This is a genomic window from Phaeobacter sp. CC-HEC084, from assembly GCF_059429255.1.
In genome coordinates, this window is the sequence record NZ_JCAIJQ010000002.1 from 672,660 (window position 1) to 728,153 (window position 55,494).

Annotated in this window: 52 protein-coding genes, 2 tRNA genes, 1 other RNA gene and 1 riboswitch (2 of these 56 running past the window's edge); of the genes, 34 read left to right on the forward strand and 21 right to left on the reverse strand. The window is 61.1% G+C overall.

Going from position 1 to position 55,494, the window contains the following annotated elements; genetic code table 11:
• Positions 1–152, reverse strand: the 5' end (the start) of a protein-coding gene (locus tag AC5SSZ_RS03630) for a maleylacetate reductase (protein WP_495436997.1). The gene continues 913 nt to the left of window position 1, outside the view; the window shows 152 of its 1,065 coding nt (coding positions 1–152); the start codon lies at positions 150–152; its stop codon lies off the left edge, out of view.
• A gap of 91 nt (positions 153–243) precedes the next feature.
• Between AC5SSZ_RS03630 and AC5SSZ_RS03635 the strand changes: the two genes are divergently transcribed.
• The 14 genes from AC5SSZ_RS03635 (at position 244) to AC5SSZ_RS03700 (ending at position 19,279) form a co-directional block, all read left to right on the forward strand.
• On the forward strand, positions 244–1,194 hold the full coding sequence (locus AC5SSZ_RS03635; protein WP_065270835.1) for a LysR family transcriptional regulator: 951 nt from the start codon (positions 244–246) through the stop codon (positions 1,192–1,194).
• Between the two features lie 232 nt (positions 1,195–1,426).
• Positions 1,427–1,503: riboswitch (SAM riboswitch) on the forward strand.
• A gap of 58 nt (positions 1,504–1,561) precedes the next feature.
• Positions 1,562–2,764 carry an O-succinylhomoserine sulfhydrylase gene (metZ, locus tag AC5SSZ_RS03640; RefSeq protein ID WP_495437000.1) on the forward strand — a complete coding sequence of 401 codons (1,203 nt, stop codon included), beginning with the start codon at positions 1,562–1,564 and terminating at the stop codon, positions 2,762–2,764.
• A gap of 183 nt (positions 2,765–2,947) precedes the next feature.
• A complete protein-coding gene (folE2, locus tag AC5SSZ_RS03645; RefSeq protein ID WP_495437002.1) occupies positions 2,948–4,051 on the forward strand; it encodes a GTP cyclohydrolase FolE2 in 1,104 nt (367 codons plus the stop codon).
• A gap of 1,089 nt (positions 4,052–5,140) precedes the next feature.
• Complete coding sequence (locus AC5SSZ_RS03650; RefSeq protein WP_065270831.1) at positions 5,141–6,589, forward strand: TrkH family potassium uptake protein; 1,449 nt, start codon at positions 5,141–5,143, stop codon at positions 6,587–6,589.
• 167 nt (positions 6,590–6,756) lie between these two features.
• On the forward strand, positions 6,757–7,995 hold the full coding sequence (locus AC5SSZ_RS03655) for an aspartate kinase (RefSeq protein ID WP_065270830.1): 1,239 nt from the start codon (positions 6,757–6,759) through the stop codon (positions 7,993–7,995).
• Between the two features lie 44 nt (positions 7,996–8,039).
• On the forward strand, positions 8,040–10,280 hold the full coding sequence (ptsP, locus tag AC5SSZ_RS03660) for a phosphoenolpyruvate--protein phosphotransferase (RefSeq protein ID WP_495437005.1): 2,241 nt from the start codon (positions 8,040–8,042) through the stop codon (positions 10,278–10,280).
• Between the two features lie 703 nt (positions 10,281–10,983).
• Positions 10,984–13,278 (forward strand): bifunctional salicylyl-CoA 5-hydroxylase/oxidoreductase, encoded by a 2,295-nt coding sequence (locus tag AC5SSZ_RS03665; protein ID WP_274828311.1) that lies wholly within the window; start codon positions 10,984–10,986, stop codon positions 13,276–13,278.
• Positions 13,275–14,030 carry an SDR family NAD(P)-dependent oxidoreductase gene (locus tag AC5SSZ_RS03670; RefSeq protein ID WP_065270827.1) on the forward strand — a complete coding sequence of 252 codons (756 nt, stop codon included), beginning with the start codon at positions 13,275–13,277 and terminating at the stop codon, positions 14,028–14,030. Before AC5SSZ_RS03665 ends, AC5SSZ_RS03670 begins: the two co-directional genes overlap by 4 nt.
• Positions 14,031–14,032: 2 nt before the next feature.
• On the forward strand, positions 14,033–14,488 hold the full coding sequence (locus AC5SSZ_RS03675; protein ID WP_065270826.1) for a MarR family winged helix-turn-helix transcriptional regulator: 456 nt from the start codon (positions 14,033–14,035) through the stop codon (positions 14,486–14,488).
• Positions 14,485–15,288 (forward strand): enoyl-CoA hydratase family protein, encoded by an 804-nt coding sequence (locus AC5SSZ_RS03680; protein ID WP_368947000.1) that lies wholly within the window; start codon positions 14,485–14,487, stop codon positions 15,286–15,288. Before AC5SSZ_RS03675 ends, AC5SSZ_RS03680 begins: the two co-directional genes overlap by 4 nt.
• Positions 15,289–15,374: 86 nt before the next feature.
• On the forward strand, positions 15,375–16,535 hold the full coding sequence (locus AC5SSZ_RS03685) for an acyl-CoA dehydrogenase family protein (protein WP_274832466.1): 1,161 nt from the start codon (positions 15,375–15,377) through the stop codon (positions 16,533–16,535).
• A 1-nt stretch (position 16,536) separates the two neighbouring features.
• Entirely contained in the window at positions 16,537–18,150 is a 1,614-nt protein-coding gene (locus tag AC5SSZ_RS03690) for an AMP-binding protein (protein WP_495437010.1), read from the forward strand.
• Positions 18,151–18,288: 138 nt separating this feature from the next.
• A tRNA-Cys gene (locus tag AC5SSZ_RS03695) sits at positions 18,289–18,362 on the forward strand.
• Positions 18,363–18,553: 191 nt separating this feature from the next.
• The gene (locus AC5SSZ_RS03700) at positions 18,554–19,279 is read left to right on the forward strand and encodes an HNH endonuclease signature motif containing protein (protein WP_495437012.1); all 726 of its coding nucleotides are present in this window, start codon (positions 18,554–18,556) and stop codon (positions 19,277–19,279) included.
• 277 nt (positions 19,280–19,556) lie between these two features.
• Here the strand turns inward: AC5SSZ_RS03700 and AC5SSZ_RS03705 are convergent, their stop codons facing one another.
• Complete coding sequence (locus AC5SSZ_RS03705; RefSeq protein WP_495437014.1) at positions 19,557–20,249, reverse strand: CbiX/SirB N-terminal domain-containing protein; 693 nt, start codon at positions 20,247–20,249, stop codon at positions 19,557–19,559.
• 316 nt (positions 20,250–20,565) lie between these two features.
• Here AC5SSZ_RS03705 and AC5SSZ_RS03710 point away from each other — a divergent pair.
• The 4 genes from AC5SSZ_RS03710 to AC5SSZ_RS03725 all read left to right on the forward strand — a co-directional run bounded on the left by AC5SSZ_RS03710 (position 20,566) and on the right by AC5SSZ_RS03725 (position 25,790).
• Positions 20,566–20,639, forward strand: a tRNA-Gly gene (locus tag AC5SSZ_RS03710).
• A 208-nt stretch (positions 20,640–20,847) separates the two neighbouring features.
• Positions 20,848–22,647, forward strand: coding sequence for an ABC transporter transmembrane domain-containing protein (locus AC5SSZ_RS03715; RefSeq protein WP_368997602.1), 1,800 nt, complete (start codon positions 20,848–20,850; stop codon positions 22,645–22,647).
• Between the two features lie 186 nt (positions 22,648–22,833).
• Complete coding sequence (locus tag AC5SSZ_RS03720) at positions 22,834–24,735, forward strand: acyl-CoA synthetase (protein WP_495437017.1); 1,902 nt, start codon at positions 22,834–22,836, stop codon at positions 24,733–24,735.
• 128 nt (positions 24,736–24,863) lie between these two features.
• Complete coding sequence (locus AC5SSZ_RS03725; RefSeq protein ID WP_274828318.1) at positions 24,864–25,790, forward strand: alpha/beta hydrolase; 927 nt, start codon at positions 24,864–24,866, stop codon at positions 25,788–25,790.
• Between the two features lie 16 nt (positions 25,791–25,806).
• On the opposite strand, the gene AC5SSZ_RS03730 is transcribed toward AC5SSZ_RS03725, so the two are convergent.
• The 8 genes from AC5SSZ_RS03730 to AC5SSZ_RS03765 all read right to left on the reverse strand — a co-directional run bounded on the left by AC5SSZ_RS03730 (position 25,807) and on the right by AC5SSZ_RS03765 (position 33,839).
• Complete coding sequence (locus AC5SSZ_RS03730; RefSeq protein ID WP_274828319.1) at positions 25,807–26,376, reverse strand: DUF4453 domain-containing protein; 570 nt, start codon at positions 26,374–26,376, stop codon at positions 25,807–25,809.
• A gap of 16 nt (positions 26,377–26,392) precedes the next feature.
• Positions 26,393–27,229, reverse strand: a complete 837-nt coding sequence (locus AC5SSZ_RS03735; RefSeq protein ID WP_495437019.1) for an alkaline phosphatase family protein — start codon at positions 27,227–27,229, stop codon at positions 26,393–26,395.
• Positions 27,230–27,337: 108 nt separating this feature from the next.
• Positions 27,338–28,975, reverse strand: coding sequence for an ABC transporter ATP-binding protein (locus AC5SSZ_RS03740; protein WP_274835755.1), 1,638 nt, complete (start codon positions 28,973–28,975; stop codon positions 27,338–27,340).
• Entirely contained in the window at positions 28,972–29,787 is an 816-nt protein-coding gene (locus AC5SSZ_RS03745; protein ID WP_065270804.1) for an ABC transporter permease, read from the reverse strand. Before AC5SSZ_RS03745 ends, AC5SSZ_RS03740 begins: the two co-directional genes overlap by 4 nt.
• Complete coding sequence (locus AC5SSZ_RS03750; RefSeq protein WP_065270803.1) at positions 29,784–30,740, reverse strand: ABC transporter permease; 957 nt, start codon at positions 30,738–30,740, stop codon at positions 29,784–29,786. The genes AC5SSZ_RS03745 and AC5SSZ_RS03750 overlap by 4 nt, the downstream gene beginning before the upstream one ends.
• Position 30,741: 1 nt before the next feature.
• Positions 30,742–32,325, reverse strand: a complete 1,584-nt coding sequence (locus AC5SSZ_RS03755; RefSeq protein WP_274832474.1) for an ABC transporter substrate-binding protein — start codon at positions 32,323–32,325, stop codon at positions 30,742–30,744.
• Between the two features lie 357 nt (positions 32,326–32,682).
• Positions 32,683–33,126 (reverse strand): D-aminoacyl-tRNA deacylase, encoded by a 444-nt coding sequence (gene dtd / locus AC5SSZ_RS03760; protein ID WP_495437023.1) that lies wholly within the window; start codon positions 33,124–33,126, stop codon positions 32,683–32,685.
• Between the two features lie 29 nt (positions 33,127–33,155).
• Complete coding sequence (locus AC5SSZ_RS03765; RefSeq protein WP_495437025.1) at positions 33,156–33,839, reverse strand: nitroreductase family protein; 684 nt, start codon at positions 33,837–33,839, stop codon at positions 33,156–33,158.
• A gap of 136 nt (positions 33,840–33,975) precedes the next feature.
• On the opposite strand from AC5SSZ_RS03765, the gene AC5SSZ_RS03770 reads away from it, so the two are divergent.
• Positions 33,976–34,395 (forward strand): Hsp20/alpha crystallin family protein, encoded by a 420-nt coding sequence (locus AC5SSZ_RS03770; protein ID WP_274835752.1) that lies wholly within the window; start codon positions 33,976–33,978, stop codon positions 34,393–34,395.
• A gap of 110 nt (positions 34,396–34,505) precedes the next feature.
• On the opposite strand, the gene AC5SSZ_RS03775 is transcribed toward AC5SSZ_RS03770, so the two are convergent.
• The gene (locus AC5SSZ_RS03775) at positions 34,506–35,648 is read right to left on the reverse strand and encodes a TFIIB-type zinc finger domain-containing protein (RefSeq protein WP_495437028.1); all 1,143 of its coding nucleotides are present in this window, start codon (positions 35,646–35,648) and stop codon (positions 34,506–34,508) included.
• Positions 35,649–35,832: 184 nt separating this feature from the next.
• Here AC5SSZ_RS03775 and AC5SSZ_RS03780 point away from each other — a divergent pair, with 184 nt between their 5' ends.
• Entirely contained in the window at positions 35,833–36,210 is a 378-nt protein-coding gene (locus AC5SSZ_RS03780; protein ID WP_495437030.1) for a CZB domain-containing protein, read from the forward strand.
• Between the two features lie 75 nt (positions 36,211–36,285).
• On the opposite strand, the gene AC5SSZ_RS03785 is transcribed toward AC5SSZ_RS03780, so the two are convergent.
• From AC5SSZ_RS03785 to AC5SSZ_RS03805, 5 genes are all read right to left on the reverse strand, one after another.
• Positions 36,286–37,437 (reverse strand): SPFH domain-containing protein, encoded by a 1,152-nt coding sequence (locus tag AC5SSZ_RS03785; protein ID WP_065270797.1) that lies wholly within the window; start codon positions 37,435–37,437, stop codon positions 36,286–36,288.
• Between the two features lie 63 nt (positions 37,438–37,500).
• Positions 37,501–38,367 carry a DUF2927 domain-containing protein gene (locus AC5SSZ_RS03790; RefSeq protein WP_495438317.1) on the reverse strand — a complete coding sequence of 289 codons (867 nt, stop codon included), beginning with the start codon at positions 38,365–38,367 and terminating at the stop codon, positions 37,501–37,503.
• A 124-nt stretch (positions 38,368–38,491) separates the two neighbouring features.
• Complete coding sequence (locus AC5SSZ_RS03795; protein ID WP_495437032.1) at positions 38,492–39,682, reverse strand: toxic anion resistance protein; 1,191 nt, start codon at positions 39,680–39,682, stop codon at positions 38,492–38,494.
• Positions 39,683–39,707: 25 nt separating this feature from the next.
• On the reverse strand, positions 39,708–40,622 hold the full coding sequence (locus AC5SSZ_RS03800; protein ID WP_495437034.1) for a 5-bromo-4-chloroindolyl phosphate hydrolysis family protein: 915 nt from the start codon (positions 40,620–40,622) through the stop codon (positions 39,708–39,710).
• Positions 40,623–40,786: 164 nt separating this feature from the next.
• Positions 40,787–41,914 (reverse strand): pseudouridine synthase, encoded by a 1,128-nt coding sequence (locus AC5SSZ_RS03805; RefSeq protein WP_495437036.1) that lies wholly within the window; start codon positions 41,912–41,914, stop codon positions 40,787–40,789.
• Positions 41,915–41,975: 61 nt separating this feature from the next.
• Here AC5SSZ_RS03805 and AC5SSZ_RS03810 point away from each other — a divergent pair, with 61 nt between their 5' ends.
• The 3 genes from AC5SSZ_RS03810 to AC5SSZ_RS03820 all read left to right on the forward strand — a co-directional run bounded on the left by AC5SSZ_RS03810 (position 41,976) and on the right by AC5SSZ_RS03820 (position 43,974).
• Complete coding sequence (locus tag AC5SSZ_RS03810) at positions 41,976–42,425, forward strand: nucleoside deaminase (RefSeq protein ID WP_065270794.1); 450 nt, start codon at positions 41,976–41,978, stop codon at positions 42,423–42,425.
• Between the two features lie 9 nt (positions 42,426–42,434).
• Positions 42,435–43,295 carry an aminoglycoside phosphotransferase family protein gene (locus tag AC5SSZ_RS03815; protein WP_495437039.1) on the forward strand — a complete coding sequence of 287 codons (861 nt, stop codon included), beginning with the start codon at positions 42,435–42,437 and terminating at the stop codon, positions 43,293–43,295.
• Between the two features lie 70 nt (positions 43,296–43,365).
• Positions 43,366–43,974 carry a DNA-3-methyladenine glycosylase I gene (locus AC5SSZ_RS03820; RefSeq protein WP_495437041.1) on the forward strand — a complete coding sequence of 203 codons (609 nt, stop codon included), beginning with the start codon at positions 43,366–43,368 and terminating at the stop codon, positions 43,972–43,974.
• Here AC5SSZ_RS03820 and AC5SSZ_RS03825 read toward each other — a convergent pair.
• A complete protein-coding gene (locus AC5SSZ_RS03825) occupies positions 43,971–44,663 on the reverse strand; it encodes a metal-dependent hydrolase (RefSeq protein WP_495437044.1) in 693 nt (230 codons plus the stop codon). The genes AC5SSZ_RS03820 and AC5SSZ_RS03825 overlap by 4 nt on opposite strands.
• A gap of 187 nt (positions 44,664–44,850) precedes the next feature.
• Between AC5SSZ_RS03825 and AC5SSZ_RS03830 the strand changes: the two genes are divergently transcribed.
• The 8 genes from AC5SSZ_RS03830 (at position 44,851) to AC5SSZ_RS03865 (ending at position 50,326) form a co-directional block, all read left to right on the forward strand.
• Complete coding sequence (locus tag AC5SSZ_RS03830) at positions 44,851–45,483, forward strand: Spy/CpxP family protein refolding chaperone (RefSeq protein WP_495437046.1); 633 nt, start codon at positions 44,851–44,853, stop codon at positions 45,481–45,483.
• A 122-nt stretch (positions 45,484–45,605) separates the two neighbouring features.
• Entirely contained in the window at positions 45,606–45,893 is a 288-nt protein-coding gene (gene gatC / locus AC5SSZ_RS03835) for an Asp-tRNA(Asn)/Glu-tRNA(Gln) amidotransferase subunit GatC (protein WP_065270789.1), read from the forward strand.
• Between the two features lie 3 nt (positions 45,894–45,896).
• Complete coding sequence (gatA, locus tag AC5SSZ_RS03840; protein ID WP_495437049.1) at positions 45,897–47,384, forward strand: Asp-tRNA(Asn)/Glu-tRNA(Gln) amidotransferase subunit GatA; 1,488 nt, start codon at positions 45,897–45,899, stop codon at positions 47,382–47,384.
• Between the two features lie 51 nt (positions 47,385–47,435).
• On the forward strand, positions 47,436–48,212 hold the full coding sequence (locus AC5SSZ_RS03845) for a hypothetical protein (RefSeq protein ID WP_495437051.1): 777 nt from the start codon (positions 47,436–47,438) through the stop codon (positions 48,210–48,212).
• Positions 48,212–48,928 (forward strand): N-acetylmuramoyl-L-alanine amidase, encoded by a 717-nt coding sequence (locus tag AC5SSZ_RS03850; RefSeq protein WP_495437053.1) that lies wholly within the window; start codon positions 48,212–48,214, stop codon positions 48,926–48,928. The genes AC5SSZ_RS03845 and AC5SSZ_RS03850 overlap by 1 nt, the downstream gene beginning before the upstream one ends.
• A 60-nt stretch (positions 48,929–48,988) precedes the next feature.
• Positions 48,989–49,402: RNase P RNA component class A (gene rnpB, locus AC5SSZ_RS03855), an RNA gene on the forward strand.
• Positions 49,403–49,511: 109 nt separating this feature from the next.
• Positions 49,512–49,679, forward strand: a complete 168-nt coding sequence (gene rpmG, locus AC5SSZ_RS03860) for a 50S ribosomal protein L33 (protein WP_065270785.1) — start codon at positions 49,512–49,514, stop codon at positions 49,677–49,679.
• Positions 49,680–49,912: 233 nt separating this feature from the next.
• The gene (locus tag AC5SSZ_RS03865; protein ID WP_065270784.1) at positions 49,913–50,326 is read left to right on the forward strand and encodes a hypothetical protein; all 414 of its coding nucleotides are present in this window, start codon (positions 49,913–49,915) and stop codon (positions 50,324–50,326) included.
• Positions 50,327–50,366: 40 nt separating this feature from the next.
• On the opposite strand, the gene AC5SSZ_RS03870 is transcribed toward AC5SSZ_RS03865, so the two are convergent.
• The 3 genes from AC5SSZ_RS03870 to AC5SSZ_RS03880 form a co-directional block, all read right to left on the reverse strand.
• Positions 50,367–50,840, reverse strand: coding sequence for a GNAT family N-acetyltransferase (locus AC5SSZ_RS03870; protein WP_065270783.1), 474 nt, complete (start codon positions 50,838–50,840; stop codon positions 50,367–50,369).
• Between the two features lie 117 nt (positions 50,841–50,957).
• Positions 50,958–51,734 (reverse strand): Bax inhibitor-1/YccA family protein, encoded by a 777-nt coding sequence (locus AC5SSZ_RS03875; RefSeq protein WP_495437057.1) that lies wholly within the window; start codon positions 51,732–51,734, stop codon positions 50,958–50,960.
• 205 nt (positions 51,735–51,939) lie between these two features.
• Positions 51,940–52,149 carry a DUF1127 domain-containing protein gene (locus AC5SSZ_RS03880; RefSeq protein ID WP_495437059.1) on the reverse strand — a complete coding sequence of 70 codons (210 nt, stop codon included), beginning with the start codon at positions 52,147–52,149 and terminating at the stop codon, positions 51,940–51,942.
• A gap of 124 nt (positions 52,150–52,273) precedes the next feature.
• Here AC5SSZ_RS03880 and AC5SSZ_RS03885 point away from each other — a divergent pair, with 124 nt between their 5' ends.
• Positions 52,274–53,155, forward strand: a complete 882-nt coding sequence (locus AC5SSZ_RS03885) for a LysR family transcriptional regulator (RefSeq protein ID WP_274828342.1) — start codon at positions 52,274–52,276, stop codon at positions 53,153–53,155.
• 96 nt (positions 53,156–53,251) lie between these two features.
• Here the strand turns inward: AC5SSZ_RS03885 and AC5SSZ_RS03890 are convergent, their stop codons facing one another.
• On the reverse strand, positions 53,252–54,208 hold the full coding sequence (locus tag AC5SSZ_RS03890; protein WP_495437061.1) for an NADPH:quinone oxidoreductase family protein: 957 nt from the start codon (positions 54,206–54,208) through the stop codon (positions 53,252–53,254).
• 351 nt (positions 54,209–54,559) lie between these two features.
• On the opposite strand from AC5SSZ_RS03890, the gene AC5SSZ_RS03895 reads away from it, so the two are divergent.
• Both AC5SSZ_RS03895 and hisN read left to right on the forward strand, forming a co-directional pair.
• Positions 54,560–54,940 (forward strand): helix-turn-helix domain-containing protein, encoded by a 381-nt coding sequence (locus AC5SSZ_RS03895; protein ID WP_065270778.1) that lies wholly within the window; start codon positions 54,560–54,562, stop codon positions 54,938–54,940.
• A gap of 65 nt (positions 54,941–55,005) precedes the next feature.
• A protein-coding gene (gene hisN / locus AC5SSZ_RS03900) for a histidinol-phosphatase (RefSeq protein ID WP_274828344.1) crosses the window boundary here: on the forward strand, positions 55,006–55,494 show its 5' portion. 303 nt of this gene lie beyond the right edge of the window; only the first 489 of its 792 coding nucleotides appear in the window; it begins with the start codon at positions 55,006–55,008; its stop codon lies beyond the right edge, outside the window.

Below are 55,494 nucleotides of genomic sequence, written 5' to 3' on the forward strand. Positions count from 1 at the left end.
ATTTCCAGCGCTGCGTCGGATTGCTGAGGGGTGGACAGAACCAGGGCGTTCTTCGCGCCCAGCCGCTGAGTCTCTGCGACAAGGATGTCCTTCACCCCAGCCTGGAATACAACGCGCACACCATCTGTTGCGGTTTCTGCCTCTTGTGTCATTTCAGACCTTTCTCCTCCGGTTGTGCCGGACGTTAAACCTCAGTGAATGGTCTGTTGATCGAGATTACGGCATTTAATATACCACGATGTTATGTACATCGATCCCAATCACCTGCGCATCCTGGCAGCGATCGTCGACTCGGGCGGGCTAAGTGAAGGCGCGGCCGCGCTAAACAAATCCCAGCCCAGCCTGTCGCGCACGGTTGCGATGCTGGAGTCGCGGCTCGGTTCACGATTATTTGAAAAGGGTATCCGGCCGCTGCGGCCGACCGAGCTGTGTCTGTCGCTGGCCGAACAGGGCCGGGTGATCGGTCAGGCAAGTGAGGCGGCGCGCATCGCAGCCGAGCTTTATTCAGGGGGCAAGGCGGGCACTGCGCGGATCGCCGGGACGCCCATCTTCATGGATGGAGTGATCTCCTACATGATCGCGTCGTTCCAATCTGCTTTCCCGGATGTGGCGATTCAGCAAAGCTATGGCTATTTCGCGGAGCTGTCCGAGCAGCTGAAGACGGGGAACATCGATCTGGCGATCTGCCCGATGCGGGGCGATGACATCCCGGAGGAGCTGTCGTTCGAGCCGATCCTGCGCGGGCGCAACGTGATTGCTTGTGCTCCGTCGCACCCATTGGCGCGTAAATCCACGTTTCGATTGGAAGATATCGCCCAATACCCTTGGATCGCCCCCCCGGCGGGCAGCCCTCTATATGCGGACCTTAAAAACGCGCTGGAGATCGTAGGCATCACCGATTTCCGCGTCAGTTTTACTGGCGGCTCGCTGGCGGCGATCCTGCGCATCATGTCCGGATCGGATGCGCTGACGGTGCTGCCTTATTCAGTGGTGTTCATGCAGCGACCGTCCAATATGGTCACAGCGCTGCCGGTGAAGCTTGAACACCCGGACCGGCAACTGGGTTTGCTCTGGCGCAACGACCGCCCGGTGCGCCCCGCGGTGTCCCGGTTTCAGAAGTTCCTCAAGGGTGAGTTTTCCGGTCTGGCCGACAGGATCGACGTTCGTGGCCGCGAAGCCGTCTGGCGGCGGTGACACCTGCCTGTGTGGGCGGCCCGCGAGTGCGAGGCCTGCTCAATCTGACGAGGGGCGGTGCATTTGGACTTGCGCAGTTGCGGCGGCCTGCGTTAAGGCGCAAGCCTTACTGGTCGTCTGGGGTCGCCCCAATCGAACTGCTGGTGAGAGGGGCGGGGTCGCGGCAAAGACCCCATGAAAGAAATCGGTTAATTCTCCGGTTTCTGTCCCGCCGAATTTCTGAGGTTTGCCATCTCGGACGTGTGGGATTTGTTACCGGATTGCGGGCCACGTTAAACACACCGCTAAAGAGGTCAGGACGCAAAGGAACCCCTTTCGCTTGGCCGAATGGGGTTTTTTATTGCGCCGACGCGCAGGAGTGTGTGCCATGAACGACACGAACGACAGCAACTGGAACAGCCGCACCAAACTGGTGCACGGCGGCACCCGCCGCAGCCAATGGGGCGAGGTGAGCGAAGCGATCTTCCTGACTCAGGGCTTTGTCTATGACAGCGCCGAACAGGCCGAAGCCCGGTTCATCGAAACCGGCCCGGATGAGTTCATCTATGCCCGCTATGGCAACCCGACCGTGGCGATGTTCGAAGAGCGGATGGCCGCTCTTGAGGGCGCCGAGGATGCCTTTGCCACCGCTTCTGGCATGGCAGCGGTCAATGGCGCGCTGACCTCGCTTCTTAAGGCGGGCGATCACGTTGTTTCGGCGCGGGCGCTGTTTGGCTCTTGCCTTTATATCCTTGAAAACATCCTGACCCGCTTCGGAGTCGAAGTGACATTCGTCGATGGAACCGATCTGGAGCAATGGCGCGCTGCGGTACGACCGGACACCAAGGCGGTATTCTTTGAATCCATGTCGAACCCGACGCTGGAAGTGATCGACGTGGCTGCGGTCGCGGAAATCGCCCATGCCGTCGGCGCGACGGTAGTGGTGGACAACGTGTTCTCGACGCCGGTCTTCTCTGACGCCATCGCACAAGGCGCGGATGTGGTGGTCTACTCGGCCACCAAACATATCGACGGTCAGGGCCGGGTTCTGGGCGGTGTCATCCTTGGCACACGCGATTTCATCCGCGGCACGGTTGAGCCCTATATGAAGCACACCGGCGGTTCCCTTAGCCCGTTCAACGCCTGGACGCTGCTAAAGGGGCTGGAGACGATTTCCCTGCGGGTGAATGCACAGGCCGAAACGGCGCTGCAGATTGCGACTGCCCTTCAGGGGCATCCGAAGCTGGCGCGGACGATCTATCCCGGCCTAGTCGATCATGCCCAGAACGCGCTGGTTCAGCGGCAACTGGGCGGTAAGGGCGGAACGGTCCTGTCGCTGGATCTGAAAGATGGCAAGGAGGCGGCCTTTGCCTTCCTGAACGCCCTGACCATTCCGGTGATTTCCAACAATCTGGGGGATGCGAAATCCATCGCAACCCATCCGGCCACCACCACCCACCAGCGGCTGCCCGATGATCAGAAGGTGGCGCTGGGCATCACGCCGGGTCTGGTGCGCTTCTCGGTTGGGCTTGAGGATCCGGAGGATCTGATTGCGGATCTGACGCAGGCATTGGATGCCTGCGGCGGCTGAAGTGTTGGGGACGCCCCGGCCCGCGTTGTTCGCGGGCCGGGGCGGGCATACTTGCAGTGCGGGGTCAGTTCCGGGCCGGAACCTGCCGTATTTGTCTGATCCATTTTGTGTTTTCCCGCGTAACAGAGTAATACTGAACATCGCTGCGCCCCGGGGCGTAGCAGCAGCGGAGGAAGTGGTCGTATGAATATCCATATGCGCGGCGTGGACGAGACACCGGACCGGACCGAGGCAGAGGCGGCTCTTGAGACGCTTCGCCAATGGGCCGCGACAGCCACCCAGACGGAAATTGCGCAGCTTGACCCAGCCGTTGCCCGGCTTCTGCCAGAGCGGGCGGTGCAGAACTACCCCGATCTGTCGCGCAACTACCCCGACGATTTTGTGGCGGATGAGGGCTATCGCGCCACATTGCCCGACCTGCAGAACGGCCCTTCCAGCCTGATCCGCGGCGCCAATGAGCAGATCCAGCATGTGGGGATCTCCAACTTCCGCCTGCCGATTCGCTTTCACACACGGGACAATGGCGATCTGACGCTGGAAACCAGCGTGACTGGCACCGTCAGCCTTGAGGCCGACAAGAAGGGCATCAACATGTCCCGGATTATGCGGTCCTTTTACAAACACGCAGAAAAGACCTTTAGCTTTGAGGTGATCGAGGCCGCGCTTGAGGATTACCTCAGTGATCTCGGCAGCATGGACGCGCGCATCCAGATGCGGTTCTCCTTCCCGGTGAAGATCGACAGCCTGCGTTCGGGCCTGTCGGGCTATCAATATTACGATATCGCGCTGGAGCTGGTGGATCGGGATGGGGTGCGCAACAAGATCGTGCATCTGGACTATGTCTATTCCTCAACCTGCCCCTGTTCGCTGGAATTGTCGGAACACGCGCGCCAGTCGCGCGGGCAACTGGCAACCCCGCATTCGCAGCGGTCGGTGGCGCGGCTGTCGGTGCAGATCGACCCCGAGGCCCCCTGCCTGTGGTTCGAGGATCTGATCGATCATTGTCGCCGCGCGGTGCCCACCGAGACTCAGGTCATGGTCAAGCGCGAGGACGAACAGGCCTTTGCCGAACTGAACGCTGCCAACCCGATCTTTGTCGAGGATGCTGCGCGCCTGTTCTGCGAAGCCCTGCAAAGCGATCCGCGCATTGGCGATTTTCGCGTGGTGGCCAGCCATCAGGAAAGCCTGCACAGCCACGATGCAGTCAGCGTGCTGACCCAAGGGCCACTGTTTGCCGAAACCAGCCTTGATCCGGGTCTGTTCTCGACCCTGATCCATCGGGGGTAACAGGTTGGCAGCGGCGCACGTTGCGCCGCCTCCTGCCTGTTCCGGTATCACTCAAGCACGAATTTCCGCGGCAATGCCGCATTTTTTGCTGCGTTGCCGCATTCTCGTGTTAGCCTTCCATCAGGTCCGGACCCTGATGGCTACGGAATCCTTCTGCTGGCCAGATATCAATGCCGGATCTCTTTGATGTAAGGAGTTCCCGATGTTCTTTTCGCCCATCCTCCAAGATCAGCCTGCAACGCTGCCGCAATGGGTCGGCTATTCTGCCGGGACACAGTTGCGATGCTGGCGTGCGATGACGGCGCTGGCGGTTCAGGCGCCTTATGAACAGATACGCCTGACGCATGTACTGATGACCGCCGGAACGGCGGTGTTCAGACCGGCTGCTGTTGCTGCTCCGGCCCCGGCGCCGCAAAAAGCGAAAACACCTGCGAAACGGGCAACCGGCGAACGTCCGGCCGCCAAAACCAAGACCCCTGCGCGGCGTCCGGCACGCAAAAGTAAAGCCGCCCCGGCGGCCAGGACTACGGCGCGCAAATCGCCTGCTGCCAAACCAGCCGCAGAGAAACCGGTCGCGGCCAGACCCGCAACGCCCAAGGCGGCTGCCACCACAGCGACTGCGAGTAGGACTGAGAACAAGGCAGCGGCCCGCAAGGCGACGACAACCAAGCCTGCGGCGACAACGCCTAAGTCGACAGCGGCAAAGACGACCGCGCCCAAAACATCGCCTGCTAAGCCTGCACCAGCGACACGAACACCCACCAAGACCGCAGCAGCAAAACCCGCACAGGCAAAAGCTTCCCCAACGAAACCTTCCCCGGCCAAACCGGCAGCAACAAAGCCCGCAGCGGTCACAGCGGCGGCCAAGGCGACAACCAAGCCGTCCGCTGCGGCATCCACTCCGCCACAGGCGAATAAGGCTGAAGCCACCACAGCGGCACCGGCACAATCCACCGCGTCCAAGGCAAAACGCGCGCCGTCCAAGCCTCCGGCGCTGCCAGAGCGCTCCGCGGCAAAGAGTGACGCCGAGAAGGCATGACGCCGCCTTTGACTTGACACTTTGCGCAGGGGGCGCCAACGCTGCCCGTCATGTTGGATCTTCGCCCGGTCGCATATGTCATTGGCCTGCTGGTCGTCATTCTTGGCGCCATGATGGTCTTTCCGTTCCTGATCGATCTTTACGATGGGCAGGGCGAATGGCCGGTGTTTCTTGAAAGCGGCCTGATCACCATTCTGGCGGGCGGGCTGCTGGCGCTCAGCTGTGGCAATTCAGTGCGGCAGGGGCTTAGCATTCGTCAGACCTTTCTGCTGACCACTTCGGTCTGGGCGGCGCTGCCGGTGTTCGGTGCGATCCCGCTGATGATGGGGGCGACCGAGCTCAGCTTTACAGATGCGTTTTTCGAAGCGATGTCGGGGCTGACGACCACCGGGTCCACGGTAATCTCCGGCCTTGATGACCTGCCACGAGGGATCCTCTTGTGGCGAGGTATCCTGCAGTGGCTCGGCGGGATTGGTATCATTGTCGTCGCCATGGTGTTTCTGCCCGAACTACGGGTCGGGGGTATGCAGATCTTCCGCTCCGAAGCTTTTGATACCATGGGGAAGATCCTGCCCCGTGCGCAGACGATCGCACGTCAGATCTCGTTGATCTACGTGGCGCTGACGCTGCTGTGCATGGTGGTCTATGTTGTGCTGGGCATGGGACTGTTCGATGCGCTGGTGCATGCCCTGACCACCATGTCGACCGGTGGCTTTTCGAATTACGATGCCTCTTTCGGCACCTTCTCCGGTCCGGCCGAATACGCGGCATCGTTCTTTATGATCATGGCGGCGCTGCCCTTCGTGCGCTACGTACAGTTGATCAACGGGCAGGGGCAGCCGCTGCTGCGCGACAGCCAGATCCGCGCCTTTCTGGGTACTATTCTGGTGCTGATCATCGTGACCGCCAGCGTGCTGCTCTATATCTTCCCGCACCACCCCGAGCAGGCCCTGCGCGAGGCGCTGTTCAACATCACCTCGATCATTTCCGGCACCGGCTATGCCAGCGTCGACTATATGGAGTGGGGCAGCTTCCTGATCATGGTGTTCTTTTTCATCGGTCTGATCGGTGGCTGCGCGGGTTCCACAGCCTGTTCGGTCAAGGTGTTCCGCTATCAGATCCTGTTTGCCTCGATCCGGGTTCAGATCCAGCGTATCCGCTCCCCCAACGGTATCTTCATTCCGCGCTTTGACGGACGCCCGGTCGGGCCGGATGTCCTCAGCTCGGTGATTTCCTTTTTCATGTTCTTCGTGGTGACGCTGGGGGTTGTGTCCTGGGGGCTGGCTCTGACAGGGCTGGACTTCATCACAGCCGTCTCAGGCGCGGCAACCGCAGTGGCCAATGTCGGGCCGGGCTTGGGCGATATCATCGGGCCTGCGGGCAATTTTTCCACCCTGAATGATGCGGCCAAATGGATCCTGAGCGCGGCCATGCTGATCGGGCGTCTGGAACTGATGGCGGTCTACGCGATCCTGACGTTGCGGTTCTGGCGCAACTGACACCGCGCCGGAGCTCTGGGGTCGTGTAAGGGGGATTGGGGCCTCAGACAGGGCCCCCTGCGGCGGTTTGGCCCTTGTATTGCTACAATCCGCAGTCTTGCCCTGATCACGGACCTCCCCTATGAGGCGGTGATCGGAATCTGCGAGCGCACGGAGACGAATGCCCCATGCCCGTTCTAGTAATGAAATTCGGCGGCACCTCTGTCGCCAACCTTGACCGGATCCGGCGCGCGGCAAAGCGGGTCGGTGTCGAAGTGGCCAAAGGCTATGATGTCATTGTCATCGTATCGGCCATGTCGGGAAAGACCAATGAGCTTGTTGGCTGGGTCAATGAAACCTCGCCGCTGTTTGACGCCCGCGAATATGACGCAGTGGTGTCTTCCGGCGAAAACGTCACCGCCGGTCTGATGGCGCTGACGCTGCAGGAAATGGATGTTCCCGCGCGCAGCTGGCAGGGCTGGCAGGTGCCGCTGAAGACGACCAGCGCCCACAGCCAAGCGCGGATCGAAGAAATCCCGACCGAGAATATCAGCGCCAAATTCGCCGAAGGCATGCGCGTGGCCGTTGTTGCCGGTTTCCAGGGCATCAGCCCCGAAGGGCGCATCACCACGCTGGGCCGGGGCGGTTCGGACACTACGGCGGTGGCCTTTGCGGCGGCCTTCGATGCCGAGCGCTGCGATATCTATACGGATGTGGACGGCGTCTATACCACGGATCCGCGCATCTGCGATAAGGCCCGCAAGCTTGACAAGATCGCATTCGAAGAGATGCTGGAACTGGCCTCTCTGGGGGCGAAGGTCCTGCAGACCCGCTCGGTGGAGTTGGCGATGCGCTATCAGGTACGGCTGCGCGTCCTGTCCAGTTTCGAAGAACAAAATGACAATGCTGGCACACTGGTCTGTGCCGAGGAGGACATCATGGAATCCAACGTTGTGGCCGGTGTGGCCTATTCCCGCGACGAAGCCAAGCTGACCGTGCAATCGGTCGCCGACCGTCCCGGCATTGCGGCAACCATCTTTACCTGCCTGTCTGATGCAGGCGTGAATGTGGACATGATCGTGCAGGACATCTCGGACGAGGGCCGCACGGATATGACCTTTTCCTGCCCCACCGATCAGGTGGCGCGCGCCGAACAGGCCTTGCAGGAGAGCAAGGAAAAAGGCGATCTGAACTACGCCGAACTGGTCGCCGACAAGGACGTTGCAAAGGTTTCGGTCGTAGGGATTGGCATGCGCTCGCAATCGGGCGTGGCGGCCAAGATGTTCAAGGTGCTCTCGGATGAGGGGATCAATATCAAGGTCATTACAACCTCAGAGATCAAAATTTCCGTGCTCATCGACCGGAAATACATGGAACTTGCTGTTCAGGCACTGCATGATGCCTTTGAACTGGATAAGGCAGCCTGATCGTACGTGGGCTGCCTGGCACAATAACCACGTGAACAGGGCCCATGGTCGAAAGTACTGAATCCGAGAGCCGCAGGTTGCTAGGCCGCCTGCGCGAGGCCATGGCCGGGGATGACCCTGGCCAGGCCCGTCTGGACAAGATCACTCACCTGATTGCCGACAGCATGGGGACCGAGGTCTGCTCGGTCTACCTGTTCCGCGATGACGAAACCCTTGAGCTTTGCGCGACAGAGGGTCTGAACGTCGAATCCGTGCACCAGACCCGCATGCGGATCGGCGAAGGTCTGGTCGGCCGGGTGGCCAGATACGGCAAGGTTGTGAACACCCCTGACGCTCCCAACGCCAAGGGGTTCCGCTATATGCCGGAAACCGGCGAGGAGCGGTATTCCTCCTTCCTTGGTATTCCGATCCAGCGCCTGGGCGAGATGATGGGCGTGCTGGTCGTGCAGTCCAAGGAAGCGCGCGAATTCTCCTCTGATGCGGTTTACGCACTGGAAGTGGTGGCGATGGTGATCGCCGAAATGGCGGAACTGGGCGCCTTTGTGGGCGAGGGCGCGGCCCTGTCCCCGATGCACCAGCAACCGGTTCTGGTGAGCGCAACCGCCGCCCAAGAGGGCGCTGCCGAAGGCCACGTATGGCTGCATGAGCCACGTGTGGTGGTGACAAATCCGATTGCCGATGATCCGCACCGTGAACTGGAACGGTTGAACGAGGCCGTGGAGGAGCTGCGCGTCGGCGTCGACAAGATGCTGAAGATCTCTGAAAACGGAGACAAGGATCAGCTGCAGGTTCTTGAAACCTATCGCATGTTCGCCAATTCCAAAGGCTGGATGCGGCGCATGGAAGAAGACATCTCGCGCGGGTTGAGCGCCGAGGCCGCGGTTGAAAAGGAGCAGTCCCAGGCCCGGGCCCGTATGTCTCAGGTGCAGGATGCCTACCTGCGCGAACGGCTGAGTGATCTTGATGATCTGTCGAATCGCCTGCTTAGGATTCTGACCGGGCAGGGCGCCGAAACCGGCGCCGATCTGCCAGTGGACCCGATTCTGATTGCCCGCAATATCGGCCCGGCCGAGTTGCTGGAATACGGCCGCTCGCTGCGTGGCATCGTGCTGGAGGAAGGCTCTGTCGGCTCGCACGCGGCGATCGTAGCGCGGGCCTTGGCGATTCCTCTGGTGGTGAACGCCAAACGCATCACCACCGAGGCGTTGAACGGCGATCATATTATGGTGGATGGCGATCAGGGGGTCGTGCACCTGCGTCCGGATGAAACTGTGGTCAGCGCCTTTCGGGACAAGATCGCGATGCAGGCGGATGCCCAGGAGCGTTATGCTTCGATCCGGGAAAAACCGGCCATTACGCAAGACGAACAACATGTCACCTTGCTGATGAACGCCGGGTTGATGGCGGATCTGCCGTCGCTCGAAGGATCCGGCGCCGAAGGGGTGGGGCTGTTCCGCACCGAGTTGCAGTTTCTTGTGCGTGATCAGATGCCTAAGCGGTCTGAGCTGGTGACGCTCTATCAGCGGGTTCTGGATGCATCGCACGGCAAGCGGGTGGTGTTCCGGACGCTCGACATCGGGTCGGACAAGGTTCTGCCCTATATGAAACCGACGGATGAGCCGAACCCGGCCCTCGGCTGGCGGGCGATCCGGGTGGGTCTCGATAAACCGGGCGTCATGCGCATGCAGCTGCAGGCGTTGATGCGGGCGGCCAATGGGCGGCCGCTGTCGATTATGTTCCCCTTTGTTGCGCAATTCGAAGAATACCGTGCTGCGCGCCAGGAGATCGACAAGACGCTAGAGCGCGAGCGAATCCTTGGCCACGCGCTGCCGGAACGGCTGGAAGTGGGGGCGATGCTGGAAACGCCCTCTCTGGCATTTGCGCCGCATAAGTTCTTTGAAGAAGTCGATTTCCTCTCGATCGGCGGCAACGATCTGAAGCAGTTCTTCTTTGCTGCCGACCGAGAGAACGAGCGCGTCCGAAAACGCTATGACACGCTGAACGTCAGCTTTTTGACCTTTATCGAGCAGATCGTGGAGCGCTGCGACCGGTTCGAAACACCGCTGAGTTTCTGCGGCGAAGACGCTGGGCGGCCGATCGAGGCTGTCTGTCTTGCTGCGATGGGTATCCGGACGCTGTCGATGCGGCCTGCTTCAATTGGGCCGGTCAAGTCTTTGTTAATGCGTGTTAACCTTTCGGATGTTCGCAAGATTATTTCGGACTCCCGTCACCGGGGCGATCAATCCGTCAGACCTGCTGTGATGCGATACCTGCGGGAACTCTGAGCGCGGCGACCTTTCTGACAGTAAATAATGGCGCGACCCCGAAAACGGGGCCTTTTTCTGCTGGGTTGCCGCAGATTGGCCAGGCGCTTGTCCCATTAGCCGCTACAGTCAGCCGAACCGTTTGTGATGCCGGATTTTAGGGGAGGGCAGGGGGGAATCAGATGAACTGCGGGGGGGATAAGGTTTGTCTAAAATATTAGCAAATTTGACGTTTGATCGTCCTTGGCCTCCCCAGATTTACAAAATTCAATGATTTTGACTGGTTTGCCAGATTCATTCAAATGTTGCCCACATGTTCATCCACAGGAGGGGCTTCTGTTCTGGCGAAGGTTCGAAGGATATCCGGTGAGGTCTGCGTCAGATTGGCAGTGGGGCGCCGGATCGCATAGTGATGTGGCTCACGATCTCGCCAAACGGGATGTCTTATCCCACAGTTATCCCAGGTTTATCCACATTAATGTATGATGCCTGTGTATTGATGTAAAAACACAAAAGGCAAACCAATCGGGGGGTAGGATCTCTGCACGCCCTGCAAATCTCAAATTATTTGCATTCAATTTTACCTTCTCTTGGTTGCTAAGTGGTAAACGACGGGCCCCGGAATGGGGCGTTTAAATTTCAAGTATGAAACTTTAAGCTTGAAGTGTTTGTCGTCTCGCTTATCCTGATCCTAACATAACAATCTCATGCGGAGGGTAGGATCATGAAAGTTGCCTGTTTGGGAGGTGGTCCCGCGGGGCTCTACTTCGCGATTTCAATGAAGCTGCGTCAGCCGGACGCTGATGTCACGGTGTTTGAGCGTAACAAGGCGGACGACACCTTTGGTTGGGGTGTTGTTCTTTCCGATGATGCGCTTGAAAATCTTACGGAAAATGACCCTGAAAGCGCCGCCGAAATCCGTCGGAACTTTGCCTATTGGGATGACATCGCGGTGGTGCACAACGGCGTGCGTACGGTGTCCGGCGGTCACGGGTTTGCCGGGATCGGGCGTAAGAAGATGCTGCTGATCCTGCAGGAGCGCGCGCGGGAGCTCGGGGTGAACCTGCAGTTTGAAACCGAGGTCGGGCCGGCAGCGGACTATCAGGATGACTATGACATCGTGGTTGCCTGTGATGGGCTTAATTCCAGCGTCCGCAATGAGTTCGCGGAACATTTTAAACCCAATATCGACGTGCGCCCGTGCAAGTTTATCTGGCTGGGCACCCATCAGAAGTTCGATGACGCCTTCACATTCGTGTTCGAAAACACCAAACACGGCTGGGTCTGGATCCACGCCTACCAATTCGATGCGGATACGGCGACCGTGATCGTGGAGTGTTCGGCAGAGACCTGGGACAACTGGGGCTTTGAGGACATGAGCAAGGAAGAGATCATTCGCACCTGCGAAGAGATCTTTGCCGACCATCTGGGTGGCCACAATCTGATGTCCAACGCCGACCACCTGCGCGGATCGGCTGTCTGGATCAACTTCCCGCGGGTGCTTTGCGAAAAGTGGCACCACGAAAATGTCGTCCTCTTGGGGGATGCGTCGGCCACGGCGCATTTCTCGATCGGATCGGGGTCGCGGCTGGCCTTTGACAGCGCCATCGCCCTGGCCGAGCTGCTGACGGTAGAGCCGTCTATGGAACGCGCCTTTGAACGCTATCAGGACGAGCGGCGCCTTGATGTGTTGCGCCTGCAGTCAGCTGCGCGTAACTCATTGGAATGGTTTGAGGAAGTCGAACGCTATCTGGATATGGATCCGGTTCAGTTCAATTATTCTCTGCTGACCCGCTCGCAGCGGATCTCCCACGAAAACCTGCGTCTGCGTGATCCTGACTGGCTGAAATCCGCGGAAAAATGGTTCCAGGAGCGGGCGGGTGTTCCGGCGGAGGCGCCAGTGCGCGCGCCGATGTTTGCCCCCTATAAACTGCGCGACATGACGTTGGAGAACCGCATCGTCGTCTCCCCCATGGCGCAGTACAAGGCGGTGGATGGCTGTCCCACGGATTGGCACCTGATCCACTATGGTGAGCGCGCCAAGGGCGGCGCCGGTATGGTCTATACGGAAATGACCTGCGTCAGCGCCGAAGGGCGGATCACCCCCGGCTGTCCCGGTCTTTACGCGCCAGAACATGAAGCCGCCTGGACCCGTCTGACCGATTTCGTACATAGCGAAACCCGGGCCAAGATCTGCTGCCAGATCGGCCATTCGGGCCGCAAGGGTTCGACTCAGGTTGGCTGGGAAGTGATGGACGCGCCTTTGAAAGAGGACAACTGGGATCTGGTCTCGGCCTCACCCTTGCCCTGGTCCCCGAATAACGCCACCCCGCGCGAAATCACCCGCGCAGAAATGGAGGCCGTGAAGGCCGAATTCGTCGCTTCGGCCGAGATGGCAGAGCGCGCCGGATTTGACATGATCGAACTTCATGCGGCGCATGGTTATCTGATCTCCTCCTTCATTTCGCCAAAATCCAATATTCGTGAGGATGAGTTCGGCGGCTCGTTGGAAAACCGCCTGCGCTACCCGCTGGAGGTCTTCAAGGCGATGCGTGACGTCTGGCCTGCCCATAAGCCGATGTCCGTCCGGATCTCGGCCAACGACTGGATCGGCGACGAAGGTGTGACCCCGGAAGAGGCGGTCGAGATCGCCAAGGCATTCTCTGAAGCAGGCGCCGATATTATCGACGTCTCTGCCGGTCAGACCTCGATCGACGCGAAACCAGTCTATGGGCGCATGTTCCAGACGCCGTTTTCGGACCGTATCCGAAATGAGGCAGGCATCGCGACCATGGCTGTCGGCAATATCTACGAGGCTGATCATGCCAATTCGATCCTGATGGCAGGCCGCGCCGATCTGATCTGTGTGGGGCGCCCACATCTGGCGGATCCCTACTGGACACTGCACGAAGCCACCCGGATCGGGGATCGACAGGCCGCCTGGCCGTTGCCCTACGAGGCGGGCCGGGATCAGGCCTGGCGTCTGGCGGACCGCGACGCAGAGGTGATCCGGGCATGAGCGTCGCGGGCAAACACGTCGTCATCTCTGGCGGTGGCTCTGGCGTTGGCGCCGAACTGGCGGCACAGTTCGCGGGCCAGGGCGCCCGCGTGACCATCCTGGGGCGCCGGATGGAGCCCCTGGAAGAGGTCAGCGCGGCGACCAAGGCCCTGCCGCTGACCTGCGATGTCACCGACCGCGCTGCCGTTGAGGCAGCGCTCACAGAGGCGGCGGCCAAGAACGGACCGGTCGCCATTGCCCTAGCCAATGCCGGAGCGGCGCCCTCCAAACCTTTTGACAGGATGAGCGCCGAGGATTTCGGCGCGGCCCTGTCGGTTAACCTGGCGGGGGTTTTCAACCTGTGGCAGGCGGCGCTGCCGGGCATGAAAGAGGCAGGCTGGGGCCGTATGATCGCCATCGCCTCGACCGCGGGGTTGAAGGGATACCCCTATGTTTCAGGCTATTGCGCGGCGAAACACGGGGTCATCGGGTTGACGCGAGCGCTCTCGCTGGAACTGGCACGCACCGGCATCACGGTAAATTCGATTTGTCCGGGTTTCATTGAAACGCCGCTCCTGCAAAGATCGGTGGATAATATTGTCGCCAAGACCGGGATGACCCCGGAGAAGGCGGAAAAATCACTGCGGGCCAGCAACCCGCAGGGTCGTTTCATCCAACCTGCCGAGGTCGCCGAAGCGGCGTTGTGGCTGGCAAGCGAGGGGGCGGGATCGGTGAACGGTTCTGCCCTGCCCATATCAGGAGGCGAGATCTGAACGTGGCGGAAACCTCAAAAGACAGATTGCGGCTGTGGCTGCGGGTTTTGAAGGCGACCCGCGCGGTGGAAAGCGAGATCCGCGAAAACCTGCGCCGCGATTTTTCGACCACCCTGCCGCGTTTCGATGTGATGGCAGCGTTGGTCCAGCACGAAGACGGGCTCAAGATGAGCCAGCTCTCTGGCGTGTTGAAAGTGTCGAACGGCAACGTGACCGGCATCATCGAACGTCTGGTCGAGGATGGCCATGTACAGCGCGAACCGGTGCCCGGTGATCGCCGCGCCAGCCTGGTGCGGATGACCGAGCAGGGCCGCGCCGAATTCGCACGTCAGGCCGAAGCGCACGAGGCCTGGATCGACAAGATGTTCGCGGATGTGCCCCCCGAGGCGGCGCAGACCATGGCCGAGGCGCTGGATGCTGTCGCCCGCCGTTTGGAAAACAAGGATGAAAGCCGATGATCAATACGGATACCAAACATTTTCTCTGCCACGTCGAAGATGGCATTGCGACCGTGTCGCTGGACCGGCCCGAACGTAAGAACCCGCTGACCTTTGAAAGCTACGCAGAGATGCGCGACTGGTTCCGCGAGTTGCACTATGACGATGACATCAAGGCGGTGATCTTTGCCTCCAATGGCGGCAACTTCAGCTCGGGCGGCGATGTACATGATATCATTGGCCCCCTCACCAAGATGAGCATGAAGGAACTGCTGGCCTTTACGCGGATGACTGGCGATCTGGTCAAGGCGATGGTGAATTGCGGCAAGCCGGTGATTGCGGCGATTGATGGTATCTGCGTGGGCGCCGGGGCGATCATCGCGATGGCGTCGGATCTGCGTATTGCCACGCCGGAGGCCAAGACGGCGTTTCTGTTCACCCGCGTCGGGCTGGCGGGCTGTGATATGGGGGCCTGCGCCATCCTGCCCCGGATTATCGGTCAGGGCCGCGCGGCTGAACTGCTATATACTGGCCGTTCGATGAGCGCCGAGGAAGGCGCCGCCTGGGGTTTCCATAACAAGCTGGTCCCGGCCGAAGAACTGACCGCAGAGGCGCGCCAATGGGCGACGCGGATCGCGGCGGGGCCGAATTTTGGTCACATGATGACCAAGACAATGCTGGCGCAGGAATGGTCGATGTCCATCGAGCAGGCGATCGAGGCCGAGGCCCAGGCGCAGGCTATCTGCATGCAGACAGCGGACTTTGAACGCGCCTACCATGCCTTTGTAAACAAGGAAAAACCGGTCTTCGAAGGAGACTGAGTTCTATCGCCCGCCCGGTCTATGCCGCGGCGGGCTTCGCATTGACGGAGAAGAGCTGCACAAGACAGCCAAAGGGGAGTTTCATCATGGCGGACCGGACATTTCTGAACTGGCCATTCTTCGAGGACCGGCACAGAACGCTGGCAGCGGATCTGGATGCCTGGGCGGCCGAGACCGTCAGCGGGATCGACCATTCGGACACCGATGCCGCTTGCCGGGCGCTTGTGACCGCGCTTGGAAAGGGCGGCTGGGCGCAGCATTCCGGCGCGCCAGCCGGTGAAACCCTGGATGTGCGCAGCCTGTGCCTGATCCGGGAAACTCTGGCCCGTCACGATGGGCTCGCCGACTTTGCCTTTGCCATGCAAGGTCTTGGAACCGGCGCGATTTCCCTGTTCGGCAACGAAGCGCAGCAGGCCGAATGGCTGCCATTGACCCGCTCCGGCCAAGCGATTTCGGCGTTTGCACTTACGGAACCGCAATCTGGTTCGGATGTGGCAAATTCCACCATGACAGCAACGCTAGATGGCGATGAATATGTGCTGAATGGAGAAAAGACCTGGATCTCCAACGGCGGGATTGCAGACGTCTATACCCTGTTTGCCCGCACCGGAGAGGGGCCGGGCGCCAAGGGTTTGTCCGCCTTCATCGTCCCTGCCGGGCTGCCGGGGTTCGAGGTGGTCGAACGCCAGCAGGTGATCGCGCCGCACCCGCTTGCCACCCTGCGCTTCACCGATTGCCGGATCCCGGCAAGCGCGATGATCGGTGGGCCGGGGCAGGGGTTCCGGATCGCCATGTCGGTTCTGGACGTTTTCCGCTCCACCGTTGCGGCCGCGGCCCTTGGCTTTGCCCGCCGGGCACTGGACGAGGCACTGAGCCGCGTCACCAGCCGCCAGGTCCAGGGCGCGCCGCTGTTCGATCTGCAGATGGTGCAGGGGCATATCGCCGATATGGCACTGGATGTGGATGCGGCGGCTCTGCTGGTCTACCGCGCCGCGTGGACCAAGGATTCCGGTGCAGCCCGGGTGACCCGCGAAGCGGCGATGGCGAAGCTCTTTTCCACCGATCAGGCGCAGCAGGTCATCGACAAGGCGGTGCAGTTGCACGGAGGGGACGGTGTGCGCCATGGTCAGAAGGTCGAGGAACTTTACCGCGATATCCGTGCCTTGCGCATCTATGAGGGCGCATCGGACGTCCAGCGGGTGGTGATCGCGCGCCAGACACTTGGCGCCTTTGAAGGAGGCAAATGAGATGCTGGGACCGACCGCACATAGCGACACCTTCACCCGCGATAACCTGCCACCTGCGGACCAATGGCCGGACTTCCTGCTGGAGGGCTTTGACTACCCGGAACGGCTGAACGCCGCGGTCGAGCTGACCGATGCCATGGTGGAAAAGGGCTTTGGCGATCACACCGCCCTGATCGGTAACGGACGCCGCCGCACCTACAAGGAGCTGTCAGACTGGACCAACCGGCTGGCCAATGTGCTGACCGAGGATCTGGGCGTTAAACCGGGCAATCGTGTGCTGATCCGCTCAGCCAATAACCCGGCCATGGTGGCCTGCTGGCTGGCCGCGACCAAGGCGGGCGCGGTGGTGGTCAACACCATGCCGATGCTGCGCGCCGGAGAGTTGGCTGCCATTGTTGACAAGGCCGAGATCAGCCACGCGCTTTGCGATACGCGGCTGATGGATGAACTGGTCTCCTGCGCCAAGACCTCGGACTTCCTGACGTCGGTGGTCGGCTTTGACGGCACCTCCAACCACGATGCGGAACTTGACCGCCTGGCGCTGGAAAAACCGGTGACCTTTGATGCGGTGGAAACCGGGCGCGATGATGTGGCGCTGCTGGGCTTTACCTCGGGCACCACGGGATCGCCCAAGGCGACGATGCATTTCCACCGCGATCTTCTGATCATCGCGGACGGTTATGCGCGCGAAGTGCTTGATGTGCAGCCCGAGGATATCTTTGTCGGCTCGCCGCCGCTGGCCTTTACCTTTGGCCTTGGCGGGCTGGCAATTTTCCCGCTGCGCTTTGGCGCTGCCGCGACGCTGCTGGAAAATGCATCACCGCCAAACTTGATTGAAATCATTGAGAAATATAAGGCGACCGTCTGCTTTACGGCGCCCACCGCCTATCGGGTGATGCTGCAGGCGATGGACGAGGGAGCCGATCTGTCGTCGTTGCGGGCGGCTGTTTCGGCCGGGGAAACCCTGCCGGCGCCGGTCTATGATGAGTGGATGGCGAAGACCGGAAAACCGATGCTGGACGGCATCGGGGCCACGGAAATGCTGCATATCTTCATCACCAACCGGTTCACCGACCACAAGCCCGCCTGCACCGGCAAACCCGTCTCAGGCTATCAGGTTCGGGTGCTGGACGCCGATGGGAATGAGGCGCCGCGCGGAGAGATTGGCCGCCTTGCGGTCAAGGGGCCAACCGGCTGCCGTTACATGGCGGACGAGCGCCAGAAAACCTATGTCCAGGACGGCTGGAACGTCACTGGCGACAGCTTTGTCATGGATGAAGGGGGTTACCTGCATTTCGCCGCCCGAAATGACGATATGATCATCTCCTCCGGCTACAATATTGCCGGCCCCGAGGTGGAAGCCGCGCTTCTGGCGCATGAAGCCGTTTCTGAATGCGCTGTCGTCGGCGCCCCGGACGAGGCGCGCGGCCAGATCGTCGAGGCGCATGTGGTGCTGACCGCCGGGCACATGCCCTCGGATGCGCTGGTCAAGCTGTTGCAGGACCACGTGAAGGCGAGCATCGCGCCCTACAAGTACCCGCGTTCAGTAGTCTTCACCAAAGCGCTGCCCAAGACGGAAACCGGAAAAATCCAGAGGTTCCGCCTGAAAGGTTGAACCTTCGCTGGCGCTTGTCCCGAAGATGGGACAAGTGCTGTCCATGAATGGCGCGGAATGCAGGTTTGGCCTTGTGCTTGGAAATGAATCACGCTACTTCCAGCGCCACACCACAAAGACCTTGGCGACAGGGTAGAAGGCGAGTTGGCGGAGTGGTGACGCAGCGGATTGCAAATCCGTGTACACCGGTTCGATTCCGGTACTCGCCTCCAATAAAATCAATGGCTTAGACGTTTTTTTTGGCCATGCCTCCTTGCTTAGAGAATTACTCTAAGCAAAATCGTCTAAACATTCCTAGTTTGTTCACATCCGCGCAACCCACTGTTTTGTCGCGAATACTACTGCTAGGGTGCGCGGACCAAGTGTTTAGAGAATGGTAAATGTGGTGGGAAAGTCGCGAAACATGCACGGGCTAAGTCGCCATATCGGCGCTGAGATTGCGAGACAGCTCCGGCAAGAGGCTGGCTTTGGGTGCGTAGTCTGCGGGTGCTCTCTGATCACTTATGAACACATCATCAATTTCAGTGATGTGGACCAGCATCGAGCCGAAGACATGGCCGTGCTTTGTGAAAATTGTCATGGCAAGGTGACAAAGAGGCAGTTGAGCAAGGAATATGTTCGCAAGAAGAAGGCCAACCCAAAGGCGCTGGAAGACGGTTTCGCGCACGATGTCTTCTTCACGTGCTCGGAGCAGCCAACGGTTATTTTAGGCGAAACGGAAATTAAAGACGTCGAAACGCACCTGATGATAGAGCAGGACCCCATTATCTGGATAAAAGCTCCAGAAGAGGACGGTGGTCCGGTGCGCCTTAACCTATCGTTGTCAGACAACTCCGGAAACAAGATTGTAGAAATCGTAGATAACGAATGGCGAGTAAACAAAGTAAATTGGGACGTGGAAACCACAGCCAATCGAATGCGGTTCAGAAAATGCAAAAGTAACATTAGCTTGGAGATCGAGTTTCAAGCACCAGACATTTTCCGAATAACTAGAATGAACATGCTGCACAAAGGTCGGAGTGTCTTCCTTGACCGCAAGGGCCTCCAACTCAGCTTCGGCGGGTTTGGAAATGTCACTGTGCGCGGAGGTTTAATCCAGAGCGGCCCTGTTGGCATCCGCCTTGGATAGGGTTCCTCGCGCAAGGTGCCTCTCATTGCAGCGATGCTGCTGAAACGAGCGCTTTGCGAGCGTCTAGGCATTCACGTTATGTCCGCTCATTTCAGCGGAAAGATCTAGGCAAAATCCCCAACATAATCAAAAGTCCCCGGAGTTTTGCAAATCCGTGTACACTGGTTCGATTCCGGTACTCGCCTCCAAATACCAACAGCGACATAGCTCCGGAAAACAAGCAGATACCTGCCAGCAGCCATGCGTTTGTCATGGCTTGCCGATCGATTGGCTGGTCTTACAAGCTGTCGGCGGCGGCAATGGCCTTTGCGATCAGGGCAGGGGTGCCGGGCAGGGCGCCGACAACCGGCAGGACCTGTCCCGCGAACGCGGCGCTGTTGAGAGCCTCTGGAATGTCCTCGCGCACGTGATCACCGGCCTGAGCGAAAAACGGCAGGCATAGGGTCCGGCGGGGCAGGGTGCGTGCGATGGTGTCGATGCCGGGGGCTTGCTCCACAAAGGCGGGGCTGACCTGCGCGCCGGGCAGAAGCGCGCGCAGGTGGGTGGCGAATGCCTCTGCGGCTTCGGCGGCCTTTGGGCCGCGGGCTGAGCCATGCGCGGCGAGCAGCACGGAGAGGCTGTCCTCGGCCCATCCGGCCTCTCTTTGCGCGTCTTGCAGGGCAGCCGCGGTCAGACCAGGCAAGGAGGAATCCAGGCCAAAGGGGCAGGCCATGGTGTAATCACGTCCCGACAGCCGCTCGGGCAGGACCTTTGCGGTGAACCAGCCCCGGGCCATGAAAAAGGGGTAGATGATGGCGCCGTCTGTCATCACCGCATCCAGCCTGCCGGGATTGGCCAGGGTGGCGGAGCGAATATCCCAACTTGGCAGATGCACCGCCACCTCTGCCGCCAACGCCGCAAGGGCGCGTTCCGGCGGCTCTGGCGCCGAAGGTTGCCCGTGGGATGTCAGAATGGCGGTCTTCGTGGTCATGGAGGCGGTTTCCAATGCAGCGTTTGTGGCGGCAAGACGATGGGGATGGGTGACAGTTAGGGCCGCTCAGGCGCCTGTCTATCCTGATTGTGACAAAGGCCGAAAGATCAGAGCCGCAGCCGGTTGCACATTGATGGGACATGACCGCTGGAGCGCACGTGTGCTGCCCTCAGGTTCGGGCAAGAATTCCACGCAAGCCCCTTTGATATAGAAGTTTTCGCGCCAGGAGGGGCGCGCATCCCTTATCCTGGGTTTTTGTGGCCAAGAAGGTGGTTGACCTCACCTGCGGCTTCAAATAAATCACGGATTACTCTGAGCGGGTATGGTGAAATGGTATCATAAGAGCCTTCCAAGCTTAAGGTGCGGGTTCGATTCCCGCTACCCGCTCCAGAAATTCCCCAATGCGCTGATTTGATGTTTTACCGGGACGGTCTTCCGTTGTTTGGTTGCAGCTTCAGGTCCTGTTTGCGGTCTTTGTTTCGGTGTGCGTCCAGATGCCCTTGGGCGGAACGCTTGACCTGCGGGGCCGTGAGGGCCATGAACCACACTGGACCGCAAGGCTCATGGCTTTGCCAGGAAATTGTCATAAGGATCAGCAATGGCGCGCAAGACGGCAGCCCCGAACGCGAAAGAAGAGCGGCAAAGTTCGCGCAAAATCGGAGTGCTGGCGGCGCTGTGGCCCTTTATGCGCCCCTACAAGGCGCTGATGTTCGTTGCCACCTGCGCGCTGGTCCTGACCGCCGGCGTGTCGCTAAGCCTGCCGCTGGCCGTGCGCCGGGTGGTGGACAACTTCCGCATCTCCGACAATGCGTTGCTGAACCAGTATTTCATGGCCGCCTTGGCGATGGCGGCCCTTTTGGCCGTGGGCACTGGCCTGCGCTATGCGCTGGTGACGCGGCTGGGTGAACGAGTCGTAGCTGATATCCGCAAGGCGGTGTTCGACCGGGTCATCGGGATGAGCCCCGTTTTCTACGAGCGGATCATGACCGGCGAGGTGCTGAGCCGGATCACCACCGACACCACGCTGATCCAGTCGGTTCTCGGCTCTTCTGTCTCAATTGCCCTGCGCAATATGCTGTTGTTTGGCGGCGGGCTGTTCCTGATGTTGCTGACCTCGGCCAAGCTGACTGGTCTGGTGCTGCTGATCGTCCCCGCCGTTATTGTGCCGATTCTGGTGCTGGGACGGCGCTTGCGAGCTATCAGCCGCGAAAACCAAGACTGGATCGCGGCCTCCTCTGGCAATGCCGGAGAGGCGCTGGGTGCGGTGCAGACCGTGCAGGCCTTTACTCATGAGGACGCAAGCCGCCTGCAATTCGCGCAGATGACCGAAACCTCCTATGACGTTTCGCGCAAGCGGATCCGCACGCGGGCGTTTCTGACGGTCATCGTGATCTTCCTGGTGTTTTCCGGCATCGTCGGGGTGCTGTGGATGGGCGCCATCGACGTGCGCGCCGGTGTCATGACCGAAGGCACCCTGATCCAATTCGTCATCTACTCGGTTCTGGTGGCGGGCTCCGTCGCCGCCCTGTCGGAAATCTGGAGCGAATTGCAACGGGCGGCCGGTGCCACCGAACGGCTGGTCGAGCTGCTGAATGCCGAGGATGCCGTCAACGATCCCAGCGCGCCCAAGGCGCTGGTTGAGCCGGTGCGCGGCGAAATCAGTTTTGAAAACGTGATGTTCCGCTATCCCGCGCGCCCCGATGTGCTGGCGCTGGACGATGTTTCTCTCTCCATCGAACCCGGTGAGACGGTGGCCTTCGTCGGCCCGTCGGGCGCAGGCAAGACGACGATCATTCAGCTGATCCAGCGGTTTTATGACCCGAACGCCGGTGCGGTGCGCTTGGATGGTGTTGCGCTCAGCGATCTGCGCCGGGATGCCTTCCGCAAACATATCGCCATGGTGCCACAGGATCCGATTATTTTTGCCGCGTCCGCGCGGGAAAACATCCGCTTTGGTCGCCCTGACGCCACTGATGCAGAGGTCGAAGCCGCCGCCCGCGCCGCTGCTGCGCATGATTTCATCTCGGCCCTCCCCGAAGGCTATGACAGCTATGTGGGGGAGCGCGGTGTGATGCTGTCTGGTGGTCAGAAACAGCGGATCGCCATCGCCCGGGCCATCCTGCGCGATGCGCCTGTTTTGCTGCTGGACGAGGCAACCTCGGCGCTGGATGCCGAAAGCGAGCGTCTGGTGCAGGCTGCCGTGGATGAGCTGAGCCAAGGCCGCACCACGCTGATCGTGGCGCACCGGCTTGCGACGGTGAAAAAGGCTGATCGCATCGTGGTGATGGAGGAGGGCCGCATCGTGGCCACCGGCACCCATGATGCGCTGGTTGCCGAAGGCGGGCTTTACGCGCGTCTGGCGCGCCTCCAGTTCACTGACGGGCTTGCCGCCGAGTAACCTTCCTGCACGGACACATTCCGCCCCACGGGCCGGTTTCCCCTTCGTAAGCTAATGATTTGTCGCAGCGTTAAATGCGCCCCTGCCTTGACGTGACCCTTGCGCTGCGCTTGCACAGCGCGGGTTTTACAACCATCTTGATCGTAGGAGATAATCCCCCGGGACAGGGGGCAGGGGAGGAAAGCAATGGCGTTTGCCACAGTGGAAGATTGCAAGGCAGTTGAGAACGAGATGCCGTGGGAGGCGCGGGACCTGCCGACCACTCTTTACGGGTTGCTGGACCGCACGGCAGGCAAGTTCCCGACCAATAATGCAATCAGCTATCAATTGTTTTCCGGCCCGAACGACAAGGCGGAAACCCTGAACTGGGGCCAGCTCAAGGATCAGGTCACCCAAGCGGCCAATCTGTTCCGCGAGCTGGGCGTCGGAGAGAAGGACGTTGTCGCCTATATCCTGCCGAACTGCACCGAAACGCTGGTGACCATGTTGGCGGGTGCCGTTGCGGGGATCGTGAACCCGATCAACCCGCTCTTGGAGCCGGAGCAGATTGCTTCGATCCTGCGGGAAACCAACGCCAAGGTCGTGGTGACGCTCAAACCCTTCCCGAAGACCGACGTGGCCCAGAAGGTGGCCGAGGCGGTGCGCCATGCGCCGCATGTGAACACCATCCTTGAGGTGGACCTGAACCGCTATCTGACGCCGCCGAAATCCTGGATTGTGCCCCTGGTACGGCCCAAGCTGGAGAATAAGGCGCAGCTGGCTCACGCCGATTACAAGAGCTTCACCAAGGAAGTGCGGCGCCAGCCCACCACGCTGCAGTTTGCCGACAGCACCGAGGACCGCGTCGCCTGCTATTTCCACACTGGTGGTACAACCGGCATGCCCAAGGTGGCGCAGCACACCTATTCGGGGATGATCTACAACGGCTGGATCGGGCATAGCCTGCTCTTTACCGAAGAGGACAACATCATGTGTCCGCTGCCCCTGTTCCACGTCTTTGCCTGCCATGTGATCGTGATGGCAGCAGTGGCCTCGGGCGCGCATGTGGTTTTCCCGACGCCGCAGGGCTATCGCGGCGATGGGGTGTTCGACAATTTCTGGAAGCTGATCGAACGCTGGAAGATTTCCTTTATCATCACCGTGCCGACCGCGATCTCGGCCAAAATGCAGCGCCCGGTTGATGCGGATGTGTCGACGGTGAAAACGGCCTTTTCCGGCTCGGCGCCGCTGCCGGTCGAACTGTTCCGCCGGTTTGAAAAGGCCACCGGCGTCAATATTGTCGAAGGCTACGGTCTGACCGAGGCCACATGCCTGGTGTCCTGTAACCCGGTGGATGGCGAAAAGAAGATCGGCTCGATCGGGATTCCGTTCCCCTATACCGATGTGAAGATCATCAAATCCACTGCCGACGGGCTGGTGGAATGCGGCACCGACGAGGTCGGGGAGATCTGCGTGTCCAACCCCGGTGTCTATGCGGGCAATACCTATACCGAGGCGGAAAAGAACGCTGATCTCTATTTCCACGATAAATACCTGCGCACCGGCGATCTGGGGCGTGTCGACGCCGATGGTTATGTCTGGATCACCGGGCGGGCCAAGGACCTGATCATCCGCGGCGGTCACAATATCGATCCCGCCGAGATCGAAGAGGCGCTTCTCGGGCATGAGGCCGTCGCCTTTGCCGGGGCGATCGGACAACCCGATATTCACGCTGGTGAGGTGCCTTGTGCCTTTGTGGAACTGGTCGATGGTGCCAGCGCCACGGCTGAAGAACTGATGGATTACTGCAAGGTGCACATCCATGAACGCGCGGCGATCCCGAAACATCTGACGGTGCTGGACGAGCTGCCGAAGACGGCCGTTGGCAAGGTTTTCAAACCGGACCTGCGTAAGAATGCCATCACCCGGATCTACAACGAAGCGCTGCTGAAGGCGGGGCTGCCGACCCGCGTTGAAGCAGTGATCGACGACAAGAAGCGCGGCCTTGTCGCGCAGGTCGAGGCCAACGGTGCCAGCGACGGCGAAATCGGTCAGGTTCTGGGGGGCTTTACCCGCCCGTGGGAGCATCTGCCGCAAGATCAGGGCTGACTCTGGTCTGATATCAGAATTCTGCACAAAGCGCCGGAAAGGGCGCTTTGTGTCGTTTTGGGCATTCCCTTCCTGCCATGGCGTGGCCTAGGGTTTGCCTCAGCAGGCAAAAGGGAGGCTTCCAGATCATGGACTACGAACAACTGATCGACGCGGAAACCTGGGCGTTCATTCGCCGCACCAATGACTGTTATCCGGCGGATACGGCAGAGCGTTCGGTTCCGGAGCAACGCGAGATCTACAACGCCATGGCCCGCAGTTTTCTGGCGCCCCGCCCTGATGTGGTCGAGACCGAGGACCGGCAGGTCAATGGGGTGCCGGTGCGGATCTATACTGCCGGGGACCCGACGCGCACGGTGATGTATTGCCATGGTGGCGGCTTTGTCGTTGGCGGGCTGGAAAGCCACGATGACGTCTGCGCCGAGATCTGCGCCCAGACTGGATATCGCGTGGTTGCAGTCGACTATCGTCTGGCGCCCGAGCATATGCACCCGGCGATGTTCGATGACGCCTGGGCGGCCTTTGAATGGATCCTGTCAGAATATGAGGGCGGTATTGTCCTCTCTGGCGACAGCGCTGGCGCCAACCTCTGCGCGGCGGTCGCCCATTATGCCCGGGGGCGGACGGATCGCATTCTGGGGCAGGTGCTGATCTATGGGGCCTTTGGCGGCGATGTGAATGCGGGATCCTACCTCGAGCATGCCAAGGCGCCGATGCTGACCAGGGATGAAATCCTGTTTTATCAGGGAGTACGCTGCAAGGATGGCAAGGTGCCCCAAGGCGATCCCACCTATGCGCCGCTGCAGGACGGCGACTTTTCCGGACTGCCCGCGACCATTCTGATCAGCGCCGATTGCGACCCTGTGCGCGATGACAGTCGCGATTACCGGGACCGCATCCTCGCGGCCGGGGGCAAGGCCCATTGGATCAACGAAGAAGGGCTGGTGCACGGTTATCTGCGCGCGCGCCATTCAGTTGGCCGCGCCCGCGACAGTTTCGAACGTATCTCGCTCGCCATTGAGGCGCTGGGCCAGGAAATCTGGCCTTACGATTAGGGCTGGGGGCGGGTGATCAGCCCGCGAAATCCCGGCAGGGGACCTCTCCGGCCTTTTCATAGTTCAGCCAGCCGCCGCTTTTGACGCGCCAGTCACCATGTCCCGCAGATGTGGTGACGTAGGTCCAGCCCGCATCGGGCCAATGGCTATAGGACACGGTGTCATCGGGCAGGATCTGCCCGATCACGGGGCTGGCTTCGCTATGCCCGGCATGCAGGGCGGTCGCGGGTCCCATCCAGCCGAGGCAGGCGCCCTGTATCTCGTCCGGGATGGCCAGATCCGACAGTTGCCTGCGGATATGCAGGTCATCCAGATCCAGATGCTGCTGTTTGGTATCCACCCGGCAAGACAGGGCGCGCTCCATTTCCTGGATCTGCGCGACACGTTGCTGATCCTGCGGCGTCAGGCTGACCGATTTGCCGATGCAGGGCCCCGTGCCGAACACCGCCTGACCCAGAGCGGAACCAAAGCAATACCCGGCCCGGTCCATGATGGCGTTCCGCGTGTACCACAGATCATGGCAGAAATCGCCCGCGGCTGCCGGAGCGGCGAATAGGGCAAGGCAGGCAACTGCGGGTTTCAGCATGGGTGCTCCGTTTGCATCAGCTCAGAAAGGGTTTGGCCTTCATCGTATCGGCGATGGGCGCCCCCAACCGGTTCAGGATCGTCGGCGCCAGTTGCAGCTGGTCGATGACAGTGTCCGCATGGGGCCCTTCTGCATCGCCGAAGTAATAGAGCGCAGTTTCCTGTTGCAGCGGGCTGCGTCCACCGTGGTGGCCGCGTTCGTCCTGCCCGTGGTCGGCTGTGACGATCACCTCGTAACCCATCTTGCGCCAGCGCGGAATGAAGGGCGCCAGCATCTCGTCCATGACCGCGCAGGCATGGTCCATCTCCTGGCAGTCGTGGAAGAACCGGTGACCCATGCTGTCGAGCGTGCAGGTGTGCAGCATGCCATAGTTCAGATCGAACCGGTGGGCGAGGTTGGTGAGCGTGCCGAAGAGATCCACATCCGAGGGCGTCATCTGGTTGATGAGACCGTAACCGGTCATGCTGTGAAAACGACCGTGGTTGATGGTCTCGCTTTCGGGTTCATCGTATTCAATGTCGCGCACGAAATCGAAAGGGTGCCGGTTGAAGAACTCGGACCAGAAGCTATGCGCCACGGCGCCGGTCGTGCCGCCGCCGCGGCGCACCTGGCTGAAGACGTCCTTGTGCGACAGGCGGAAAACGTTGCCGTTGCCGGTGCAGCCATGTTCCGCCGGGGCCACGCCGGTGTGGATCGAGGCATAGCAGCTGGCGGAAATCGACGGCAGCACGGCGCGGTGTTTCCAGACGCGGGCTTCACCGCTGTCGACCCAGCCTTCTAGATTTCCGAACAGGCGGCGAAAATTGCGCCACGGCACACCGTCCAGAATGATGAGCAGGAGTTTGTTGTCCATGATTGGCAATCCTTGTCTTGGCATTTGCCCGGCGGGTGAGACCGCCCTTATCGGCACAGGCCCACGCAGCTGCGCGGGCCTGTGGTGTTTTGTGACCGAGGCGCCGGATCAGTTCCCGGCGCTTTCCATCTTGCGGTTCGCGATGACTTCTTCGAGCCAGCCGAGCCGCATTTCCGGCACCGACCCAAGCAGCAAGTCGGTGTAATCGTCGAACGGCGGAGACAGCACCTCGGTCTTGCTGCCATAGCGCTGCACACGGCCCTGATACATCACGGCGATATTGTCCGAGATCGCCCGCACCGTCGCCAGATCGTGGGTGATGAACAGATAGGCGACGTTCTCGATCTTCTGCAGGTTCAGCAGCAGCTTCAAAATGCCGTCCGCCACCAGCGGGTCGAGCGCCGATGTCACCTCGTCACAGATGATCATCTTGGGTTTGGCCGCCAGCGCCCGCGCGATGCAGACACGCTGCTTCTGACCGCCCGACAGCTCGGCCGGGTAGCGGTCGATGAAGCTTTCGCCCAGTTCGATCTCATCCAGAAGTTCGATGATCCGCTTGCGCTTTTCGGCGCCCTTCATGTCGAAGTAGAACTCCAGCGGGCGCCCGATGATAGTACCCACGGTCTGGCGTGGGTTCATCGCCACATCCGCCATCTGGTAGATCATCTGCAATTCGCGCAGATCATCCTTTGTCCGGCTTGCCAGATCGGGCGAGAGCACGCGGCCTGCGAACTCGATTTCCCCTTCGCGCGGCGGCAGAAGGCCGGTGATCACGCGGGCGAGGGTGGATTTTCCGGACCCGGATTCACCCACCACCGCCAGCGTCTGACCAGGGTAGAGATCGGCGTTGACGTGATGCAGCACGTCGAACTTGGTGCCCTTGTAGCGCGCGGTAATGTTGCGGATGCTGAGGACCGGATCGCCTGACGGGGCCTTCTCCTCATGCTCGATCGAGCGGACCGAAACCAGCGCCTTGGTGTAGTCTTCCTGCGGTGCGTTGATGATCTGATCCACATCACCGTATTCGACCATGTCGCCATGGCGCAGTACCATGATGTCATCGCTGACCTGTGCCACCACCGCCAGATCGTGGGTGATATAGAGCGCCGCCACACCGGTATCGCGGATCGCTTCCTTGATCGCCTTCAACACGTCGATCTGGGTGGTCACATCCAGCGCGGTTGTCGGCTCGTCAAAGACCACGAGATCGGGCTCGGGGCAGAGCGCCAGCGCTGTCATGCAGCGCTGCAGCTGACCACCCGACACCTGGTGCGGATAACGGTCGCCGATATTGTCCGGATCCGGCAGGCCCAGCTTGGCAAACAGGGTGCGAGCGCGGGCCTCGGCGTCTTTTCGCGAGAACTTGCCTTGCTCCACCGCGGCCTCGGTCACCTGTTCCATGATCTTCTTGGCCGGGTTGAACGAGGCTGCTGCGGATTGCGACACGTAGGTTACCTCGCCGCCACGCAGGCGGCGCACATCGCGCAGCGAGGATTTCAGGATATCACGCCCGTTGATCCAGACCTCTCCACCGGTGATCTTCACGCCGCCGCGGCCATAGGCCATGGCAGCGAGGCCGATGGTGGATTTACCGGCGCCGGATTCCCCGATGAGGCCAAGCACCTTGCCCTTTTCCAGATCAAAGCTGACGCCATGCACGATTTCGATGTCATGCGGCCGTTCGCCGGGCGGATAGACCGTTGCCCCGATTTTCAGGTCACGGACTTTAATCAGTGGATCGCTCATCCGCGGCCTCCTTTCAGCGAGGTGGTTCGGTTCAGGACCCAGTCAGCAACCAGATTGACCGAGATCGCCAGCGTGGCAATGGCAAAGGCCGGGATCAGTGCGGCGGGAATGCCGTAGACGATACCGTCCTTGTTCTCTTTCACAATGCCGCCCCAGTCCGCTTCGGGGGGCTGCACGCCCAGACCCAGGAACGACAGGGTGGATACGAACAGAACCATGAAGATGAAGCGCAGGCCCATCTCAGCCACCAGCGGTGACAGGGCGTTGGGCAGGATTTCGCGGAAGATGATCCAGACGGTGCCTTCGCCGCGAAGACGGGCGGCTTCGACATAGTCCATCACCTCGATATCCACCGCAACGGCGCGGGCCAGACGGTAGACGCGGGTGGAATCCAGAAGGCCCATTACGATGATCAGCATCGGCACGGTGACCGGCGTCACGGACAGAACCACAAGGGCAAAGATTAGCGTCGGGATCGACATCACCAGATCGACAAAGCGCGACAGTGCCTGATCAACCCAGCCACCGGTGACGGCGGCAAAAAAGCCAAGAACCGAACCAAGGGTGAAGGAAACCACCGTGGCCATGGTTGCGATGAAGATGGTGGTGCGCCCGCCGTAGATCATGCGGGTCAGCAGATCGCGGCCGATGTTGTCGGTGCCGAGCAAGAATTCGGACGAGGACGGCTCCCAGACGTCACCGACGACCTCGGCCATGCCATAGGGGGCAATCAGCGGCGCCAGGATGGCCATCAGGAAGTAGAGCGCTGTAAAGAACAGCCCGATGAGGGCGGAAATGGGGATATTTTTCATTTCGGATGCCTCAGACGCGGGTTCGACAGGATGGCAACGATATCTGCAACCATGTTGAGACCGATGTAGACGGCGGCAAAGATCAGACCGCAGGCCTGCACCACAGGAACGTCCCGTTTCGACACGTGATCGACCAGATACTGGCCCATGCCGGGATAGACGAAGACGACTTCGATCACGACGACACCAACCACCAGATAGGCAAGGTTCAGCATCACAACGTTGACGATTGGCGCGATGGCGTTCGGGAAGGCGTGGCGGAAGATCACCTGGAAGCCGTTGAGGCCCTTCAGCTCGGCGGTTTCGATATAGGCCGATTGCATCACATTGAGGATCGCAGCCCGGGTCATGCGCATCATATGCGCCAGAACGACGAGGGTCAGAACCGCAACGGGCAGGGCGATGGAGCTCAGCTTTTCACCCAGCGACATGTTGTCGTTGATCATCGCAACCGACGGGAACCAGCGCAGTTTGACCGCGATCAGGTACATCAGCACATAGCCGATCAGGAATTCCGGGATCGAGATCGAGGCCAGCGTGACAGCCGAGATCAGCTTGTCGGGCCACCGGTCCTTGAACCGCACGGCCAGCAGGCCAAGGAAGATTGCCAGAGGTACCGCGATGACGGCAGCCCAGAAAGCGAGGAAAAGCGTATTCGACAGGCGCTTGCCGATGCTTTCTGCAATGTCGCTGCCGCTTGTAAGGGCGGTTCCCAGATCGCCGGTCATGATACCGCCGAGCCAGTCAAAATATCTCTGCAGCGCGGGCTCGTTCAGGCCAAGCTCGGCACGCAGGTTGGCCAGCGCCTCGGGCGTGGCGGACTGTCCCAGGATCGATTGCGCAACGTCACCGGGCAGGATCATTGTCCCGGCAAAAATCAGGGCAGAAACCAGAAACAGCAGGAGAAGACCCAGCGCAATGCGCTGGGCCAAAAGTTTTAACAGGAGGGGCATGTTATGCCTTCACCCACATTTTGTGCGGTGCGTAGCTGTTCATCAGGGCAAAGCCTTTTGCACCGTCGACCCAGCCTGCCAGCTTATCCGAGGTCGCATCGACGAAGTCGTTGAACATCGGGCAGATCAGGCCGCCTTCGTCGCGCTGGATGGCGCCCATGTCGGCATACATCTGCGTCCGCTTGGCGGTGTCCAGCTCGGCACGGGCCGCCAGCAGCAGCTGGTCGAACTTTTCGTTGTTGAACCGGGTGTCGTTCCAGTCCGCCGTCGACAGATAAGCGGTGGTGTACATCTGGTCCTGGGTCGGACGACCGCCCCAGTAGCTGGTGCAGAAGGGCTGCTTGTTCCAGACCTCGGACCAGTAGCCATCGTTCGGCTCACGCTTGACGTTGACGTTGATGCCTGCGGTTGCACAGGACTGCTGGAACAGGGCCGCCGCATCCGGTGCGCCCGGGAAGGAGTTGTCCGAAGTGCGCAGCAGGATCTCACCGTCGTAACCCGATTTCTTCAGGTGGTGCATCGCCTTGTCCGGATCGAACTCGCGCTGCTCAAACTCTGTATAAAGCGGATAGGACGAGTTGATCGGGGAGTCGTTGCCGACCGTGCCGTAGCCATTGAGGATCTTGTCGACCATTTCCTGACGGTTGATGCCGTATTTCAGCGCCATCCGCACGTCGTTGTTGTCAAACGGTGCAGTGTTGCAATGCATGATGAACACGTAGTGACCGGGGCCGCTGGTGGAATGCACGTTGATGTTCGGCGCGCGGTCAACCAGTTTCGCGGTGCGCGGGGGTACCCGGTCGATCATGTCGACCTGACCCGATTGCAGCGCGGCAACGCGGGCGGTGTTGTCGTTGATCACCACGTATTCGATGGTTTCGGCATTGCCCAGATCACCCCAGTAGTTGGGGTTTTTCTCGGCAACGAAACGCACGCCCATATCGACTTCTTTCAGGATATAGGGGCCGGTGCCGATCGCGGCTGCCGGATCGTCCTTGCCGCCGCCGGGCTGGATGGCCAGGTGGTAGTCGGTCATCAGGTAGGGAAGGTCTGCGTTGGGGCTGTCCAGCTCGATGATGACGCTGTCACCTTCGGTCGAGATGTTGGTGATGCTGCGCATGATGCCCAGTGCACCGGATTTGGTGTCTTCGCCAGAGTGACGGTCCATGGTCTGCGCCACGTCTTCGGCGGTCACGGGTTTGCCGTTGGAGAAGGTGATGCCCTGGCGGATCTTGAAGGTCCAGACACGTGCGTCTGCGGAGGCGGAGTAGCTTTCCGCGACCTTGCCCTGGATGCCGCCGTCGTCGGCCAGCTCGACCAGGGATTCACCCCAAAGACGGATCAGCGACAGGGCAACCTGATTGGTGGCCAGCGCCGGGTCCAGGCTGTCGGTGGTGCTGCCGCCCTGCAGGCCGACGCGGATGGTGCCGCCTTTTTGGGGGCCTGCGGCCATGACTTCGGTGGACAGCAGCGAGTTGGCTGCAGCAGCGGTGAGACCCAGCGCAGCGGCGCGGCCCATGAATTCGCGGCGGCTCATCATGCCCGTGGCAGCCTGACGCGCGAGGAAATACAGTTGATCTTTCATTGAAGTCTCCCAGTTGAATTTGCCGCTTCAAACAGCTTTTTCTTGATTGGCTATTCAAGATTTGCGCATTTGCGGCGGCCTAGCAAGCATTAATACCTGTTCCGCAGCGGCGTCCGGGGCCAAAGCGGCGGGACACATGCCAGCGACAGGTCGCGTTTTGCCAGTGGTATGCCGCATTTTTGTGAATGAAAACCGGGGGAAGGCAAAAATTCACCAAAAACGACATGCGTATGCCGGTTTTGCGCATTCGTAGTGCGATGCTGGGATTGCGTGCAGATCTGGCCAAATCGCGGCGGCAGAAGAGAGAATCGCCCCCGACAACACGTGGGCAAAGGACCGGTCTGATCGGAAAAATTCTTACCCGGCGGTGTCCATCCAAATCGTAACGGGGCCGTCATTCAGCAGGCGCACCTTCATGTCGGCGCCGAACCGCCCGGTGGCCACCGGCAGGCCAAGACCGGTCAGCGCCTCGCAGAAATAGGCATAAAGCCGCGCGCCGGTTTCAGGATCGGCGGCATCGGAAAACCCGGGCCGGTTGCCGCGTCTGGTATCTGCCGCCAGGGTGAATTGGCTCACCGCCAGAACCGCGCCGCCGATGTCGCGGACCGAGCGGTTCATCTTGCCCGCGTCGTCCTGAAAGATGCGCAGCTTGGAAATCTTCGCCGCCAGATGATCGGCTTCGGCTTCGGTGTCGCCCTCCATCGCACAGACCAGCACCAGCAGTCCGGCACTGATTTCTCCGGTCACTTCGGTATCGACGGTGACTGAGGCTTCGCTGACGCGCTGAATGAGGGCTCGCATGGGGATTGTCGTCCTTTTGTGTCGAAGGCTTAGCCGCGCCAGTCGGTGAATTCGGGCAGGGGGGCACGGGTGGTTCTGAACCTGTTTGCCGGATGATCCGGGTCGGCATAGCCAAAGCTAATCGCGCAGAGGATCAGCCGATCCTGCGGGATCTCCAGCATCTCGTGCAGCATCGGCGCAAAGGACGCGACCGCGGCCTGCGCGACGCTGGCGACCCCTGCCGCCTGCGCCGCCAGGGTAAAGGCGGCAACGAAACCGCCACTGTCCATTGCGCCATAGGGGCCAAGTTCGGCAGGTGAGGACAGGATCGCACAATGGGGCGCGCCGAAGAGGTTGAAGTTCTCCATCATCTGCCGGGCAGATCCGGCGCGGTCGCCCTTGGTCACTCCGACCGCTTCGTAGAGCGCCCAGCCACATTCCCGGCGCCGTGCCTGATATTCATTTGAATAGCCGTCCGGAAAACTCAGGTCCGGTGCGTGTCCGCCCGCCATGGCAGCCTCTGTCAGCGCGTTGCGCAGACGGTCGGTTTCGGCGCCGCTGGTGATGGTCACTTTCCACGGCTGGGCATTGCACCAGGACGGGACTTTCTGGGCGCAGCGCAGGATCTGCTCGATCACCTCCCGGTCAACCGGATCCGGGCGGAAGGCCCGGCAGCTGTGACGGTCCTTCATCAGGGCGTCCAGTTCGGTCAGATCGGCTGACTTCGTGGTCATCTGCAACTCTCCTGCTGTGGTGCGGCGCCACAATGGCCAGCGGTGCCACGGGGTTCAAGGCCAGAATTGAGATGGATCAAATCGAGACCTCACCGGTTGAGATACGCTGCCCGCGTTCGAAACAGGAGGAAGATCAATGGTAGAAAAGACCGAACAAAGCGGTTTCTGGCCGTCGCTTTATGATCCCTTTCGTGCATTTGGTGCCCGGGTTGCAGATTGGCTGAGCCCGGCGACCGAGGCCTCTTCGGGGGATGCAGCCTATGACATCACCATGGAACTGCCGGGTGTCACCGATGAGGATGTGGAACTGACGGTGGACAATGGCGTTCTGACCATCAGCGGCGAAAAGAAGACCTCGACCGAGAAGAAAGGCGATACCTGGTACTTCAGCGAGCGCCAGTATGGTGCATTCCGCCGTGCCTTCCGCCTGCCGGAAGATGCCGATGGCGCTGCGGCAGCGGCCCATATGGAGGATGGTGTGCTTCATATCAGCGTTCCCAAGAAGGCGCTGGAACAGCCAGAGACCGCGAAGAAGATCAAGATCTCCAAATCCTGAGGTTTTTTCGGCCTTGGACAGAATGCCGGGCAGTCCGGCGACACGCGGCGCATAGCCCCGGATCGGGGCTGTGCGCATCGGCATGTCCGGGGGGCTTGAACGTCGCAGGTTTACTGCTGGTTCCCGATATAGATTGCTGCGGCGATCAGGACAGCCAGGACGGCAACTGCACCTGCGATTTTCCAGGCGGAGTAGGGACGTTCGCCCTGAACCCGTCCGGATTGTCCGTTGACCACAAAACGATAGGTCTTGCCTCGGTATTTATAGGCCGCCAGCCACACCGGCAGCAGAATGTGTTTGAAGGTAACGTCTGAGACTCGCGTGTCGATATGCGAGATTCGCTGACGGTCGCCGCCGATATCAAACCGCACATCCCGTTCGATCACCCGGTCCATATGGGCGCGGGCCTCCTCAAAACCGTCCTGCAAAGAGATCGCATAGGCTTCGGCCCGGAACCCGGCTAGATATTGCGGTTGATAAGGCTCCAGCGCCGACAGATCCCAGGGTTCCAGCGCATCGGTATAGCGTTTGGGCAGGCTTTTCGACGCCAGCACCAGCACATCGTCAAAGAAGCGTTTGACCCGACCTGACACCGGTCGCCAGCGCACCTTTGCGACCTGCTTGGCCTGCGGTTTGCCATCGACCATGACGGTTTCGGTCACGTAGTAGACCGTGCCGCGCTGGCCTGAGTAGGAACTGCGGGTGTCGGCGTCATAGGTCCAGTAGGGGACATAGATCCCCTCCATCCGGCGCCCCTTGCGGGCGTATTCCTTCAACCCGTTTGGCGCGAACCACAGGCGGCCAAGCCAGTCTGTCATGGCTTTGTGGCCCGCGCGTTCGTCTATGGAGAAAGGCAATACGCCCTTGGGTTTTATGTGGCGGTTTTCGCCAGTGTCGGTGACCACGGGCGTTGCGCAGAACGGGCATTCGCGGGCGTGGGTAGTGGGATCGAATTCCACCTCGGCCGCGCAGTTGGGGCATTTGGAAACCCGCGTGGTTTCCATGCCTGCCTCTGGTAGCTGACGATCCAGCGCGGCGCGAAAGTCCAACTCGCGTAGGGCGCCGCCGCGCCAGGGGCCCCCGTTGATCTCCTCGGTATGGCCGCAATGGCTGCAGGTCAGGGTTCCGGATTGCGGGTCGAACCGGTAATCGGCGCCACATTGCTCGCAGGGAAAACGATGGGTTTCATCCGGCACAGCGGCAGAATCAGTGTTTTCGGTGGCAGGCGGAGGGGGAGGAGGGGAAGATGGCACGGCGCTCTCTCAAATTGTAACGATTTTTTCCGGTCTTTGTTTATTTAATTGATTTTTATTTATGTTTCCCGGCGGAACCGAGTCGATCAAGGGGAATTCACGGTGAGGGTTGAGATGTGAGCTTAATGCTTGATTAACCTGTGAAGGGCTACGGCAGAAGTGTTCAGTAACAAGGAGTATGAGTATGTCTGTAACGGCTATCCAGGATGAGATTTCCGAAGCCATCAAGGCCCATAGCACATGGAAACTTCACCTTCGCACGGGCACCATCAGCGGCAGACTTGAAACGCCTTCGCGTGACATCTGCTGTGATGACAAGTGCAAATTCGGCCAGTGGCTGCATTCGCCTAGTACGGAAGCCGGTATGGCAGGGGATGCCAACTATGTGCGTGCGAAGAAACTGCATTCCGAGTTCCACCAATTTGCCGGCGCCATCGCACAAAAGATCGAACGTGGCGATCTGGATGCGGCCAAACACGATCTGGATTTGGGCAAGCCGTTCGATGAAAAGACCAAGGAACTCACCAAACACATGATGGTCTGGCGCAAGAGCCTGCAATAGTGACGACATGTCGGCCCGGCTCAGTTCTGTCTGGCCGACAGTCAAGGCTCGGAGCGCGCGCTTGGCGCCCCGAATTCAGCCCGCGGGAGGCGGCGGGGGCGGAGGCGGCAGAATGGTGAAAAGCTGCGCCAGTTCGGCGACATCACCGGCCCGCTGCCAGCCATCCTGACCTGGGGTCCAGACGTGGGTGTCGCGCTTCAGCTGTCCTTCCTGCGCCATGCGTCCGAGACGCGCCTTGGAATAGGGCCCCGAGGTCTGACCGTTTTCCGCGATATGCCAGACGTGTTCGACCGGGGGCGGCGGCGGGGCCATCGGCGCAGCAGCGGGCGCGGGGCGGGCGCCCCAGGGACCTGACGGCTGACCCGCAGCACCCTGCGACATGGCATTGCCCATCTGCTGGGCCATCGCCATGCCCATCCCCATTCCCAAACCGGCGCCCATGCCGCTGTTCGGGGTGCGGGCTGCAGCGTCCATCGCCTCGGCAGCGGCGAACTGGGTGTATTGGCCAAGATCGCCCACGATCCCCATCTGGGTGCGCCGGTCCATGGCCTGTTCGACCGCAGGCGGCAGAGAGATGTTCTCGATATAGAGCTCCGGGATCGCCAGGCCATATTCGGCCACGGTGGCGGAAATCTCGGCCGCAACCAGTTTGCCCAGATCGGCGGTATTGGCGGCCATATCCAGCACTGGAATGCCCGAGCTGGCAACGACGCGGCTGAACTCCTGCACGATGATGTTGCGGATCTGGAAGCTGATTTCATCCATAGTGAATTCGCCATCGGTGCCGACGATCTCGGTCAGGAAGCGCGCCGGATCCACCACCCGCACCGAGTAGCTGCCAAAAGCGCGCAGACGCACCGGGCCGAACTCCGGATCGCGACAGATGATCGGATTCTTGGTGCCCCACTTCAGGTCGTTGAACCGGGTGGTGCTGACGAAATAGACCTCGGATTTGAAGGGCGACTGAAACCCGTGGTCCCAGTGCTGCAGCGTTGTCATCACCGGCATGTTGTTGGTCTCAAGCATATAGAGACCGGGGGTGAAGACATCCGCCAGCTGGCCTTCGTGCACGAACACGGCTGCCTGTCCTTCGCGCACCGTCAGCTTGGCGCCATACTTGATCTCATGGCCTTCGCGTTCAAACCGCCAGACCATGGTGTCGCGGGTGTCATCGACCCAGTGAATGACGTCGATGAACTCTCCGGTGAGAAAGTCGAAAATACCCATATCTCAGGTCCTCTTCCTACGGTGTGCCTGCGGGGAGCCTCATCGATGGGCGCATGGGCTACCTTACAGGGGCTGCCCCATGATTTCGCGGGCGATAATGCGGGTGATCGGGCGGGCCTCTTCGGCGCTCATCCCGGTTTTCAGTCTTGGATCATAAAGCATCTGCAACAGCTTTTCGTCATGGCTGGTCAGAAAGGCGAATTCGTCATCGTCGTTGAAAATCGACGGGCGCGCCCGGGGGCTGTCGTTGAGCAGGCCCAGGCCTTGTGCGATTTCCTCGTGGATGCAGCTTTGCCGGACCAGATCGGGATGCTCCGCGCGGATCAGCGCGACGCCGCGGATATAGTCGAAGGGGCTGCCCTGGGCGCCGCCGGCAAGGACAAAGCAGTAATGCGTCCGTGGCGGGTTCACGAAGAGCTGGAAATCGTTCTGGCTGATATTGGGCAGCAGTTCACGGACCCGTTTGGCCACAAAGGCGCTGTCGTCCTTGCTGGCAAAGAGGACGTGGAAATTGCCGCGCTTCGCCACTGCCGCAACGGGATGGTTGGTGATCCGCCCGAGCCGCGTGGCGTATTCAGCAACCCGCCCGCCATCGGCGCGGCGCTGACTTTCGGGGATCGAGGGGCCGAATTCAGCCTGCAAACGCACTGGTCCGGACCAGCGGCTGAGCCCGCCTGTGGCGCCGCCACCGCGCCCGGCGTATTCGTTGAAAAAGGAAATCGCTTCGAAGTTTTCCGCCAGATCCTCGGCATCATAAGGCGTATCGGGTCCGCCGCCATCGGTGCGCAAAAGGCCTCGCGTCAGCAGGTCCTGCTGCAGGACACGGTAATATTGCCGCAACTCTGCGCTGGCGGCCGAGGGCGCAGCGGGCGCGACCATGGCAGCCGGACGTGGTTTTGGCACGACGGACTCGCTGCGGCCCATGGGCATGCAGGCCGACAGCAGGCCCAACCCCAAAAGCGCGGCAAGGCGTACAGGCGCGGATATTGCCCGCCCGGCGCTGCCTTCGGCACAAATCGCCGCCGACCTATGACGTTTTTGCCAGATCATCAGGTCAGGACGGAACCGCTGTGCCGGCATTGTCTCCGATGCCATCGCGGCGCGCCTTGGCGGCGGCCAGTGTATCGCGCAGCTCGGCTTCCATCTTCTTCAGCTCGCCCTCGGCAGCGGCGCGTTTGGCCTTGCCCTCATCGGCGATCTGCAGGCTTTCCTGAATGGTGCCGATCAGATCCGCATTGGCCTGTTTCACCGCTTCGATATCGAACACACCGCGTTCCATTTCCTGCCGGATCGCCTTGTTGCTTTCGCGCAGGTTGGCCGCGTTGGAGGTCAGCAGCTCGTTGGTCAGATCATTGGCATCGCGCACCGCGGCAGCAGCCTCGGCCGAGCGTTGGATGGTGACCGCCTGCGCCAGCTGGGTTTCCCAGAGCGGCACGGTATTGACCAGCGTTGAGTTGATTTTGGTCACGAGCGATTTGTCGTTCTCCTGCACCAGACGGATCGAGGGCAGCGACTGCATGGTGACCTGCCGGGTCAGCTTCAGATCGTGCACCCGGCGTTCCAGATCGTCCCGGGCGGCGCGCAGATCGCGCAGTTCCTGCGCGCGGATCACCTGATCGGCTTCGGCGGCTGCTGCGACGGCTTCTTCCAGCGCGGGAATTTCGCTGCTGTCTAGCTCACCCAACTTGGCCTCTCCTGCCGCGATATAGAGCGCCAGCTCGTCGTAAAAGGCCAGCGTCTTCTCATACAGCATGTCGAGCGATTTGATGTCCTTCAGCAGCCCGTGTTCATGGCCAAGAAGATCATCGGTAATCTTGTCGATCTGCGCCTGGATCGTTTCATAGCGCGCGGTGAATTTGGCAAAGGGCGCAGCGCGGCCCAGCAGGCGCTCCCAGAAGGTGGGTTTGCGACGTACATCCAGTTCCGAGACGGAAAAGCCGCGGATCGTGGTGACGATATCCCGCAGAGAGTCCCCGGCGGGGCCGACATCCTTGTTGCGCACATCGGCCAGCATCGCCTGACTGATGGTCTGCAATTCGGCTTGCGCGCCGGATCCGAACCCGATGATCGAGTTGCTGTCGCTCATGTCGATTTCGCCCATGCGGCTGCGGATCGCTTCGCTGGTGACTTCATCCGCCTGCTCCAGCGGCTGGATGTCCCCCGTGGGATCCGCAAGCGCGACGCTCGTCACCTCCGTGACCATGGCCTCGGCTTCGATTGCTTTCTTCTGAACGGTCTCGGACATCGGTGGCGTTCCTCGGGTCAAAGTGTCAATTGCGGTCCAGGCGGACCCCTTCGCGCTGCAGGCGGTCGCGCAGCACGTCGATTTCGATGGTCAGGTCACTGCGGTCTTCGAGCAGCATCTTTTGCGTACGGGCTGCAAAATTCTGTTCCAGATCTTCCAGCAGGGCAAGGTAGTCACTACGGGCCTGCGGATCCTGGCTGCGGGCATAGATATCGGCGAATTTGATCGTCGCATCGCGCGCGCCCTGCAGATAGACGGTCAGATACTTGCGCGCACCGGTCAGGTCGCGCGGGTCTTCTTCTATGGTGCGGAACATGTCCCGGGCGACAGCCTGAAACTGATCCACACGCGCCTCCAGCTGCCGGTCACGCGCCCTAAGCGCCGCGTCCCGCATGGCGTCAAGGTAGGCTTCGGCCTCATCCACGGCGCGGGCAACGCGGCTTTGCTGGAAATCGTCCACGCCCTCCACGCCCTTGTCCTGCAAAGGGTCAAGGCCAAAGGCGGCCAGATGCAGGCCGGTGGCTGCCAGCCCGTAGACGGCGGCGATCATGATCCCCGGTTCTGCCTTCCAGGCGGCCAGCGCGGCCCCGGCGCCGGTCAAAACCGAGGCGAGGATCTTGCGCGGCAAGGCCGGTTTGCGCGCGACACGGCGCGCAGCAAAGGCGGTTTCGGCCCGCAACCCTTCGCGCAGAAGAAAGGCGGCCCCGGTCCAGAGGGCAGCTGCAATCGCGCCAAGCGCCAGACCCGTGGCCCCGTCGTTCAGCGACAGGATCAGCAGCACGCCTCCAGGCACGAACATGGTGTTGGCACGGGCGCCGACAGGATCGACCTGTGCGCTGCGAAAGGAATTGGTTTTGCCCGTTGGCGGGGATGTGTCACCCAAGGCGGCCGGATCACCGGCGCCATCGGGGCTGTATTTGCCGCCATACCTCTGTGCCATGGATCAGCCTCCCACAATCCATCCGGTGCTCAGTCCGAACATCAGAACAAGCAGGGCGGCGAAGGCGACTTTCTGCACGCGGGTTCCCCCATGACACGATTTACATGCCTGAAATCTAAGGGATTGCAGGCCGCCTTGCTAGGGGGAAGTGTCGGGCAAATGCCTCAGCGGCGGGGATTCTTGCCGATTGGACGATTGCCGGGCTTTGCGCCATTGCTGCCGCGTCCCTTGCCGCGGGTATCCGGTTTGCCAAGCTGTCCAGGCTTGCCGCCGCCAGTATGGCCGGATTTGCCCGTCGGGGCTCCTTGTGGTTTGGCCTGCGATTTGCCACGCGGTTTGCCAGCGCCGCCGCCGCTATAGGGGGCAGGGGCGTCAGTGCCGGGTTTGCGGCGGCCGGGGCGCTTGCCGCGCATCGGTTTGCGCCGCTGGGGGCGGTCGGTCTGTGGCGTCTCTTCGGTGTCGTCTTCGAGACCTAGCTGATCGCGGATCACCCGGGGGCGCAGTTCTTCGACTTCCCCAGGTTTCAGATTGCCCAGCTGGAACGGGCCGTAGGACAGGCGCAGCAGGCGGTTGACGGAAAACCCGATATCCTCCATGGCGCGGCGGATTTCGCGGTTCTTGCCTTCGCGCAGCCCCACGGTCAGCCAGGCGTTTGCCCCCTGCTGGCGGTCCAACGCCACGGTCATGGGCTGGAACGTCTCGCCGTCGATCACCAGCCCTTTGCGGAGCGGCTCGAAATCCGTTTCTTGCGGGCGGCCCTTGATACGCACCCGGTAGCGGCGCAGCCAGCCGGTGGAGGGCAGTTCCAGCTTGCGCTTGATGCCGCCATCATTGGTCAGCAGCAGCAGCCCTTCGGAATTGAGGTCAAGCCGCCCGACGGTCATCACCCGCGGCAGATCCTCGGGAAGTTCGTCAAAGATGGTCGTGCGGCCCATCTCGTCGCTGGTGGTGGTCACCAGTCCGGCGGGTTTGTGATAAAGCCACAGGCGCGGCGCTTCTGCCTCGGGCAGGGGCTGGCCGTCGATTAGGATCCGGTCCCGCGCCGTGACGTTCAGCGCGGGGCTGTCGATCACCTTGCCATTCACCGCAACCCGCCCCTCGGCGATCATCCGCTCGGCCTCGCGCCGCGAGGCAACGCCGGCCCGCGACAGAACCTTGGCGATCCGGTCACCTTCAGGCGTGCCCGTGCTCTTGTCGCCTGCAGTGGCGTCGGGACGCGACGGTTTCGCGGCTTTGCCTGCCGGGCCTTTGGGGCGGTGCGGGCGCTTGGGGGATGCGGGTGTTTTGCTCATCCCCTCGCCATAGAGCATTCCGGCGTCTTGCGAAAGCGGGCATTCTGCGGCAGGGAAGGCCATGGTTTTCCGTTCTCACATGACCCTGGCCCTGGAAGAGGCTCGTGCTGCCGCCGCGCGCGGCGAGGTGCCGGTGGGCGCGGTTCTGATCGCGCCGGACGGGACGGTCGCGGCGCGGGCCGGAAACCGCACTCGGGAGCTGAACGATCCCACCGCCCACGCCGAGATCCTGGCGATCCGCGCCGCCTGCGCCGCAGCGGGAGGGGAGCGACTGACGGGATATGATCTCTATGTGACGCTGGAGCCCTGCGCCATGTGTGCGGCGGCCATCGCAGCGGCGCGTATCGCGCGGGTCTACTACGGCGCCTCTGATCCAAAATCCGGCGGCGTTGCCCATGGCGCCTGCGTGTTTTCACACCCGCAGGCACACCATGTGCCCGAGGTCTACGAAGGGATTGCCGAAGCGGACTGTGCTGCCATTCTGAAAGAGTTCTTTACCGCAAAACGATAGGGGGCCGGAATGGAAGGGCATGTGAAACCGCCGGAAGAGGTTCTTGTCGCGTTCAGGGTGGCGGCGCCGGAGTGGATCGCGACCACTGCCATTGCCAGCCTGTGGAAAGTCACCCGCGCCGGGGGCGGTGCCGCAGTGCTGAAATACTATGGCGCCCGGGGCATGGGCAGCGAGGCCAGCGGTTTTCGGTTTCTGCAAGCTGCGCCCGAGAGTTGCGCGGCCCAGGTCTATGGCTTGCGTCCGGATGCCGCCCTGGTCGAATGGCTGGAGGGGCCATCACTCGCCGATCTCGCAATTGCCGGTGAGGACGAAATGGCTGCACGCGAACTGGTGAGGGTCGCCTCTGGCCTACATCCCGGTACGGGGCAGGCGCCGGAGGGCTATCCCCGGCTGGAAGATCGTTTTGATGCGCTGTTCCATCTGAAACCTGCACCAAGTTGTGCGGCGGGAGACAAGGCGGCGATTGCCGCGTGTCAGACGCTGGCCCGCGATCTTCTCGACGCGCAGGTGGATGTGCGCCCGCTGCACGGGGATTTGCATCATGGCAACGTGATGAAGACGCCGCGCGGGTATTGCGCCTTTGATGCCAAGGGAATCGTTGGAGAGCGGACCTACGAGTTGGCCAATGCCTTTCGCCATCCCTATGGAACCCCCGACCTGACCCGCGACCCGCGCCGGATCGGGATGCTGGCCGATCTCTGGTCAGTAGGATTTGCGGTGGATCGTCAGCGTCTTTTGCAATGGGCAGCGGTCAAATGCGCGCTCTCCATTGCCTGGCGCAGTAAAGGGCGGTTGGCGCAGGATGATGAACTGGACCTGCTGGCGGCGCTGCTGTCTTGCGCGACGGTGCAAGACCTGTCGCGCGTTTAGGCACTGGACGGCCCATGCACACCATGACATGTTCGCTTTTTGTTTCATTGGTCGAGCCGGGAGGAAGGCGATGTCCGCGATTGTCGTAGGGGAAGATGGGCTTGCCCGCTGCGGCTGGAGCGCCAGCGCACCGGAATTTGATGCCTATCATGATGCGGAATGGGGCTATCCGGTGAGCGACGATATCCGGTTGTTCGAAAAGATCTGTCTTGAAAGTTTCCAGTCCGGCCTCAGCTGGCGCACCATTCTGGCCAAGCGCGAGAATTTTCGCGCCGCTTTCGCGGGCTTTGATTGGAATGTCATCGCCACATACACCGATGCGGATGTGGAGCGCCTGTTGCAGGATGCCGGGATCATCCGCCACCGCGGCAAGATCGAAGCCGTGATCAACAATGCGAAATGCGCGCAGGAGCTTGTCGAAGAAGCCGGATCCCTGGCTGCGTTTTTCTGGAGCTTTGAGCCGGACCCGGACAGTCTGCCCGAGCCGCAGACCAGGTCGACCAGCCCGGACTCCGTGGCGCTGTCAAAGGCGCTGAAGAAACGTGGCTGGAAGTTTGTCGGCCCCACCACCGTTTTTGCCTTCATGCAGGCGATGGGGCTGATCAATGACCACGCGCTGGGCTGCTGGTGCAGAGAAAAGGCCGCCCGCGCGCGGGCGGCGTTCGCGAAGCCGGTTTAGACCTCAAGTGCTGTCATCACCTCAGGTTCGATCACTTCGACCCCGGGCAGGCCTGCGCTCAGATCCTCTGCGGATTGTTCCAGCAGGGGAAAGGTCTTGTAGTGGCAGGGGATCACCGTCTTGAAGTTGAAGTACTTCTTGGCCGCATAGGCCGCCTGCGTCATGTCCATGGTGAAGTGACCGCCAGCACAGAGAATGCCGATATCGGGTTTGTAGTAATCCCCGATCCAGTCCATGTCTGCCATGATCGCGGTGTCGCCGGAAATATAGATCGTCTTGCCCTCGGCCTGCAGCACATAGCCGACTTCCGACCCACCCGTGCGCGGGCCTTCGGGGGTGGCAAAGGTCGAGCTGTGCGAGGCGGGCACCATCGACAGTTTCGGCCCGCCCAGATCGACGGTTCCACCCTTGTTGAAGCCGACGGTTTCGACGCCTTCGGTTTCGCCCCAAAAGCCCATGATGTCATATTGGCCAACCACGGGAATGTTCAGTTTTTTCGCGAGCGGCAGCACATCGACCACATGGTCGAAATGCACGTGGGTCAGGATGATATGGGTGGCGCCTTCGATGGCGGCATCATGCTGGTCCTCGGGCAGGCTGGGGTTGCCGGTCAGCCAGGGGTCCAACAGCAGCACCTTTCCTTCGGTTTCAAAACGGAAACTGCCGTGGCCCAGCCAGATGATCTTCATGGTGTCTCTCCCAATTCCTTGATTTGTCTGCTCTCACCCTAGCACGCCGAATGCCTGTTTCCATCGGTTTGCTGTCCTGCGGGCCCGGTCAGGGCCCCGGTCCGCAGTGTTTCGCAGCAAACTTGTGCTCTAGCGGTGAATGTGCCCTCATGGGCGTCAGAACATGATGGGAGGCAGTGCTGTGACAATGATCGGGTCGAAGGCCACCGTTCTTCTGAGCCTGCTGGCACTTGCGCCAATATCCGCTGCGCCTGGCCATGCCGAGGGCGCGGGAGGGCACCAGGGGCACCAGCAGCATCAGGGTGATGAGGCGCAGCCCTATGCGGGGCAACAAAGTCGGCGAATCAAGAGCCTTTCGGATGCGGACATTGCAGAGTTGCGCGCGGGCAAAGGCTGGGGCTTTGCTCTTCCGGCGGAACTGAATGGCTGGCCCGGGCCCGCGCATCTTCTGGAATTGGCACCGCAGATCGGGCTGAGCGCGGCGCAGATCGAGCAGGTGCGCCAGATCCATCACGAAATGGCCGCCGACGCGCAGCAGGCCGCAGAGGACTTCATTGCGGCCGAAGACCGTCTTGATCAGGCCTTTGCCTCAGGCAACCTCGACGCCGATGAGTTGCGGCGCCTGGTCTCCGAAGCAGGCGCGGCGCGGGCGGATCTGCGGTATGTCCACCTGTCCCGGCATTTGCAGACGGTGCAGTTTCTTTCGGGCGAACAGATTGCCGCCTATAATCGCTTGCGCGGCTACGCGGCTGATCCTTGCGACGCGGTGCCGTATGGCCATGACCCCGCGATGTGGCGGATGCACAATAACTGCGAATGAGCGCTCCTGCCCTCCCCAGCCTGTGGCCGGGGAGGGCATAGACACCCGTTTTCGGTGCAGACCCGCTTGCGGCGCGGACGGCGCGGCGGTAAACGCGTCTGTAACACGAGATGAGGGTTTCCATGTCGATTGACCAAAGCACAGCCGCCAAAGTGGCCAAACTGGCCCGGATCAAGGTCGAAGAGGACGCGCTGCCTGCGCTGGCAGACGAGTTCAACACCATCCTTGGGTTCATCGAACAGCTGAACGAAGTGGACGTGGAAGGGGTCGAGCCGATGACCTCGGTCACGCCGCAGCGTCTGAAGCGGCGCGAGGATGTGGTGAACGATGGCAATCAGCAGGACAAGATCCTGGCCAATGCCCCCGACGCCCGCGAGGGCTTCTTTGCGGTCCCCAAGGTGGTGGAGTAAGACATGAGCGATCTGAACAAACTGGGCCTGGCCGAGGCCCGCGATGCCCTGCGCAAAGGCGACACTACCTCTGTCGAGCTGACCGAAGCGTGCCTGAAGGCAATCGAAGGCGCCGATGCGCTGAACGCCTTCGTGCACAAGACGCCCGAGATCGCGCTAGAGCGCGCAAAGGCAGCCGATGCCCGCATCAAGGAAGGCGATGCGCCTGCCATGTGCGGCCTGCCGGTCGGGATCAAGGATCTGTTCTGCACCAAGGGCGTGGACAGCCAGGCGGCCTCCAACATCCTTAAAGGCTTCAAGCCCGAGTATGAGTCGACCGTTTCGCAGAAACTGGTCGATGCCGGTTCCGTGATGCTGGGCAAGCTGAACATGGACGAATTCGCCATGGGCTCGTCCAACGAAACCTCTGCCTATGGCGATGTGGTCAGCCCCTGGCGGCGTGACGGCAGCGATGCCAAGCTGACACCGGGTGGCTCCTCGGGCGGCTCGGCTGCGGCTGTTGCAGCGGACCTGTGCCTTGCGGCCACCGGCACCGACACCGGCGGCTCGATCCGTCAGCCTGCGGCCTTTACCGGCACCGTCGGCATCAAACCCACCTACGGGCGTTGCTCGCGCTGGGGCATCGTGGCCTTTGCCTCCTCGCTGGATCAGGCCGGACCGATGACCAAATCGGTGCGCGATGCGGCGATCATGCTCGAAGCCATGGCCGGGCATGATCCCAAGGACAGCACCAGCGCCGATCTGGCGGTGCCGGATTTCGAGGCGATGCTGACCGGCGACATCAAGGGCAAGAAGATCGGTATCCCGAAAGAGTACCGCATGGAAGGCATGCCCGCCGAGATCGAAAAGCTCTGGGCCGATGGTACCGCCATGCTGAAGGATGCAGGTGCCGAGATCGTCGACATCTCGCTGCCGCACACCAAATACGCGCTGCCTGCCTATTACGTGATCGCCCCGGCCGAAGCCTCGTCGAACCTGGCACGCTATGACGGGGTGCGCTACGGCCACCGCGCCACGCTGGAAGCAGGCGATGGCATCACCGAGATGTACGAAAAGACCCGCGCCGAAGGCTTTGGCCACGAGGTGCAGCGCCGCGTGATGGTCGGCACCTACGTGCTGTCGGCAGGCTTCTATGACGCCTATTACAACCGCGCCCGCCGCGTTCGCACCCTGATCAAGAAGGACTTCGAAGATGTCTTTGCCGCAGGCGTGGACGCGATCCTGACACCGGCGACGCCCTCTGCTGCTTTTGGGCTGGGTGAAATGACCGATGCGGATCCGGTGCAGATGTACCTCAATGACGTCTTTACCGTCACTGTGAACCTTGCGGGCCTGCCGGGCATCTCTGTGCCTGCGGGTGTCGATGCTCAGGGTCTGCCGCTGGGCCTGCAGCTGATCGGCCGCCCCTGGGAAGAGGGCGATCTGCTGAACACCGCCTATGCGCTGGAGCAGGCCGCCGGGTTTGTGGCAAAGCCGGGGAAATGGTGGTAAAACCGGCTCAAACAAGAGCATAAACCATACGACCATAAACAGGTGATCCCGATGCGCGTCTTCGTCTCCCTCGCCGCCGCTGGCAGTTTTCTGGCCCTTGCAGCTTGCAGCCCGCCAGTGCCGGACAGCGCCGCCGGGGTGGGCGTGGACGGCGATCCCTTCGCCGCCCGTCCGGCGCAGGGCACTACGATCAACGGTGATCCGCTGATCCCCGCGCCCCAGGTTGTCGGCGCGCCTCTGGTAATGCCGACAGATCAGAGCAGCGCAACCTCGGTCGCTGCGGCTGGAACCGCGGCGAACACCGGCAGCAATGCCGATATCGCCCGCGAGACGGCAGCGGCCCTGAGTGCAGCGCAGGCCAACTCCGGTCAGGCGCCGCTTGAAGCGAGCCCGGACAACCCGGCGCCGCAGATCGTCGGCGGCAACCCGCGTCTGTCGGACGAAAACAGCTTTGATGCGGTGTCCTCGCGCCAGACCATCGAAAGCGATGCAGAGCGTCTGAAACGGCAGCGTGCGCAGTATCAGGTGGTGGAGCCGACAGCGCTGCCCACGGTCTCTGCGGGCAACCGGGATCCCAATATCGTGCAATACGCGCTCAGCACTTCGAACCCGCCGGGCAACCGCATCTTCAGCCGCACGGGTATCAATCTGAAGGCCCGCTCGTCGCGCAACTGCGCGGGCTATGCCTCGCCCGAACTGGCGCAGGTGGCGTTTCTTGAGGCAGGCGGCCCCAAACGCGACCGCTACGCGCTGGACCCGGATGGGGATGGCTATGCCTGCGGCTGGGACCCGTCCCCCTATCGTCTGGTCCTGCGCGAAGACTCCTGATGTCCGGGGCTGGCAGGGCAGGGGATGAGGCCGGGGCGATCTGGCATCCCAGCCCCAATTTCGGTCCGCGTCGTGACGGTCTGACGCCGGCTTTCGTGGTTCTGCACTACACAGCAATGGAGACGGCTGAGGCTGCCCTGCAGCGGCTGTGTGATCCTGCGGCCGAGGTGTCGGCCCATTACCTGATCGGACAGGATGGCACCCTCTGGCAGATGGTCGAGGAGGCGCAGCGCGCCTGGCACGCTGGTGCGGGCGAATGGTGCGGGCTGGAGGATCTCAATTCCCGGTCCATCGGGATCGAGCTGGACAATCGCGGCGATCACCCGTTCTCCGAACCGCAGATGGCGCGGCTGGAGCAACTGCTGGGCGATATCCTGCGCCGCTGGGAGATCGCGCCCGAGGCGGTGATCGGCCATTCGGACATGGCGCCGGGCCGCAAATGCGATCCGGGTGCCCGGTTCGACTGGGCGCGGCTGGCCCGTCAGGGGCTCGCCCGGCAGGTAGCGCAAGCGGATGGGCAAGGGCAGAGCCTGATGGAGTCAGAGAGCGCTGATATGGCGCGTTTCCGCGCCTATGCCCGCGACATCGGATATACCGCCCCGGTGGAGGATGAGACGCTGCTGGCAGCTGTGCGGCTGCGCTATCGTCCCCAGGCCCGCGGGGCGCTTTGTGCGGAGGATTTCGCGCCGCTGGGCCAGGCAGACCTCTGGGTCTGAATGAGACCGGCTGTAACCACCCTTGACCTGTCAGCCCCCAGGGCCTAGGTGCAGCCCTGCGCAGAAGGCTGGACGGCCGCGCTGGGGGCTTGCCCTCCGCGAGGAAAGTCCGGACTCCCTAAAGCAACGGTGCCGGGTAACGCCCGGGCAGGGCAACCTGACGGATAGCGCCACAGAAATGAAACCGCCGTGCCCCCGGCAACGGATCAGGGCGCGGTAAGGGTGAAACGGTGGGGTAAGAGCCCACCGCGCCCCTGGCAACAGGGGCGGCACGGCAAGCCCCACCGGGAGCAACGCCAAATAGGGCCCCCGCGCGGGCAGGTCCCGGCAACGGGATACCGCCGCTAGGCATGCTTTAGCCAAGAGGGGCCGGGTTGGCAGCTAGAGGTACGCAGCAATGCGTATCGCAGATGAATGGCCGTCCATGAGGCGCAAGTCTCGGGACAGAATCCGGCTTACAGGCCTTCTGCGCAAAATATCCCCCCGAATCCTATTGACTTGGGGGGCAGTGCAGGTAAAAGCGCACGCTCATATAGGAATTTACCGAGAGGCCCCCTGCCTTTTCGGACGCAGGAGAAGCACCATGGCGAAGCCGACGACCATCAAGATCCGCCTGAACTCGACCGCGGGCACGGGCCACTTCTACGTGACCAAGAAAAACGCACGCACCATGACCGAAAAAATGGTCATCCGGAAATACGATCCGGTTGCGCGCAAGCACGTCGAGTACAAAGAAGGCAAAATCAAGTAAGCCTATCAGGCATACAGGATTTTCAAAAAGGGTCACGCCGCGCGCGTGGCCCTTTTTCGTGTTTGGAGCCGGGTTTTCGGCGGTCGTTGCAGGCGCAGGGCAGGTGAGAGCTTGTTCGAATTTGAAAAAATTACCCGATAGTTTAGCCGCCTGTACGAAAGGATAGTTCCCCTTTTCGCCTCATTTCGGTCGTAACTTGTTTACGTGGGTAAATGAGACAAGTGGGTGATAGTATGTTCAGGCGTATCTTGTTCAGCGTGGTTTTTGCCGTGGCCGTGGCGCCCTCTCCGGAGGCGACGATTGCGGGCGTGGTGCCGGTTCCGGCGCCGGTGATGGCCGGGCCGCTGTCCCTGACCGCTGGTCGAACTCAGCAGCCTGCGACAGCGCCGCGCTCGGGCAGCCAGACCCTGCGGGTCGAGGTGCAGGGCCGGGCCTTGTCGCTCTCCGTTGTACGGGCGGGCTCGACCGGGCTCGCGGTGCTCAGCGCCCCTGCGCATAGCGTGATTGGTAACCTGCCTGACATGACACCTGCGGATTTCCAGACCATTGCGGCGCGCGAAAGCGGCTGCAGCGTCTCAGGCGAGGTTCAGGTGCTCGGCAGCGACCGGGGCACGGTTGCCCTTGCCACCGGTCTTAGCTGCTCCTGAGCCCCCTCTCAGCTGGTCTGGGGGCTTGTGGAGATGAGCCTCAGGCGCGCCATTCCGCGACGGTCGTAACCGGCTGCAATCCCATGCTGCTCATCAGCCCGGCTGAGGCCGTGTCAAAGACGGCAAAGCTTGTGGTCAACGTGTCGATGCCAAGTGTCTGACAGCGGGATTTCACTTCTGTCACCAGTGCCTGACCAACTCCCAGACGGCGGAATGGCGGATCCACGGCAATATGATGCAACTGGATCCGTTTGCCGCCGCGCATCACAGGCAGGTGAGGCTGGTCTTCGATCTCATAGATAGCATAGCCCATTAGGGCGCCTGCGGGGCTTTGCGCGGCGATTGCCTGTATCCCGTCCTTTTCCATCCAGTCTGACAGCCAGTCTGCAATGTCACTGTCCGCCGGGGCAGACGGGTAGCGGAGGGGTTGTTCTTCCGCGTGCTGTGCATGGAGGTCCCGCAGCAAGGGAACAATACGCCCTGCGTCGCGGGCGGTGATATCGGTAATCTTCATCTTCTAAATCCCGTGGTCCGTTCAAAAGGCCCAGCCCAAAAAGAAACGGCTGGGCATAAAGAAAGGGCGGATCGATGTGATCCGCCCCTTGCTGAAGTCTTGGTATGGCCGGTGGCGTTATTCGCGGTTCCCAAGCAGCTGAAGCAGCATCATGAAGAGGTTGATGAAGTCCAGATACAGGCTGAGGGCGCCCATGATCGCGGCTTTGCCCAGCCACTCCTGATCGCCGGATTCGGCCATCTGCAGGTAGGTGTTCTTGATGTTCTGGGTGTCATAGGCGGTGAGGCCTGCAAAGATCAGAACGCCGATCACCGAGATGGCGAAGGCCATGGCGGAGGACGCCATGAAGATGTTCACCACCGAAGCCACGATCAGGCCGATCAGCCCCATGATCAGGAAGGTGCCCATTGCGGAAAGGTCTTTCTTGGTGGTGTAACCCACCAGGGAAAGGCCCGCGAATGCGATGGCGGTGATCAGGAATACCTGAACGATCGATTCACCGGTGAAAACCAGGAAGATCGAGCTGATCGACAGGCCCATGACGGCTGCGAAGGTGTAGAACACCAGCTGCGCGGCCGAGGCCGACAGGCGGTTGATGGCGGCGCCAAAGCCGAACACGAAGGCCAGCGGCGCGAACATGATCACCCACTTCAGCGGCGACGCGTAGATCGCATAGCCGAGGCTGGTCAGGTACTTGTCGGCGCTCAGCTGTGCAGAGGCGGCCGACGGATCGGTTGTCACCGCGAGGCCCGCGATGGCCCAGGCGGCCAGAAAGGTGATGAACGTGCCCACGGACATGGTGCCGTAGACTTTGTTCATATGGGCGCGCAGGCCCGCATCGATCTCGGCAGTGCGTGCGCCTGCTGTAGAACGAATGGTGTCAAACTGTGCCATGTATCATGGTCTCCGTTTTCAAAAAGTCTCCCCAGTTGCGCGGAACAGCCAGTTCAACGGCCGTGCACAACATTCCCGTCAAATATCGGGTCAAAGCCCATACGGTTCAAGTCTGCGATGAAAAGATTTGCCGCAAAAACATGAAAAGGCGCACCATTACAGCGGGTGCGCCTTCAGTCGTCATTTGTCATCTGTGAGGTCTCTGTCAGCGCGTCCAGGAATCCGGTGCGTCCCAGAACGGGCGGCGGGCCTCTTCCTTGGCGGCGTCGCGGCTGATGCCGATGTCTGCCAGCGCCTCAGCGTCCAGTTTTGCCAGCGCGCGCCGCTGGCGGGTCAGAGCGAATGCGCTTTTGATGCGACCCGCGAGGCTGCGGCGGGGTTTTGGGCTGACCGAGGTGGTGGAGATATAGGTCATGACTCGTGTCCTTTCTTTCGTTCGTGATGGTATCGTGGGTCTTTATCAATTCTGTTGATGTATATGGGGGAGTGTGATTAATATTGGAAACGAATGTTTTTGATATCTTCCATCAGAGGTCGTGATGATTAGAAATTTGGACCTGACGACGCTGCGCTCATTTGTGGCAGTGGCAGACAACGGTGGCGTGACACGCGCAGCAGGTTTTTTGCATCTCACTCAATCGGCGGTTTCGATGCAGTTGAAACGGCTGGAGGAGTTGCTGGGGCTTGACCTGCTGGACCGGTCGGGACGCTCCATTGCCCTGACCCCGTCGGGGGAACAACTGCTCGGTTATGCTCGCCGCATGGTCGCGCTCAACGACGAGGTGATCACCCGGCTGACCGATCAGGCTTTTGAAGGTGAGGTTGTTCTGGGGGTGCCGCATGACGTGGTCTATCCGGTCATCCCGCGCGTACTACAGCGGTTCAACACCAGCTTTCCCCGCGTCAGCGTCAATCTGGTGACCTCGAATACCCGCGATCTGAAGGCCGGCTTCGCCAAGGGGGCCTATGACCTGATCCTGACGACCGAGGGAACTGCGGGCGAGGGCGGCGAGCCCATCCACGAAATGCCGCTGCGCTGGATCGGGGCGGTGAACGGCTCCGCCTGGCGCCAGCAACCGCTGCGTCTTGGCTTTTGCCGCAATTGTATTTTCCGGGCCTCTGCAACCGCGGCACTGGATGAGGTGGGGATCGAGTGGGATATGGCGGTGGACAGCGAATCCGACCGCACGGTTGAGGCCACGGTGAGTGCTGACCTTGCCATCGGTGTTCTGCTGGAGGGCACCCAACCTGCGCATCAGGAGGTCATCGAACACGGCGGCGTGCTGCCTGCCTTGCCGGTGCAGCAGATCAACCTCTATGGCGCGGATCGGGTGCGGGCCGAGTATGTTGGCGATCTGGCCAATATCATTCGGCAGGGGTTTGCCGCTCTGCGTCCGGCGCAGTTGCGCGCGGCGGGCTGATCAAAGGGGCTGAGGGAGTAAACGGCTCTCGAAAAGGGATGTGATCGCCATGGCCCTATAACCGTGCGATGGCGATTTCCCGGTTCTATTTACCTGTCACGGGGTAATAACGACCTTCCCGGTCGAGGCCCGGCTGCGCAGCAGCTCCATTCCTTCCGCGACCTGCGATAGTGGCAGGACGTGGCTGATATGCGGTTTGATCCGACCGGCTGCGTGCCAGTCGAACAGGGTCGCAAAGGCCTGCTGAATGACCTCTGGCCGGGCTTTCATGTAGCCGCCGATATAAAAGCCGATCACGGTCAGATTCTTGACCAGAAGATGATTAGCCGGGATCTGGGGAACCTCGCCGCTGGCAAATCCGATCGGCAGCAGCCGCCCGCAGGGATTGGTCGCCCTAAAGGCAGCTTTCCACACCGGGCCCCCGACCGCATCATAGACAACATCGGCGCCGCCCAGGTCCTTTACGATGCTGCGCAGATCCTCGCTGTCGTCGATCACGTGATCCGCTCCAGCGGCCCGGGCCACCTCCAGTTTGTCGGCGCCGCGCGCATGAGCAATAACGCGGGCGCCCATCAGCTTGCCAATCTCCACTGCGGTCAGCCCAACGCCTCCGGCAGCGCCGGTGACAAGCAGGGTTTCGCCCGGTTGCAACCGGGCGCAGTGATCCAGCGCCACCAGGCTGGTGGCATAGGCGATCTGCAGCGCGGCGGCGTGTTCAAAACTCATGCTGTCCGGAATGCGGACCGCGCGGCTGGCGTCAAACACACCTTCTTCAGCCAAGCCACCTTGACCGCAGAAGACTGCAACCCGGTCACCGATCTTGAACTCTGTTACCGTTTCTCCCAGCGCGGTTACCGTGCCAGAGACCTCCAAGCCGGGTACGAAGGGTAGGGTGGGGGTGTCCTGATAAGTGCCTTTCTGCATCAGCAGATCCGCGAAATTCAGCCCGCAGGCGGCGATCCTGACAGCGATCTGGCCTGCAGCCGGAGCCGGGCAGGTAATTTCGATCAGTTCCGGGGCGGCGTCGAAGGCGGTGACCTGATAAGCCTGCATGATGTCCTCTTGGTTTTGCCGCGCGAAAGGTGATTCGTTGCGTGACTGTTTGACAACAGACGCCGCAAATTCACCTCGCTATTTATGGGGAGGCATTATTTCACATGTTGTTGGTCGCATTAGCATGACAAAATGATGCATGAAATCATGTATTTGGATATCTTCAACCGCGACTGACCTTTGTCGCACTTGAATTCAACCGTGGAGGTCGTAAGCTCAGCTGAGGGGTTGAGCCTCTGTCGCGGTTTTAGAAGGTCCGGTAACGCGGGCCAGTGTTGATATCCTGACGGATTTAGCAATCATCGCGGCTACTTGGGCGCGAACCACTTTGGTATAACTAGGAGATAGCACATGGCTCATCCTGTAGATGTGCATGTCGGCAAACGGATCCGTCACCGTCGCTGGCTAATTGGTATGACACAGCAGCAACTGGCCGAGAAAGTCGGCATCAAGTTCCAGCAAATTCAGAAATATGAAACCGGTGCCAACCGGGTCAGCGCCTCCCGCCTTTGGGATATTTCTGACGCGATGGACGTCCCGGTGAGTTTCTTCTTTGATGGTCTACAGGAAGAGGATAAGGCCCCTGCCGACAAGGCGGACAAGGCGTCGGTGCCTGAGGATCTGATGGGCGATAAAGAGGCCCTCGATCTGGTGCGTTCCTATTACGCGATCCCCGAGAACCAGCGCAGGCGATTGTTCGAGCTGGCCCGTGTGCTCAGCGACGCAGCCTGAAAGTGAAAAGACCCTTCGGGGTCTTTTTTCTTGAATAGCGTGCGGCCAGATGGCACCGCCATCGCATGACACAGAATCCTGATTCCGATTTGGACGTTGCGCAGAAGATGGCCGATGCGGCCGGCGCAGCGATCCTGCCGTATTTCCGTAGTGCCACTCTTGGAGCGGACAACAAGCTGGAGGACGGGTTCGATCCGGTAACCGTCGCCGATCGCGAGGCGGAACTGGCGATGCGGGCGGTGCTGGCGCAGCTGCGCCCTGATGATGGTATCCTGGGCGAGGAATTCGCTCCCGTCGAAGGCAGCTCTGGCCGGACCTGGGTTCTGGATCCTATCGACGGCACCCGCGGTTTCATCAGCGGCACGCCGACCTGGGGGGTGCTGATCGCCATGTCCGAGGCAGACGGCCCCGTGCTGGGCGTGATCGATCAGCCCTACACCGGCGAACGCTTTATCGGCGCGGCCGGGCTGGCGCAGATGACCGGGCCACAGGGCGCACGCGATCTGGCGACCCGTAACGGCACGGCGCTGGATCAGGCGATCCTTTTCACCACC

Bases quoted from the DNA above. Each gene is read 5' to 3' on its own strand.
- AC5SSZ_RS03635 (WP_065270835.1), top strand. From the start codon at position 244: ATGTACATCGATCCCAATCACCTGCGCATCCTGGCAGCGATCGTCGAC.
- metZ (WP_495437000.1), top strand. From the start codon at position 1,562: ATGAACGACACGAACGACAGCAACTGGAACAGCCGCACCAAACTGGTG.
- folE2 (WP_495437002.1), top strand. From the start codon at position 2,948: ATGAATATCCATATGCGCGGCGTGGACGAGACACCGGACCGGACCGAG.
- AC5SSZ_RS03650 (WP_065270831.1), top strand. From the start codon at position 5,141: ATGTTGGATCTTCGCCCGGTCGCATATGTCATTGGCCTGCTGGTCGTC.
- AC5SSZ_RS03655 (WP_065270830.1), top strand. From the start codon at position 6,757: ATGCCCGTTCTAGTAATGAAATTCGGCGGCACCTCTGTCGCCAACCTT.
- ptsP (WP_495437005.1), top strand. From the start codon at position 8,040: ATGGTCGAAAGTACTGAATCCGAGAGCCGCAGGTTGCTAGGCCGCCTG.
- AC5SSZ_RS03665 (WP_274828311.1), top strand. From the start codon at position 10,984: ATGAAAGTTGCCTGTTTGGGAGGTGGTCCCGCGGGGCTCTACTTCGCG.
- AC5SSZ_RS03670 (WP_065270827.1), top strand. From the start codon at position 13,275: ATGAGCGTCGCGGGCAAACACGTCGTCATCTCTGGCGGTGGCTCTGGC.
- AC5SSZ_RS03680 (WP_368947000.1), top strand. From the start codon at position 14,485: ATGATCAATACGGATACCAAACATTTTCTCTGCCACGTCGAAGATGGC.
- AC5SSZ_RS03685 (WP_274832466.1), top strand. From the start codon at position 15,375: ATGGCGGACCGGACATTTCTGAACTGGCCATTCTTCGAGGACCGGCAC.
- AC5SSZ_RS03690 (WP_495437010.1), top strand. From the start codon at position 16,537: ATGCTGGGACCGACCGCACATAGCGACACCTTCACCCGCGATAACCTG.
- AC5SSZ_RS03700 (WP_495437012.1), top strand. From the start codon at position 18,554: ATGCACGGGCTAAGTCGCCATATCGGCGCTGAGATTGCGAGACAGCTC.
- AC5SSZ_RS03705 (WP_495437014.1), bottom strand. From the start codon at position 20,249: ATGACCACGAAGACCGCCATTCTGACATCCCACGGGCAACCTTCGGCG.
- AC5SSZ_RS03715 (WP_368997602.1), top strand. From the start codon at position 20,848: ATGGCGCGCAAGACGGCAGCCCCGAACGCGAAAGAAGAGCGGCAAAGT.
- AC5SSZ_RS03720 (WP_495437017.1), top strand. From the start codon at position 22,834: ATGGCGTTTGCCACAGTGGAAGATTGCAAGGCAGTTGAGAACGAGATG.
- AC5SSZ_RS03725 (WP_274828318.1), top strand. From the start codon at position 24,864: ATGGACTACGAACAACTGATCGACGCGGAAACCTGGGCGTTCATTCGC.
- AC5SSZ_RS03730 (WP_274828319.1), bottom strand. From the start codon at position 26,376: ATGCTGAAACCCGCAGTTGCCTGCCTTGCCCTATTCGCCGCTCCGGCA.
- AC5SSZ_RS03735 (WP_495437019.1), bottom strand. From the start codon at position 27,229: ATGGACAACAAACTCCTGCTCATCATTCTGGACGGTGTGCCGTGGCGC.
- AC5SSZ_RS03740 (WP_274835755.1), bottom strand. From the start codon at position 28,975: ATGAGCGATCCACTGATTAAAGTCCGTGACCTGAAAATCGGGGCAACG.
- AC5SSZ_RS03745 (WP_065270804.1), bottom strand. From the start codon at position 29,787: ATGAAAAATATCCCCATTTCCGCCCTCATCGGGCTGTTCTTTACAGCG.
- AC5SSZ_RS03750 (WP_065270803.1), bottom strand. From the start codon at position 30,740: ATGCCCCTCCTGTTAAAACTTTTGGCCCAGCGCATTGCGCTGGGTCTT.
- AC5SSZ_RS03755 (WP_274832474.1), bottom strand. From the start codon at position 32,325: ATGAAAGATCAACTGTATTTCCTCGCGCGTCAGGCTGCCACGGGCATG.
- dtd (WP_495437023.1), bottom strand. From the start codon at position 33,126: ATGCGAGCCCTCATTCAGCGCGTCAGCGAAGCCTCAGTCACCGTCGAT.
- AC5SSZ_RS03765 (WP_495437025.1), bottom strand. From the start codon at position 33,839: ATGACCACGAAGTCAGCCGATCTGACCGAACTGGACGCCCTGATGAAG.
- AC5SSZ_RS03770 (WP_274835752.1), top strand. From the start codon at position 33,976: ATGGTAGAAAAGACCGAACAAAGCGGTTTCTGGCCGTCGCTTTATGAT.
- AC5SSZ_RS03780 (WP_495437030.1), top strand. From the start codon at position 35,833: ATGTCTGTAACGGCTATCCAGGATGAGATTTCCGAAGCCATCAAGGCC.
- AC5SSZ_RS03785 (WP_065270797.1), bottom strand. From the start codon at position 37,437: ATGGGTATTTTCGACTTTCTCACCGGAGAGTTCATCGACGTCATTCAC.
- AC5SSZ_RS03790 (WP_495438317.1), bottom strand. From the start codon at position 38,367: ATGCCCATGGGCCGCAGCGAGTCCGTCGTGCCAAAACCACGTCCGGCT.
- AC5SSZ_RS03795 (WP_495437032.1), bottom strand. From the start codon at position 39,682: ATGTCCGAGACCGTTCAGAAGAAAGCAATCGAAGCCGAGGCCATGGTC.
- AC5SSZ_RS03800 (WP_495437034.1), bottom strand. From the start codon at position 40,622: ATGGCACAGAGGTATGGCGGCAAATACAGCCCCGATGGCGCCGGTGAT.
- AC5SSZ_RS03805 (WP_495437036.1), bottom strand. From the start codon at position 41,914: ATGAGCAAAACACCCGCATCCCCCAAGCGCCCGCACCGCCCCAAAGGC.
- AC5SSZ_RS03810 (WP_065270794.1), top strand. From the start codon at position 41,976: ATGGTTTTCCGTTCTCACATGACCCTGGCCCTGGAAGAGGCTCGTGCT.
- AC5SSZ_RS03815 (WP_495437039.1), top strand. From the start codon at position 42,435: ATGGAAGGGCATGTGAAACCGCCGGAAGAGGTTCTTGTCGCGTTCAGG.
- AC5SSZ_RS03820 (WP_495437041.1), top strand. From the start codon at position 43,366: ATGTCCGCGATTGTCGTAGGGGAAGATGGGCTTGCCCGCTGCGGCTGG.
- AC5SSZ_RS03825 (WP_495437044.1), bottom strand. From the start codon at position 44,663: ATGAAGATCATCTGGCTGGGCCACGGCAGTTTCCGTTTTGAAACCGAA.
- AC5SSZ_RS03830 (WP_495437046.1), top strand. From the start codon at position 44,851: ATGATCGGGTCGAAGGCCACCGTTCTTCTGAGCCTGCTGGCACTTGCG.
- gatC (WP_065270789.1), top strand. From the start codon at position 45,606: ATGTCGATTGACCAAAGCACAGCCGCCAAAGTGGCCAAACTGGCCCGG.
- gatA (WP_495437049.1), top strand. From the start codon at position 45,897: ATGAGCGATCTGAACAAACTGGGCCTGGCCGAGGCCCGCGATGCCCTG.
- AC5SSZ_RS03845 (WP_495437051.1), top strand. From the start codon at position 47,436: ATGCGCGTCTTCGTCTCCCTCGCCGCCGCTGGCAGTTTTCTGGCCCTT.
- AC5SSZ_RS03850 (WP_495437053.1), top strand. From the start codon at position 48,212: ATGTCCGGGGCTGGCAGGGCAGGGGATGAGGCCGGGGCGATCTGGCAT.
- rpmG (WP_065270785.1), top strand. From the start codon at position 49,512: ATGGCGAAGCCGACGACCATCAAGATCCGCCTGAACTCGACCGCGGGC.
- AC5SSZ_RS03865 (WP_065270784.1), top strand. From the start codon at position 49,913: ATGTTCAGGCGTATCTTGTTCAGCGTGGTTTTTGCCGTGGCCGTGGCG.
- AC5SSZ_RS03870 (WP_065270783.1), bottom strand. From the start codon at position 50,840: ATGAAGATTACCGATATCACCGCCCGCGACGCAGGGCGTATTGTTCCC.
- AC5SSZ_RS03875 (WP_495437057.1), bottom strand. From the start codon at position 51,734: ATGGCACAGTTTGACACCATTCGTTCTACAGCAGGCGCACGCACTGCC.
- AC5SSZ_RS03880 (WP_495437059.1), bottom strand. From the start codon at position 52,149: ATGACCTATATCTCCACCACCTCGGTCAGCCCAAAACCCCGCCGCAGC.
- AC5SSZ_RS03885 (WP_274828342.1), top strand. From the start codon at position 52,274: ATGATTAGAAATTTGGACCTGACGACGCTGCGCTCATTTGTGGCAGTG.
- AC5SSZ_RS03890 (WP_495437061.1), bottom strand. From the start codon at position 54,208: ATGCAGGCTTATCAGGTCACCGCCTTCGACGCCGCCCCGGAACTGATC.
- AC5SSZ_RS03895 (WP_065270778.1), top strand. From the start codon at position 54,560: ATGGCTCATCCTGTAGATGTGCATGTCGGCAAACGGATCCGTCACCGT.